Below are 56,270 nucleotides of genomic sequence, written 5' to 3'. Positions count from 1 at the left end.
TCGACCAAACCGGTTGTCCAGCCGCAGGGCCCGATCCCGAAGAATACGCTGGGCGAGGGCACCTATACCGCCAAGCACATCATCATTGCGACAGGCGCTCGCCCGCGCGCGTTGCCGGGTATCGAGCCGGATGGCAAGCTGATCTGGACCTATTTCGAAGCGATGAAGCCGGAAGAGATGCCGAAGTCGCTGCTGGTCATGGGCTCGGGCGCCATCGGCATCGAATTTGCGAGCTTCTACCGCACCATGGGCGTCGAGGTCACCGTCGTCGAGATCATGAGCCAGGTCATGCCGGTCGAGGACGCGGAGATCTCCGCGCTCGCCAAGAAGCAGTTCGAGCGTCAGGGTATGAAGCTCCTGCTCGAAGCCAAGGTCGCCAAGGTCGAGAAGGGCGCCAATTCGGTCACTGCGACGATCGAACTGAAGGACGGCAAGACGCAGGAAATCACCGCTGACCGGATGATCTCGGCCGTCGGTGTCCAGGCCAATATCGAAGGCATCGGCCTTGAGGCGGTCGGCGTGAAGACCGACCGGGGCTTCATCGTCATCGACGGTTACGGCAAGACCAACGTGCCCGGCCTCTATGCGATCGGCGACGTGGCCGGCCCGCCGCTGCTCGCCCACAAGGCCGAACACGAAGCGGTCATCTGCGTCGAGAAGATCGCCGGCCTGCCCAACGTTCACCCGATGGACAAGCTGAAAATCCCGGGCTGCACCTATTGCCATCCGCAGGTCGCCTCTGTCGGCCTGACTGAAGCCAAGGCGAAAGAGCAGGGTCGCGACATCCGCGTCGGCCGTTTCCCGTTCGTCGCCAACGGCAAGGCGATCGCGCTCGGAGAGGACCAGGGCCTCGTCAAGACCATCTTCGACAAGAAGACTGGCGAACTGATCGGCGCCCACATGGTCGGTGCCGAAGTCACCGAACTGATCCAGGGCTTCGTCGTCGCCATGAACCTGGAGACGACGGAAGAGGAACTGATGCACACGATCTTCCCGCATCCGACCATTTCTGAAACGATGAAGGAAAGCGTGCTGGATGCGTATGGCCGGGCGCTGAATGCCTGATTGACGTTAGAGGTTTGGATATCCCCTCACCAACAAAATCTAAGACTTAGCTTCGCTAAGATCTTGATTTTGTAACCTCTCCCGCAAGGGGAGAGGTCGGGGCGCCGAGTTTGCGGCACGGTTATCTCTCCCCTTGCGGGAGAGAAAGCAATTTCGAAATCTTAGCGTAGCTAAGTTTCAGAAATTGCAAGTGAGGGGGTAGGCGGCATATCTGGATTCTGGATCAGGCCATTACCATATTTGAGTTTTCGAAACGGGGGTTCTCATGGGTGTAGGTTGGATTGCGGCGATCATCATCGGCGGCCTGTCGGGCTGGCTCGCCGGCAAGCTGATGGATGTCCGCTTCGGCATTTTCATGAACATCGTGATCGGCATTGTCGGCGCGGTGCTCGCCAACGGCATCTTCAACAGGTTCAACATCCATGTTGCAGACGGATGGCTGGGTTACCTGGTTGCGGGTTTCATCGGCTCCTGCATTTTGCTATTTATCGCCAAACTCGTCAGGCGCTGACGGTAGCCGCGCTTTAAGCGGTTGAAAGCAGGTATCTATGGTCACCATTCTCGACACGATCGCATCCGGCGATGAAAAGCGCGTCCGTCATCCGGAAAAGGCGCATCGTCCCGATACCGAGATCATGCGCAAGCCGGAATGGATCCGCGTTCGTGCCCCGGTTTCCAAGGGTTATCAGGAAACCCGCGCGATCGTGAAGGAAAACAAGCTGGTGACGGTCTGCGAGGAAGCGGGCTGCCCCAATATCGGCGAGTGCTGGGACAAGAAGCACGCCACCTTCATGATCATGGGCGAGATCTGCACCCGCGCCTGCGCCTTCTGCAACGTGGCGACCGGCAAGCCGAACGCGCTCGACATGGAAGAGCCCGAAAACGTCGCCAAGGCCGTCAAGCAGATGGGCCTGTCCCACGTGGTCATCACCTCCGTCGACCGCGATGACCTGGCCGACGGCGGCGCCGAACATTTCGAGAAGGTGATCTGGGCGATCCGTGCCGCGTCGCCGGCAACGACGATCGAGATCCTGACACCCGACTTCCTGAAAAAGCCCGGTGCGCTGGAGCGCGTCGTCGCCGCCAAGCCAGATGTGTTCAACCACAATATGGAAACCGTGCCGGGTAACTATCTGACGGTGCGCCCCGGCGCCCGCTATTTCCACTCCGTCCGGCTGCTGCAGCGGGTGAAGGAGCTGGATCCGACCATGTTCACCAAGTCGGGCATCATGGTGGGGCTCGGCGAGGAGCGCAACGAAGTGCTGCAGCTGATGGACGATCTGCGCACCGCCGACGTCGATTTCCTGACGATCGGCCAGTATCTGCAGCCGACCCGAAAGCACCACAAGGTAGAAAGCTTCGTCACGCCGGAGGAGTTCAAGTCCTACGAGACTGTGGCCTATTCCAAGGGTTTCCTGATGGTGTCGTCCAGCCCGCTGACCCGGTCTTCGCATCACGCCGGCGACGATTTCGCTCGCCTCAAGGCTGCGCGCGAGAGGAAGGTCCTGGCCGCCGCCGAGTAGGGCGGCAGCCGGTTCCAGGCTTTTATTCGGCTGCCTGGATCTTTTCGCTCTTGTCCTGGCCGCGTCTTCGTTCGCGTAGAGTGAACCTGTGGCCGCGCGCTTCGGCCTTAGCCATTTCAATGAGATAGACGAGCATGGGGAGCTGGTTCATGTCTGCAAGCTGCTTTGCGGATTCGAGCAGCTTTATCATCTGCGAGAAATCGTCCATGGATGCCTCTTTCGGCTGCGCCCGGTCTGCTGTCGGTTGATTATACCAAATGTACGCACGCTTGCGACACAGGATCACTACAACCGGATGGATGCTACATTAAATCTTATTAAACTGAATGCCATCTGACATCAACAAATGACCGGTGGTTGAACCGGTCCCTCAGACGTCTGTGTCAAACCTCTGTCACAATCGCATTCGGCGATCTCTATAGCGCCGTCTGTTTGACATTGAAATCCTCCTGTCGTCATCGACGGTTACCGCCAGTCACGATACTGAGAGCCTGATTCACGGGAGAGCATGATGGATAGGGAATCTGGCGTGAATGCGATCCGTTACGTGGGAATTGCCGAAGCGGCAGACAAGTGGTTTGGCATCGCACGCGGCCGGAAAGCCGGTTCTGATGTTGAAATCGAGATCCGAGATGCGCGAGCTTCTTGATCTTATCGGACCGGACGCTTAACTCGGGAACATGCCAAAGTTTGAAATCCGCCGTCCCGTCAAGCACAGCGCTGAAAAGATGTACGCGCTCGTTGCCGATGTCGAAAAATATCCGCAATTCCTGCCGCTCTGCGAAGCGCTGACCGTACGTTCCTCCAAGGAGCGCGACGGCAAGACGCTTCTCGTGGCCGACATGACGGTCGGCTACAAGGCGATCCGAGAAACCTTCACCACCCAGGTGCTGCTCAACCCGGCCGAGCGGATCATCGACGTGAAATATATCGAGGGGCCGTTCAAATATCTCGACAACCGCTGGAGATTCGAACCGGCGGCGGACGGTTCGCCGAATGCATGCACAGTGCATTTCTACATCGATTACGAGTTCAAGAGCATGATCCTCGGCGCCCTGATGGGCTCGATGTTCGACCGCGCCTTCCGCATGTTCGCCGAAGCCTTCGAGACCCGGGCCGACAAGATCTACGCCTGAGCGGCCACCTCGATCAGCATTGCGAGCGCGGTACGCACCGTCGCAAGCCTGACCTCCGTGCGGCCGATATCGCCGTACCGCATTTCCCGGTGCAGGATTTTCCCCGAACGGCTTTTCGCAGCCAGATGCACCAGGCCGACCGGTTTTTCCGCTGATCCGCCGCCGGGACCGGCAATGCCGGTCACCGCAACCGCGACGCTCGCCTGCGAGCGATAAAGCGCGCCATGCACCATCTGCAGCGCGGTTTCCCTCGACACCGCCCCATGCGTCGCGAGCGTTGCGTCCGCCACCCCGAGCATGTCCACCTTCGCCTCGTTCGTGTAGGTGACGAAACCGCGATCGACGACGGCGGACGAGCCGGAAATCTCCGTCAGCGCCCCGGCGATCAGCCCGCCTGTGCAGGATTCGGCGGTCGCGACCATTTTTCCGCGCGCGGTGAAGTCTAAAATGATCCGCCTGGCCTGGTCCTCGATATCGGCGGGAAACAGGCTCACGCGGCGTCTCCGCGGTAAACGACGGTCGCCGTGGCGATCGCGGCGATGCCCTCGCGGCGGCCGATGAAGCCGATCTTCTCGTTGGTGGTCGCCTTGACCGAGCAGCGGTCGATCGAAATGCCGAGAATCGCGGAGAGGGTTTCGCGCATCGCCTGGCGGTGCGGTGCGATCTTCGGGGCTTCTGCGATCAACGAGATGTCGGCGTTCATGATCGTGCCGCCGCGTTCGCGGACGATCTTTGCCGCATGGTCGAGGAAGATCTTTGACGGTGCACCGCGCCACTGCATGTCGGACGGCGGAAAATGGTCGCCGATATCGCCGGCGCCGCAGGTCGCGAGCAGCGCATCGGTCAGGGCATGCAGCGCGACATCCGCATCCGAATGGCCGCTGAGCTTCTGGTCGTGTGGAATGAACACGCCGCAGAGCGTTACGCCGTCGCCGGGCTCCAGCTGATGCACGTCGTAACCGTTGCCGGTGCGGACATCGGGGAGGGTGGTCGAAGACCGGGTCTGCGAGAGCTTTTCGTCGGCCATGGCGATATCCCGCTTCACGGTGAGTTTGATATTGTCGATCGATCCTTCCACCAGCGTCACCGGCAGGCCGGCCCATTCGGCGATCGAGGCGTCATCGGTGAAATCCTCGCGGCGCAGTGCCGCCGCTTTTTCGTGGGCGGTGCGGATTTCGGAGAGAACAAAGCTCTGCGGCGTCTGCGCGGCATAAAGCCCGGCGCGCGGTACGGTTTCGTGTACCAGCCCGTCAGGACCGCCGCGCTTCAGCGTGTCGCTGACCGGAACGGCCGGCAGCACGCCGTCCTGCCCCTCGTCGAGCGCCTGCGCCACCCGCTCGAGCACGCCGTGGTCGATAAAGGGCCGCGCCGCATCGTGGATCATCACGTGGGTCGCCTCGGTGCCGGACAGGGCGCGCAGGCCTTCATAGACCGAGCGCTGCCGTGTTTCCCCGCCGAACGTGGTGATCAGCCCGGCCGCGCCCTTGACGCCGACGGTTGCCGCCGCGAACAACGCCTCGTCGTCCGGATGGATGACGACGACGATCGGGCCGCTGCGGGGCCAGGTCAGAAACCGCTCCAGCGTATGGGCGATGACCGGCTTGCTTCCGATCCGCCGATACTGTTTGGGGCCGTCCTCAGGGGAACCGGCACGTTCCCCGCGGCCGGCGGCGACGATGACGATACCGATTGTCTTGGGACCGATTGTCATGGCTTTGTCGTCCCCGACCCGTAATTCGTTTTGGATTGACAGGCGCAGAACTATAGGACCAAAAGCCTGAATTCCAGCATGGCGCTCAAAAATAACGCAGTTCCGGAATTGCTCTTGGCAAACGTCCGAGACATGAATAAAAATAGTGCAACTATCTCATGTGCCCGAAAGATCATCATTTGAGTTTCCAAGATCTTGCCAAGCCTTTTCAGATCGGGCCTGTCGCCATTCGCAATCGCGTCGTCCTGGCGCCGATGTCCGGCGTCACCGATCTGCCGTTCCGGCGGCTTGCCTGGCGCTATGGCGCCGGGCTCGTCGTGACGGAAATGGTCGCCAGCGGTGAACTCATTCTCAACCGCGGCGAATCATGGGCGCGGCTGAAGGGCGCCGGGATTTCGCCGCACATGGTGCAGCTCGCCGGCCGCGAGGCGCAGCCGATGGCGGAAGCCGCGAAAATCGCTGCCGATAACGGCGCCGATATCATCGACATCAACATGGGGTGTCCGGCCAAGAAGGTGACGGGCGGTTATTCGGGCTCGGCCCTGATGCGCGATCCGGATCACGCGCTTTCCATGATCGAAGCAACGGTCAACGCCGTCAACGTGCCGGTGACGCTGAAGATGCGGCTCGGCTGGGACGAAAATTCCATCAATGCGCCCGAGATCGCCCGCCGTGCGGAACAGGCCGGCATCCAGCTGGTGACCATCCACGGCCGCACCCGCATGCAGTTCTATGAGGGCAGGGCGGACTGGGATGCGATCCGCCAGGTGCGCGACGCGATCTCCATCCCGCTGATCGCCAATGGCGACGTCGAATCGCCCGAGGACGCTCAAGCTATCCTGGCGCGCTCCGGTGCCGATGCGGTCATGGTCGGCCGCGGCGCTCAGGGACGGCCCTGGCATGTCGGCTGGCTTGCTGGCCACGCCGCGCCGTCGCAGGCCGAGATCGCCGATCTGGTCATCGAACATTACGAGGCGATGCTGGAACTCTACGGCCGCGAGGCCGGTCTGCGCCATGCGCGAAAACAGCTCGGCTGGTATCTCGACCGCTTCGTGGCCGACCTGCCCGCCACAGAAAAGGCCGCCATCATGATTTCGAAAGACCCGGCCGATGTTTCGCGCCGGATGATTGCAGCGCTCGGCGGCCAACCCGTCGACGCTCAGAAGGAGGCCGCATGAGCAAGTCCCCGGCGCAGGATGCCACGATTGGCAACGCGCTCGCCATGGCTGTCCTCAACTCGGTGCAGAACCCGGTGATATTGGTCGATGCGGCAGGCAAGGTCGCGTTCGCGAACTGGGAGGCGGAGGCTTTCTTCGGCGCCAGCGCCCCTCATCTCGCCAAGAACAAGATCTCCACCTTCATCCCGTTCGGCAGCCCGCTTCTCGCCCTGATCGACCAGGTGCGCGAGCGTAAAGCGCCCGTCAACGAATACCGTGTCGACCTGTCTTCGCCGCGTCTCGGCCAGGACAAGCTGGTCGATCTCTATGTCGCGCCCGTGGTCAGCGAACCAGGCTCGGTGGTCGTCGTCTTCCAGGAGCGGTCCATGGCGGACAAGATCGACCGCCAGCTCACCCATCGCGCCGCCGCGCGTTCGGTGACGGGTCTGGCCTCCATGCTCGCCCACGAGATCAAGAACCCGCTCTCGGGCATCCGCGGCGCCGCCCAGCTTCTGGAAAGCGTCGTTCCCGACGACGACCGGGCGCTGACCCAGCTGATCTGCGACGAGACCGACCGGATCGTCTCGCTGGTCGATCGCATGGAAGTCTTCTCCGACGAACGGCCGGTCGATCGCATAGCCCTCAACATCCATTCGGTGCTCGATCACGTGAAGGCGGTCGCCAAGGCCGGCTTTGCGCGCAAGATCAAGATCTCCGAAATGTACGACCCGTCGCTGCCGCCGGTCTTTGCCAACCGCGACCAGCTGGTGCAGGTCTTCCTCAACCTCATCAAGAATGCGGCCGAAGCCGTCGGCGACCAGCCGGACGGCGAAATCATGCTGACCACCGCCTATCGCCCCGGCATCAAGCTTTCGGTCGCCGGCACCCGGGACAAGATTTCCCTGCCGCTCGAATTCTGCGTCATCGACAATGGGCCGGGCGTTCCGACCGATCTCGTGCCGCATCTTTTCGATCCCTTCATCACCACCAAGACGAACGGCTCCGGCCTGGGCTTGGCGCTGGTCGCCAAGATCATCGGCGGCCATGGCGGCATCGTCGAATGCGACAGCCAGGCGCGCCGGACGATATTCCGTGTTCTGATGCCCATGCACAAGGAAGAGGCCATGGACGGCCGCGCCTTGAACTCCACAGGAAACGTAAAATGACTGCCACGATCCTTGTCGCCGACGACGACGCGGCCATCCGCACCGTTCTGAACCAGGCCTTGACCAGGGCAGGCTACGAAGTGCGCATCACCTCCAATGCCGCCACCCTGTGGCGCTGGATTTCGGCCGGTGAGGGGGATCTCGTCGTCACCGACGTGATCATGCCGGACGAGAACGCCTTCGACCTTCTGCCGCGCATCAAGAAAGCGCGACCCGAGCTCCCGGTGCTCGTCATGAGCGCCCAGAACACCTTCATGACGGCCATCAAGGCCTCGGAAAAGGGGGCCTACGACTACCTGCCGAAACCGTTCGACCTGACCGAGCTGATCGCCATCATCGGCCGGGCGCTCGCCGAGCCGAAGCGCAAGCCCGCCCGCCTCGACGACGACATGCAGGATGGCATGCCGCTCGTCGGCCGCTCTGCCGCCATGCAGGAAATCTACCGGGTCCTGGCCCGTCTGATGCAGACCGACCTGACGCTGATGATCACCGGTGAGTCCGGCACCGGCAAGGAACTCGTCGCCCGCGCGCTCCATGACTATGGCAAGCGGCGCAACGGTCCGTTCGTGGCGATCAACATGGCCGCCATCCCGCGCGACCTGATCGAATCGGAACTTTTCGGCCATGAGAAGGGCGCGTTCACCGGCGCCCAGAACCGCTCCACCGGCCGCTTCGAGCAGGCCGAGGGCGGAACTCTTTTCCTCGACGAGATCGGCGACATGCCGATGGACGCCCAGACGCGTCTGCTGCGCGTCCTGCAGCAGGGCGAATACACGACCGTCGGCGGCCGTACGCCCATCCGTACCGACGTCCGCATCGTCGCGGCCACCAACAAGGATTTGAAGCACCTGATCAACCAGGGCCTCTTCCGCGAGGACCTCTATTACCGCCTCAACGTCGTGCCGTTGCGCCTGCCGCCCTTGCGTGACCGTGCCGAGGACATTCCGGACCTCGTTCGCCACTTCATGCAGATGGCCGAGAAGGAGGGGCTGGATGCCAAGCGTTTCGACAGCGAGGCGCTGGATCTGATGAAGGCCTATGCCTGGCCGGGCAACGTGCGCGAGCTGGAAAACCTCGTTCGCCGACTGATGGCGCTTTATCCACAGGAGGTCATCAGCCGCGAGATCATCGAATCGGAGCTGCGCTCGGATGTTCCCGACAGCCCGATCGACAAGATGGGTACCCGCAGCGGCTCGCTCACCATCGCGCAGGCCGTGGAAGAAAACATGCGCAGCTATTTCGCGAGCTTCGGCGAAAACCTGCCGCCGCCGGGTCTCTACGATCGCGTCCTGACGGAGCTGGAATATCCGCTCATCCTGGCGGCGCTGACGGCCACCCGCGGCAACCAGATCAAGGCGGCCGATCTCCTCGGCCTCAACCGCAACACGCTTCGCAAGAAGATCCGGGAACTGGGCGTCTCGGTCTATCGCAGCTCTCGTGGCGCTTGATGGTTAGTTTGTTCCCGACTGCTTGACAGCTTCCGCTCATCGTTGCATTTTCGCCACATTGCGTTGCTTAAAGGTCACGCAGGGTTTGGTGAATGCTCGACGGAGTGGCGGCCGTCGATGGGGGTAGGCCAGCCCTTTTCTGGAAAGTGGCTGTCGCTTCGCCCGGTCTGACCGGGTTGGATCGATCTCCCGCGAGGGTTTTGGGGATCGGAGTGGATTCGATGACGGAAGGCGTAACAGCGCCGATGGCCGAAGACGAGCCAGCGGTGTCAGTGCAGGATCGGCGCGCGTCGTTTGCGCTCCCCGGCCTTCTGCTCGCCGGCGGAGCCTTGATCTGCGCGTCGGTGACGCTGTTCATCCTGCTCGGCCTGACGCCGATCGCCCCGACCACCAATGTCGTGATCGCCTCGGCTGCGCTGAATTCGCTTTTCATCCTCGGCCTGATGTATCTGATCGCCCGCGAGATCGTCCGGCTGGTGAAGGCGCGCAACCGCGGCCGTGCCGCCGCCCGCCTGCATGTCCGCATCGTCGTGTTGTTCTCGATCGTGGCGATTACGCCGGCGGTTCTGGTGGCGATTTTCGCGAGCCTCACGCTCAATGTCGGCCTTGACCGCTGGTTCTCGCTGCGGACGCAGTCGATCGTGCAGTCGTCCCAGGACGTCGCCCGCGCCTATATGCTCGAGAATGCCAGCTATCTTCAGGGCCAGACCGTGTCGATGTCGAACGACCTCGAGCGAAACCGGCCGATGTTCTATCTCGACCGTACGGGGTTCGTGGACCTGATGACCCGCCAGGCACGGGGTCGCGGGATGCTCGGAGCCTTCCTGGTGCGCGAGGACGGTCAGGCGATCGTCCAGGCGGACATCAAGACGGAAAAGCCGTTGCCGGCGATCCCGGAGGATGCGCTGAAAACGGCGGCGGCCGGCCAGCCGACGCTGATCCCGCCAGGCGTCACCAACCTCGTTGGCGCCGTCATCAAGCTCGACGCCATTCCCGGCTCCTATCTCTATACGATCCGCGCCGTCGACCCGAAGGTCATCTCGGCGATGCGGCTGATGGAGGAGAACACCGCCGAATACCAGGCGATGGAAGCCGGCCGCACATCGCTGCAGATCGCCTTTGCGGTGCTCTATCTCGGTTTCGCGCTGATCGTGCTGCTCGCGGCGATCTGGACGGCGATCGCGGTCGCCGACCGCATCGTCCGGCCGATCCGGCTGCTGATCAGCGCCGCCGACAGCGTGGCGACCGGCAATCTCAATGTCGTCGTGCCGGTGCGCGCCGCCGACGGTGACGTCGGCAGCCTGTCGCGCACTTTCAACAAGATGATTTCGGAGATCCGCAGCCAGCGCGACGAGATCCTCGAGGCCAAGGATGAAGTCGACGACCGTCGCCGGTTCATCGAGGCGGTGCTGTCCGGCGTCACCGCCGCCGTCATCGGCGTCGAGGAAGACCGCCGCATTACCATCGTCAATCCGTCGGCGGAGCATTTCCTCGGCGTTCCCGCCGAACAGCTGATGGGCGAGAAGCTTGAGGATGTCGCGCCCGAGATCGACCACGTCCTGACCGAGGCGCGCACCAGAGCGCGCGGCGAATTCCGCAAGCAGGTGAACCTGATCCGCGGCGGCAAGGAGCGGACGCTGTCGGTTCAGGTCACCCGCGAGGAGCAGCGCGCCGCACACGACAGCTATGTGGTGACGCTCGACGATATCACCGATCTTGTCATTGCCCAGCGTTCGACCGCCTGGGCGGACGTTGCCCGCCGCATCGCCCACGAGATCAAGAACCCGCTCACTCCGATCCAGCTTTCGGCCGAACGCCTCAAGCGTCGCTACGGCAAGCAGATCGCCGAGGACGACCGCGCCGTCTTCGACCAGTGCACCGATACGATCGTGCGCCAGGTCGGCGATATCGGCCGCATGGTCGATGAATTCTCCTCCTTTGCCCGCATGCCGAAACCCGCCAAGGAAGAGGCCGATCTGCGCGATATCCTGCGCGATGCGATCTTCCTGCGCGAGATGGGCACGACCCATGTGGATTTCATCCGCGAGCTTGGCGACGAGCCGCTGAAGGGCATGTTCGATGCGCGCATGCTCGGCCAGGCCTTCGGCAACCTCATCAAGAACGCCGTCGAGGCGATCGAGGCGGTCCCGAGCGATCAGGAACGCGACGGCCGCAAGGTCAAGGTGCGCTCGGTCTACGACGCGGAGCGCGACACCTATGTGGTCGACATCATCGACAACGGCAGCGGCCTGCCGACCGAGAACCGGCATCGCATCCTCGAGCCATACATGACCATGCGCGACAAGGGCACGGGTCTGGGGCTCGCCATCGTCAAGAAGATCATTGAAGAACACGGCGGGCAGCTCGAACTGCACGATGCCCCCGCCGATTTCGATCATGGCAAGGGCGCCATGATCAGGGTGCTGCTGCCGCATCTGGAACAGGTGGCGGTGCCGGGAACGGATAATAACAAGGAATTGGCTTATGGCGTCTGATATTCTGGTCGTAGATGACGAGGCGGATATCCGCGATATCGTTTCAGGTATTTTGTCCGATGAGGGCCATGAAACCCGCACGGCCCACGACAGCGACAGCGCGCTGGCAGCGATATCCGATCGCGTGCCGCGGCTGGTTTTCCTGGATATCTGGATGCAGGGCTCCAGGCTCGACGGCCTGGCGCTGCTCGACGAGGTCAAGAGCCGGCATCCCGAATTGCCCGTCGTGATGATCTCCGGTCATGGCAATGTCGAGACCGCCGTCTCGGCGATCAAGCGCGGCGCCTTCGACTTCATCGAAAAGCCGTTCAAGGCCGACCGGCTGATCCTGATCGCCGAGCGGGCGCTCGAAAACTCCAAGCTGAAGCGCGAGGTGACCGAACTCAAGAAGCGCACCGGCGACGCGGCCGAGCTGGTCGGCACGTCGGTTGCCGTCTCGCAGCTTCGCCAGACGATCGAGAAGGTCGCGCCCACCAACAGCCGCGTGATGATCCTCGGCCCCTCTGGCTCCGGCAAGGAACTGGTGGCGCGGATGATCCACAAGCGGTCGTCTCGCGTGACCGGTCCGTTCGTGGCGCTGAACGCTGCGACGATCACGCCCGATCGCATGGAGATGGCACTGTTCGGCACGGAAGGTGCTCCGGGCCAGGCGCGCAAGATCGGCGCACTGGAAGAGGCCCATCGCGGTATCCTCTATCTCGACGAAGTCGGCGAAATGCCGCGCGAGACGCAGAACAAGATCCTTCGCGTGCTTGTGGATCAACAGTTCGAGCGCGTCGGCGGTTCGAAGCGCGTCAAGGTCGATGTCCGCATCATTTCTTCGACCGCCTACAATCTCGAAAGCCTGATCGCCGACGGTTCGTTCCGCGAGGACCTGTACCATCGTCTCGCCGTCGTGCCGGTCAAGGTGCCGGCGCTGGCCGAGCGCCGCGAGGACATTCCTTTTCTGGTCGACATGTTCATGCGCCAGATTTCCGAACAGGCCGGAATCCGCCCCCGCAAGATCGGCGAGGATGCCATGGCCGTCCTGCAGGCCCACGACTGGCCGGGCAATATCCGCCAGCTGCGCAACAATATCGAACGGCTGATGATCCTTGCCCGTTCCGATGGTCCGGATTCGCCGATTTCCGCCGACATGCTGCCGACCGATCTCGGCGACATGCTGCCGAAGGTTTCGGCCAAGGGCGACTACCACATCATGACGCTGCCGCTGCGCGAGGCCCGCGAAATGTTCGAGCGCGACTACCTGATCGCCCAGATCAACCGTTTCGGAGGCAACATTTCCCGCACCGCGGAATTCGTCGGCATGGAGCGCTCGGCACTCCACCGCAAGCTCAAATCGCTCGGTGTTTGACATATGAAGGTGATCATCTGCGGCGCGGGACAGGTGGGCTACGGCATTGCCGAGCGGCTCGCCCAAGAGGACAATGATGTCTCCGTCATCGATACCTCGGCGACGCTGATTGCTGCGATCACCGAGACGCTCGACGTCAAGGGTTACGTCGGCCACGGCGCTCATCCGGACGTGCTGGAAAAGGCGGGCGCCAAAGACGCCGACATGATCATCGCGGTGACGCTCTATGACGAGGTCAACATCGTTGCCTGCGAAGTCGCGCACGCCCTGTTTTCTGTGCCCACCAAGATCGCCCGCATCCGCGCCCAGAACTATCTGAAGCCGGAATATGCCGACCTCTTCAGCCGCCAAAACATGTCGATCGACGTGACGATCTCGCCGGAAATCGAGGTCGGCAAGATGGTGCTGCGGCGCATTTCCTTTCCCGGCGCCACCGATGTTGTAAAGTTCGCCGACGATCACATCACCATGGTGGCGATCGAGTGCATGGAGGACTGCCCCGTCGTCGCCACGCCCCTGCACCAGCTCTCTGATCTCTTTCCGGACCTGATGGCAACCGTGGTCGGCATCGTCCGGGGCGGCGTCCTGACCGTTGCCCGCTCCGCCGATGAGCTCGAAGTCGGCGATCTCGCCTATGTCATCTGCCAGCGCGAACACATCCGCCGCACGCTCGGCCTGTTCGGCCACGAGGAGCAGGAGGCCCGCCGCATCGTCATCGCCGGCGGCGGCAATATCGGATATTACGTCGCCCGCACTATCGAGGAACACCAGCCGAGGACGCGGCTGAAGATCATCGAGAGCGACCGCGAGCGGGCGCTGGTCGTCTCCGAGCAGCTGCGCAATACGATCGTGCTGCACGGTTCGGCGCTCGACCAGAACATCCTCACCCAGGCCGATATCCAGGATACCGACCTGATGATAACCCTCACCAACAGCGACCAGATCAACATCCTCGGCGCGGTCCTGGCGAAATCGCTCGGCTGCAAGTCGAACCTGGTGCTGATCAACTCCACCTCGTTCCATCAGGTCACCGACGCGCTCGGCATCGATGCGCAGATCAATCCGCGTGCGGTGACGATCTCGCGCGTGCTGCAGCACGTCCGCAAGGGCCGTATCCGTTCCGTCTATGCGGTGCAGAACGGCGCTGCCGAGATTATCGAGGCCGAGGCGCTCGAAACCTCGCCGCTGGTCGGCCGGCCGTTCCGTGAACTCGACCTGCCGGACGGCATCCGTGTCGGCGCGATCTACCGCGGCGAGACCGTCATCCGCCCCAACGGCGACACCAAGATCAAGGCGCGCGACCGGGTCGTGCTCTTTGCCACCGCCGAAGCCGTGCGTCATGTGGAGCAGCTTTTCCGCGTCTCCATCCAGTATTTCTGACCAGCATTTCCGAAAAGAGCAGGGGATATCGATGTCGAGAATTGCCTATGTGAACGGACAATATGTTCGCCATTCCGACGCCGCGGTGCATGTGGAGGATCGCGGCTTCCAGTTCGCAGACGGCGTCTACGAAGTCTGCGAAGTGCGCCACGGCATGATCGTCGACCTGACCCGCCACCTCAACCGCCTCGACCGGTCGCTGGGTGAACTGAGGATGGCCGCGCCGATGGGCCGCGCGGCGCTCACCTTCGTCATCCGCGAAGTTCTCCGCCGCAACCGGGTGAAGAACGGCATCTTCTATCTGCAGGTAACCCGCGGTGCCGCCCGCCGCGACCACTACTTCCCCGCCGAGGGCACGCCGCCGACCATCACGATCACCGCCAAGAGCACGGATCCCTCGGCCGCCGCCAAAAAATATGCCAGTGGTATCAAGGTCATCACCCTGCCTGAGAACCGCTGGGACCGCGTCGACATCAAGACGGTCGGTCTGCTGCCGAACGTGCTTGCCAAGCAGCAGGCGAAGGAGGCCGGTGCTCAGGACGCTATCTTCATCGACCGTTCCGGCATCGTCATGGAAGGTGCCTCCTCGAACGTCTGGATCGTCACGCGGGATGGCGAACTGGTTACCCGGCCGGCCGAACACGGCATTCTCAAGGGAATCACCCGCACGACCCTCATCGATGTCGCCAAAAAGCTCGGGCTCAAGGTGGTCGAGCGCGAGTTCAAGACGGAAGAGATGCTGGCGGCGCGCGAGGTATTTTTCACCTCCGCCACCGGGATCTGCGTCCCGATCGTCGAAATCGACAACAAGCCGGTGGCCAATGGCCATCCGGGCACGGTATCGTCAAGTATACGCGACACCTTTTTCGACGTTGCGGAAAAGACGGCGATTTGATAGTCAAACATCGGGGAAGGGAAAGCACGGGGCGCTTTCCGCTTGTCTTTTATCAAGCTTGATCATGATCCGGCTCCGGGCCGGCAAAAAAGAAAGAAGCGGCGCTATGGCGGAACGTTCTCAGAACCTGCAGGATTTATTTCTTAATACCGTTCGCAAGCAGAAGATTTCCCTGACGATTTTCCTGATCAACGGGGTCAAGCTGACAGGTGTCGTGACCTCTTTCGACAACTTCTGCGTCCTGCTTCGCCGTGACGGCCACTCTCAGCTCGTGTATAAGCACGCGATCTCGACCATCATGCCGGGCCAGCCCATGCAGATGTTCGAAACCGAAGAGAACGCGGCCTAACAGGACAGAACAGATTTCAAATCGCGATACGTCTAAAGAATCCATGGTCCCGGAGGCTGAAAAGCGCCGGGACGATATGCGCGCACTCGTCATCGTGCCGGTCCTCAAGCAGGCACGGTCGAAGGCGGGGCAGGGCGACTCTAGCCAGGCACCCGCGCCGCAGCGCTCCAACGAAGCCCGCCTCGAAGAGGCGATCGGCCTTGCCAAGGCGATCGACCTCGAGATCGTGCAGGGGCTGATCGTACCGATCAGCCAGCCGCGCCCAGGAACGCTGATGGGCAGCGGCAAGATAGAGGAAATCAAGGCGCTGCTCGACCAGCACGACGCCGGCCTCGTCATCGTCGATCATCCGCTGACCCCGGTGCAGCAGCGCAATCTCGAAAAGGAATGGCAGGCCAAGGTCATCGACCGGACCGGCCTGATCCTCGAGATCTTCGGCCGCCGCGCTTCCACGAAGGAAGGCACGCTGCAGGTCGATCTGGCGCATCTCAATTACCAGAAGGGCCGCCTGGTCCGCAGTTGGACCCACCTTGAACGCCAGCGCGGTGGTGCCGGCTTCATGGGCGGCCCCGGCGAAACCCAGATCGAGGCCGACCGCCGGCTGCTTCAGGAACGCATCGTCAAGCTGGAGCGCGAGCTCGAACAGGTCGTGCGTACCCGCCAGCTTCACCGCGCCAAGCGCCGCAAGGTGCCGCACCCGATCGTGGCGCTGGTCGGTTATACCAATGCCGGCAAGTCGACGCTGTTCAACCGCATCACCGGCGCCGGCGTGCTTGCCGAGGACATGCTGTTTGCGACGCTCGATCCGACGCTGCGCCGCATGAAGCTGCCGCATGGCCGCACGGTGATCCTCTCCGATACGGTCGGCTTCATCTCTGATCTGCCGACCCATCTGGTCGCCGCCTTCCGCGCCACGCTGGAAGAGGTGCTGGAGGCCGATCTCGTCCTGCATGTGCGCGACATGTCCGACCCGGACAATGCCGCCCAAGCCGGCGACGTCATGCGCATCCTTGCCGATCTCGGCATCGACGAGAAGGAAGCGGCCGCCCGCATCATCGAGGTTTGGAACAAGATCGACCGGCTCGACCCGGAAGCCCATGAGGCGATCGCCGAACGCGCCGTCGGCCGCGAGAACGTCATGGCGGTCTCGGCGATCACGGGCGAGGGCGTCGAGCCCCTGATGGACGAGATCTCGAAACGTCTCTCCGGCGTGCTCACCGAAACCTCGATCACCATCCCGCCGGAAAAGCTCGGCCTCGTCTCCTGGGTCTACAGCAATTCCGTCGTCGACGGCCGCGAGGACAACGAGGACGGCTCCGTCACCCTGGATGTCCGCATGTCCGAGGCCGAGGCAGCCGAACTGGAGCGCAAGCTCGGCAATGGCCTAAAACCGGACAAGGAAGACTGGGAACGATAGGAGCGCTCTGGGCGCGACTTCGGCAACCGCCGGCAGCGTCATGATGTTGCCGGTTTTTTGCGGTGCAACATGAGCCGACGAGGACGGCCACGATTCTTGCGGTATTATCATCCGCGGGCCAGCAAAAACGGGTTTCGCGATGATACAAAATCCACCGAGGGAAGAGACCGGAGCACACCTGGACTACCTGGATGGGTGGAGAGGTATTGCGGTACTCTTCGTGATAGTGGGCCATTTCTGGATCGATGATTTCTGGCCTGGCGTCAGTACCTTCGGGGTGGACCTGTTTTTCGTTCTGTCCGGGCGGTTGATGTCGGAAATTCTGTTCGTCAAGCGGGCAGAACTGCCGACCTTCTTTTTCAGGCGTTTCTCAAGAATTTATCCGGCGCTCTTCGCGTTCGTCGTCATCACGACCCTTGCCTTCCAGGGCACCGAGATTTCGCACGGCCCTGTCGCGGCATTGCTGGCGCTGACGTTCACGATCAACTACGCGATGGTCTATACCCATCCGGTGGCGTTGCTTGATCACCTATGGTCGCTATGCGTCGAAGAACATGCCTATGTTCTTCTGGCGGGCGTCGCCTTCCTGTCGCGCCGCAGACTGTTTCCGGTCGGGGCTCTGATCGTCGCACTCGGCGCTGCGGCCATGCTGAACGGCATCATCCGCACGGAACTCGGCGCAAGCGTTCTCTATACCCACTGGCGCAGCGACGTCTCCGTGGCAGGCATATTCATTGCCGGCGGTCTCTGGCTGTTCCTGCGCAACCGCCAGGCTCCCTGGTGGGTTTCGCCGCTGGCGCTGCTGGTTGCGGTCGTGGCGAAGGGGATGCCGTTTCACGTCCTCTCCTTCGGCCTGTCGACCGTCATGCTGGCACTATCGATCACCACGATCGACAGCGCGGCGCCGGTGTTCCGCAAGATGCTGTCGGCCAAGGTGCTCACCTATGCCGGACTGTGGTCCTATTCGCTTTATCTATGGCAGCAGCCCTTCTACAAGCTTTACCGCGAGGGCGCGGCACCGACCCCAATACTGCTTCTGGCCGCCGTGGCGACCGCACTGGCGAGCTTCTACCTCGTGGAGAAACCCTCACGGAGGGCGCTCAACCGCCTTTTCCAGGGCCGGGCGGCAAGACTCGCGGCCACCGAGCGGATAGCCTGATAACTCGGCGCTCCGTTCTGCGCTGCGGGTGACGCCAATTCTTCGGGATCGGGAGCGGTTGCCTCCCTGCCGCTTGCGGGATGGATATATCCGCCAGGCAGTGTGGCCTCTTAAGCTACACGGACGCAGGAAACGTAGTTTCCTGCGACTTGGAAATGAGACGCCGCATGGACCTTGGCTAAGGTGCGAAGATCACGTTCGAAGACAGTCTTCAAGCGCCGGCCCCTGGGAACATTCCCGGCAAATACGTCCCGTCTTCCTGAAGCTCCATGGACCGTTCCTGAAGCCAGAACAGATATTCGGTAGCCGAGGTCGTCGTTCTGTCGCCATAGCCTGCCTGAAACGGATATTTGTCCGCCTCGCCGCTGCGGATCAGCAGGCTGATATAGTCGATCCGGGGTCTGATATCTTCCTTGAGAAGGGTCGCAACGTTGACCTCGTTGATCACGTTGTTCTTCACGACAGGGGCGTAGAGATCGGGATTTGTTTCGCTCCGCGCCCGCAGGTCGGCAAGCTCCTGCGCTGCGTTCGTCTTGAGCGCCGCGAGATCGGCCATCATTTCCGCGGTTGGCTCGATTAGAATGCCCCTTGCAATGAGCTCCTCTCTCGACAGGGCAAAAACCCAGCCCACCCCCTGCGGTCCCGGTTTCCATATTTCCGGATCAGGCGTCCAGCCGGAATGATCCTGGTTTTTCAGCTCCTCGATCGTAACGAAATTGACCTGCATTTCTCTTCTGGTGCGCATTCTCTGTTGCGCAAGCCGTTCACTCACCAGACCGTCCAATTGGCCACTCGCTTCCAAGGATCGCGCGAGCTTCAGCTTCTCCTCATCGGACCAGGGCCCGGGCGCCACGAGGGCCGCCTTGGCTTTCAGAGCTTCTTCCGGGTCGTCGATACCCTCCCGTAATCGCGCTTTGAGGACTTCCGCCGTTTCGATCCGCTGTTCGTCCGCAACGAGCTCCTCCTCGCTGTAGCGATTAAATGCCGCCTCCATGAGGGCGGCTTTCAGCTCGTTCTGCGAGGCACCGTTCGCGATTGCAGCATTGACTTTCTGATCTCTTTCTTCGCGAGATTGAGCGGAAGCGGACGGTGGCGGCGAACGGAGGTTCTGCCGATAATCGGTCGTCGCTGTAAACAAAGCTGTCAAGGCAACCAATGGATCGTCCTCCTGCGTGAAATGGTGGCGCCGGTGATTCCAGCGCCACTACCCTAGATGGAAACAACTTGCGCGAGACTTGACTCCATTTCCCGTTGCCGTGCGGAATCCTTCCGAATAACCCATCACGCGCCCAGAAATATCCGGTCGACAAACAACTTTATGCCCAATGCCACCCGATCGAATGCTGCTTGTCCAAGCTCAAACAGTTTCGCCGCGTTGCCACGAGATATGATAAAGACTGCCCGTAACTATCGAGCCGTGATCGCGCTCGCCGTAACAATCTTATGACTCAAATAAAGCTCCACACCTCCTAGCCGATCTGCCGCTCGATCGCCTTTGCCGCCTGCCAGAGCTCTTCCATGCGTTCCAGTGTGGCAGCTTCCAGCGTCTCATTCGATTGTTGAAGAGATGTTTCTATGTAATTGAACCGGCGCCTGAATTTTGTATTCGTGCCGCGAAGCGCCTCTTCCGGATCGGCTTTCACATGCCGGCCGATATTGACCAGCGCGAAGATGAGATCGCCGAGTTCGTCGGTAACCTTGTCCTGGTTTCCGTCGCGCAGAGCCTCGCGCAGTTCCCCGATCTCCTCCTCGATCTTGTCGAGGATCGGTTCGGCCGCCGACCAGTCGAAGCCGACCTTTGCCGCCCGCTGCTGCAGCTTCAGCGCCTCGGTCAGAGCCGGCTGGGCGCGGTGGACGCTTCCAAGGTATCCGAGCTTGAAATCCTCGGTAATGCCGCGATGCGCCCGCCGTTCGGCCCGCTCGCGCTTCTCCTCAGTCTTGATGTCGTCCCACTGCACTTTCACCGCGTCCGGCGTCGCGGCATCCGAGACGGCGAAGACATGCGGATGCCGGCGGATCATCTTTTTGGTGATCGCCTGGACGACGTCGCCAAAGGAAAATTCGCCGGCTTCCTCGGCCATGCGGGCGTGGAAGACCACCTGCAGCAGCAGGTCGCCCAGTTCCTCGCAGAGGTCGTCCATGTCGTTGCGCTCGATCGCATCGGCGACCTCATAGGCCTCCTCGATCGTATAGGGCTTGATGGTCGAAAAATTCTGTTCGAGGTCCCAGGGGCAGCCGGTGACGGGTGTCCTGAGCGCCGCCATGATCTCGATCAGCCGCGAAATATCCTTCGATGCTTCCATCATCTTGTCCTTCAATGCCGGATGTCAGGCGAGCGGAATGGTGTTTTTGTCCTTGCCGGACTGGTAGACGCCGGAAAGCCCGTCATATCGGGCTTTGATCCGGCTGGTCTGGGTCTTGAGACCGGCACGGAGCGGCTCGTCTTCGCTCTCGACCAGATCGGCAATTGCGTAGGAATGCCAGAAGGCATTGTTGCGCCGGTAACCGCCGGGCTCCAGGCCGAAAACCTCTTTGAGGATCTTCAGGTCATGCGGGATGGCGAAGGCGTCGCGCGAATCCTCGTGGCTGAAAAAATAATAGAAATTGTCGAAACCGGCCCAGGTGATCGCCGACATGCACATCGTGCAGGGTTCGTGAGTCGACAGGAAAATCAGGTCTTTGGTGGGAAGATCTCGTGTGGTTTCGTAAAAGCGCTTCAGCGTGTGCACTTCACCGTGCCACAGCGGATTTTCGAGCTCATTGTTGGTTTCGGCAATCACCAGTGACAGATCGGATTTCTTGAGGATCGCCGCGCCGAAAACCTTGTTGCCGGTGGCGACGCCCTTTTCCGTCAGGGGCAGAATGTCGTTTTCGATGACGTCGAGAAGGCGGGCGGCGATTGTCATGGGAACTCTTTATTGCAAGGTGTCTAGGCAGTTTATGGCGCGGAACGAAAGGATCGGGGCAAAAAAACACTGTAGTCTACAGAAATACTGGAGAAATATCGTCTGCGGTGGCTTTTGCTCAAGAACCGGTTGATCGTAAAACAGAAATACCGGCTCCCAATCCACTTCGCATATCCATTCCTTCAATTCCGCCGTCTTATTGTGGATATTGCTGTCATATGATTCAGGATACCCGCATGTCTCCAAGCCAACAACGCCTGTCGGTCTTTCCGGCTTTCTTCCGCGTCAGCGGACGGAGCGTTGTCGTGTTCGGCAATGGCGACGAAGCCTATGCCAAGGCCCGGCTGCTGCGCAACACCGATGCGGACATCGTTGCTTACGTCTCGGCACCTGATCGGGACTATGCCGGCTGGCTGGCCGCTCAGGATATTGAAACCGTTCATTCGGATTTTTCGCCGGATCATCTCGCAGATCAGGTCAAGGGCGCCGTGATGGTGTTTGCCGCCACCGGCGATGCCGCGCTGGATCGTGCGATCGTCACTGCCGCCCGCGCCGAAAAGGTACCCGCCAATGCGGTCGATCAGCCGGATTTCTGCGATTTTTATACACCGGCCCTCGTCAACCGCGCACCGGTCGCCATCGCCATCGGCACGGAAGGTGCCGGACCGGTGCTCGCCCAGATGATCCGCGCCCGCATCGACCAGATGCTGTCGCCGTCGCTCGGCGTTCTCGCCCGTCTGGCCGCTGAATATCGCGATGCCGCCGAACGTTTGGTGCCGCGCGGCGTATCGCGCCGGATCTTCTGGCGCCGCTTCTTCTCGGCCGATGTCGCAAGTGCCGTCGATGCCAACGATATCGCCACCGCCCGCCGCTCGGCCAATGCGCTGCTGTCGACCACCGGTCGCGCCGCGGGCCATGTCTGGCTGGTCGGCGCCGGCCCGGGCGCCGAGGACCTTTTGACGCTGCGTGCCCAGCGCGTGCTGATGGAAGCCGATGCGATCGTCTTTGACGCGCTGGTGCCGCAGGCGATCGTCGACATGGGCCGCCGCGATGCCGAGCGCCTGTCGGTCGGCAAGCGCAAGAACTGCCATTCGAAATCCCAAGACGAGATCAACAGGCTGCTGGTCACGCTCGGCCGCGAAGGCAAGCGCGTCGTCCGCCTCAAGTCCGGCGATCCGCTGGTCTATGGCCGCGCCGGCGAGGAAATGGCGGCGCTCCGTGACGCCGGTGTGACTTACGAGATCGTACCGGGCATCACCTCCGCCTTTGCCGCAGCTGCCGATTTCGAGCTGCCGCTGACGCTGCGCGGCGTCGCCTCGTCGCTGATCTTTACCACCGGCCATGACCTGACCGGCGACGTTCTGCCCGACTGGGCAAGCCTTGCGATTTCCGGCGCGACGATCGCCGTCTATATGGGCCGCACGGTTGCCGCCTCCGTCGCCGAACGCCTGATGGGCGCTGGCCTTGCCCCGGAAACCACCGTCGCCGTGATCGAGAATGCCAGCCGCCCCGACCGCCGGCTTTTCCACGGCGTTCTTCGCGAACTGCCGGACCTGGAAGCCCGCGACGATCTTTCCGGCCCGGTCATGGTGATCATCGGCGAAGCCGTCGCCGGTGCGAATTTCGAAAAGTCCGAACCGCTTTCCTATGGTAAGATGCCGGTTCGCGAGGAAATGGAACAGACAAGATGACCGACAAGGTTTTGACCGCCAACCGCCTTTCCGATGGCATCGCCGTCTGGCTCGACGCGAACGGCCAGTGGGTGGAAAACCTGCAGGACGCGATCGTCGCGCGCCATCCCGAGGCCGTGGCCTCGCTGGAAGCGATCGGCAAGCGCGATTTTGCGCAGAACCTGGTTGTTGACGTCGCTGTCATCGACGTGCAGGAGCAGGACGGCAAGCTCTGGCCGCTGCGTCTTCGCGAACGTATTCGTGCCCAGGGCCCGACCATGGAATATGCTGCCGGTTACCGCCCCGCCGATCCGGCCTTCATCGCAGTTTGAGGAAGTCATGTACCGTTACGACGAATTCGACCACGCTTTTGTTTCGAGCCGCGTGGAGCAGTTCCGCGATCAGGTCGGCCGCCGCCTCGCCGGTGAACTGGCCGAGGACGCGTTCAAGCCGCTGCGCCTGATGAACGGGGTCTACCTCCAGCTTCACGCCTACATGCTGCGCGTCGCGATCCCCTACGGGACGCTGAACGGCAAGCAGATGCGGATGCTCGCCCATATCGCACGCAAATACGACCGCGGTTACGGGCATTTCACCACCCGCCAGAACATCCAGTACAACTGGCCGAAACTCTCCGATACACCGGATATCCTGGCCGAGCTCGCAAGCGTCGAGATGCATGCGCTGCAGACCTCGGGCAACTGCATCCGCAACGTCACCGCCGACCATTTCGCCGGTGCTGCCGCCGACGAAGTCGCCGATCCCAGGCCTTACGCCGAGATCCTGCGCCAGTGGTCGTCGGTCCACCCGGAATTCTCTTATCTGCCCAGAAAGTTCAAGATCGCCGTCACCGGCGCCGAGCGCGACCGCGCCGCGATCCAGGTGCACGATATCGGCCTGCACCTGAAGAAGAACGAGGAAGGCCAGATCGGTTTTGCCGTCTATGTCGGCGGCGGGCAGGGCCGTACCCCGATGATCGCCAAGAAGATCAAGGATTTCCTCCCCGAGGAAGACCTGCTCTCCTACACGACCGCGATCATGCGCGTGTACAATCTGCATGGCCGCCGCGACAACAAGTACAAGGCGCGCATCAAGATCCTCGTCCACGAGACCGGCGCCGAGGAACTGGCCCGCCAGGTGGAGGAGGAATTCTCCCATCTGCAGGGCACCGAGCTGAAGCTGCCGGAGAAAGACATCCAGGCGATCGCCGCCTATTTCGCGCCGCCGGCTCTTCCCGACCGCGCCGAAGGCTGGCCGCAGCTCGCCGGCTGGAAAAAGACCGACGAAAATTTCGCCCGCTGGGTCGACCAGAACGTCAAGCCGCACAAACATCCTGACTACGGCATGGTGACCATTTCCCTGAAGCCGATCGGTGGCATTCCGGGCGACGCTTCCGACGTGCAGATGGATGCGATCGCCGATCTGGCGGAAGAGTTCGCCTTCGACGAGATCCGCATCAGCCACGAGCAGAACGTCATCCTGCCGCATGTGGCGCTGGCCGATCTCGAGCCGCTCTACCGGGCGCTGGTCGCCCATAATCTCGCGACCGCCAATGCCGGGCTGATCACCGACATCATCGCCTGTCCCGGCTTGGACTATTGCGCGCTGGCGAATGCCCGTTCGATCCCGCTGTCGCAGGAGATCTCCACCCGCTTCGGTGCGCCGGAGCGCCAGGCCGAGATCGGCGAGCTGAAGATAAAAATTTCCGGCTGCATCAATGCCTGCGGCCATCACCATGTCGGTCATATCGGCCTGCTGGGCGTCGAGAAGAAGGGCGCCGAGCTCTACCAGATCACGCTCGGCGGTTCCGGCGACGAGAACACCTCGATCGGCGAGATCATCGGCCGCGGCTTCGAGCCGAACAAGGTGACCGACGCGGTCGAGACGATCGTCGACACCTATCTCGGTCTTCGCACCTCGAAGGAGGAAACCTTCCTCGAAGCCTATCGCCGCGTCGGGCCGCAGCCGTTCAAGGAAGCGCTCTATGGCGATGCCAAGGCGGAGGCTGCGTAAATGACCCAGGAACCAAGACTCTGGAGAGAAACCGGCTTCGTCGAAAACGACCCCTGGGTGATCGAGACCGAGGAGGTGAAGGCGACCGAGGACCAGAAGGCGCTGCTGCCGCTCGACGAGATGATCGCGCGGGCCGAGGAGAGCAACGATGTCGGCCTCGGCGTGCTGATCCGCCCGGCGGACGACGTGCGCAAGCTCGAACCCTATCTCTACCGCATCGAGGTCGTCGCGGTGGATTTCCCGGCCTTCAACGACGGCCGTGCCTTTTCGCATGCCTCGCTGTTGCGCGACCGGCTCGGCTACAGGAATGAGTTGCGCGCGGTCGGCGACGTGCTGATCGACCAGGTGCCGCTGATGCTGCGCTGTGGCATCGACAGCTTTTCGGTGAAGAACGCCACGGCGCTGAAGCGGCTCGAGGAGGGCCGGCTGCCGGGCATCGCCGAACACTACCAGCCGACGGCCCGCCCCGCCGAAAAGGGCGAGGGCTATAGCTGGCGGCGCCGCACCGTGACGGCCTGAAGCCGGGGACGACCGGCCGAAAGGTGAATTTCCCGCACATATTTTCCGGAAGGCCCGCGACAAAGGCACGCGGATGCCTTCAAATGCGGGACCAGATGGTATATTTCGCTTTTGCGAAGAACGATGAGACGAAGAGACCGATAGGCATGAACGCTCCAGCAAAGACGGAAGAATTCGCAGTGGCCCAGGTTCAGGCAAAGATTCCGGACGGCGTTTATGCCGAGACGGTGCTCGCCGTCGAGCATTATACCGACCGGCTGTTCCGCTTCCGCATGACGCGGCCGGCCGGTTTCCGCTTCCGTTCGGGCGAGTTCGCGATGATCGGCCTGATGGTCGGCGACAAGCCGGTCTACCGCGCCTATTCGATCGCCAGCCCGGCCTGGGACGAGGAGCTCGAATTCTTCTCGATCAAGGTGCCGGACGGCCCGCTGACCTCGCATCTGCAGGCGATCAAGCCGGGCGACAGGGTGCTGATGCGCAAGAAGCCGACCGGCACGCTGGTGCTCGATGCGCTGACGCCCGGCAAGCGGCTCTACATGTTCTCGACCGGCACCGGCATCGCCCCCTTCGCGAGCCTCATCCGCGACCCCGAGACCTACGAAAAGTTCGACGAGGTCATCCTCACCCATACCTGCCGCGACGTCGCCGAACTGAAATACGGTTTCGACCTGGTGCACGAGATCAACAACCACGAATTCCTTCACGAGATCGTCGGCGACAAGCTCAAGCATTACCCGACCGTGACCCGCGAGGATTTCCAATATCGCGGCCGCATCACCGACCTGATCGAGTCGGCCAAGCTGTTCACCGATCTCGGCGTTCCGGCGCTAGACCCCGCCGTCGACCGCGGCATGATCTGCGGCTCGACCGCGATGCTGAAGGACACCAAGGACCTGCTCGAAAAGGCCGGCCTCGTCGAAGGCTCCAACAACAAGCCCGGCGAGTTCGTCATCGAACGGGCATTTGTGGGGTGAGAGGCGACGGCCTGCGGCCGGCAAAACGCTCCAGTGGAGCGTTTTGAGCCTCGAACGCCCTGAGCCAAAGCGAAGGGCCGGGGGGCGGTGCGGCATACGCGGCCCCTGCACAACCGGCGCGGCGCCGCTGGTTTCCTGATACAAGGACAGGAGTTAGGGAGGCACCCGCCCGCGTAAAAAACGCCCCCTACTGCCCCAGCAGGTCGCGAAGGCTCCAGGGCTCGTCGCCGGACTGGTCGGCGATGTCATCCACCTTCCAGCCGCCGTTTTCGCGCACCAGCGTGTAGAAGAGCGTCGCCGAGCGCTTGCCGTTGCTGAAGGACACTTCCAGCTCCGCCGTATCGCCGAAAACGATCGGCGGGGAAAGCTGGATATTGCTGGCGACGCCATCCTGCCCGGCCAGGATCGGATCGAAATCCACCGCCTCGCCATTCGCCGTCAGGCTCTCGTTGAGCGCATCGGAAAAATAGGCGGAATAGGGCGAGGGCGCATCGTCCTCGGCCGGGTCGATCGTGTCGGCATAAAGCGATTTGATCAGCGCCTGCGGCGACTTGTAGACCCGCGCCTCGGCGCCGGCCGCAGCCAGCAGGGAAAACAGCAGTCCGAAGACGATGGCCGGCATGCGCATGGGTGAGTCGTTCCCCGTTTGGATGTGAGGGGATGTTTAGGGGATGGAGGGGTGGAAGGATAGTGGGGAACGGTTTGGGAGTCGGGACCGTTTGCTTCCCACCGTCCTCCAGCGAGGGCTCGAACTCCCCTTCTTTATGTAAGCTTAGCAAGGAATGAAGAAACGCGGGCCGGATAACGCTTTTTTTGGCGAACTGAATCTTGACGCACTATACGCGGTAAAAGCCAAAATCGAATTTCACTGTTATTTGTGCGCGCCCCTATTTCTACTTCCCGAGTTCCTCAGCCTTCCCCTGAATAACGGCAAGGGCGGGCCTATATATATATGGAATTTTGAATGTCTCTTTTGCCCGATCCAGTTCAAAGAAGCCAACTTTTGCAAGCCTATCAGCAATCAATGTCGTATCTTGTTCTGATATAAGCCAGATTCGGCTCAAAGATTTAATGTTGTGCTCAGACTTCTGGCTGCTCAATTTTTCGACATACTTTCTCAGTTCGGGGTATTCCGCATAGAGAACTTTCGTTAGGCGATATTCAGAAAGAGATGGAAGGGAGTCTTTGAATGCAGCTCTATCAAACAGTTGAGTGCCGGATGGCGGGTTTTCTCCGCGATCTAATCGCTTCAATTGATTATCAATCATGGCATTGAAGAAGAATATTATCTCTCTAGGCGCATTTTTACCAGACCCGTCAGTTGTGCGCTTTAGTATCCAGTCAAATGTGCTCGACTGCCTTTTTCCGGTCTCGACTTGATCGGGAAGTATTTTTGCCAAAAAATCAAGTTGTTTTGATGCGTCATTGATAACCTCGGCTGGATCGAGCGCGAGGTATTCAGCTATTGCTTTGTTATTTAGAAAGCGCCTAGCTACCAGATTCTGCAAAGAGGGCTTGTCCCATTCAAGTTTAATATCGCGAGAAATGTGAGTTGCTTCCCGAAATCCCTCATCTGTAATCCGCTCCCAAATATCCGATCGTAAAAATATCTTTAAAATCACGTTATCAAAGGCTCGGATATCTCTATAGGCCTTAAATAGTGATCGCAATGCATTTCGTTCCAATTCTTCCGAATCGTCAAATGCAACATCTAGCCTGTCCAGCAGTATCCAAATAGTGAGGCCTTGTTTTGAAAGCCCGTTGCTTACCAAAGAAAATAGATCATCAATAGAATTTCCTTTTCCGAATTTTGCTGCTTCAGCCGCGGCCTCAGAAAAATAAATCTTTCCCGTCACGCCAGCGATGCCGCCTGTAGACTCGGACGTGAGCAGTGTTGTTTCGACAGCTGAAGGATTTATGTATTTTGATATATAGGATTTTACCGTCGACAATATCTTGCGAAGCGATGTTCCTTTTTCGGGTAGTAACCCTTCCTCCCTCAGAATAGATATTATTTTACTGGATTCTGTATTGTTTATTCCGTATTCAGTTAGCTCTCTTCCGATTAACGCAAGAAAGTAGAGCTTCCATAGATTTATAAATTGCTTCTCGTCAGGTGGCGGAGATACTTTAAGATTTTCAAATGCTGGAGCGCCTCTCGGGTTTTCTGCAACTACAACCAATATTCCGTTGTCGAAGAGCATGTCGATGTGATCTTGCACCAAAAGATAAAGCGCGCTTTTACCAGCCCCCTTGGTGCCATAGACTACGTCAACATCGCCACCTAAGATTTGTCGCCATGACTGCGTCTCAACAAAATATGACCTTAAATCATCTCTCTCTTCTTCAGCAATTTGGTTGCCAAAGCGGACCTCTTTTAAAATGTCCTTCTTACTCTTTTGCAATGTGCGCTCCAGCCCAGAGAAAATTTTACCAATCTACGATTGAGTCTGATACGATTGTCAACGCCTGTACGCTTAGAGACGATCTCAGTTCGACTGAGAAGGCTGCTCACGCGGCGATGTCCGATACCTAAAGGGCGCGCGCATGCGGCATCATCTCTCCCGTCCGGGGAGGAATGCCCCTACCGCCCAGGCCGCCCCGTCTTCCCCTTCGTCCGGCTCTTCCGCTTCTGCTCGCCCGCATCCTCATAACTTCCCGCGCCGATCTTGCCGCGCACGAGGGGGCGGGGATCGCCGCGTTCCGGCTGGCCTTCCAGCAGAGGCGAGAAGCGCTTGCCGGGTTCGGTGACGGGTTTTGGCGGAAGCTTGCCGGTGACCGGTTTTTCGGTGCGGCCGACGGTCATTTCGTCGAGGTCGTTCTTGCGGAACAGCGATGGCTTGGCGGGTTCGGCGATGTCGCGGCCCATGTCGTCGAGGTCGGGTTTGGCGAAGAGGGAGGTCGAGGGTGTGGTTTCCCCCTCATCCGCCCTTCGGGCACCTTCTCCCCCCTGGGTAGAAGGGGACTCGCGGCGGGGTTTTGCTCCACCCTTGCCGTTTCCGCCCTTGCCACTGCCGCCTTCGACGGCGCGGGCTTCGTCGCGGGCGATCGGGTCGTCCATGACGGCGAGTTCGGCGGCCTTGAGGCGTTTGATTTCGTCGCGGAGGCGCGCGGCCTTTTCGAAGTCGAGGTCGGCGGCGGCGTCGCGCATCGATTTTTCGAGCGCGTTGAGATGGGCCTGCAGATTGTTGCCGACCAGGTGGCCGCCATCCGCAAAGCCCTTGCCGGAGACGCCGGAAATGTCGGCGCGGACGTGGTCGCGCTCGTAGACCGAGTCGAGGATGTCGGAGATCCTGGCCTTCACCGATTCCGGCGTGATGCCGTTGGCGGTGTTGTATTCCATCTGCTTTTCGCGGCGGCGGGCGGTTTCGTCCATGGCGCGCTGCATCGAGCCGGTGATCTTGTCGGCATAAAGGATGACCTTGCCGTCGACGTTACGCGCCGCACGCCCGATGGTCTGAATAAGGGACGTCTCCGAGCGCAAAAAACCTTCCTTGTCGGCGTCGAGGATGGCGACGAAGGCGCATTCGGGAATGTCGAGGCCTTCGCGCAGGAGGTTGATGCCGACCAGCACGTCGAAGGCGCCGAGCCGCAGGTCGCGGATGATCTCGATGCGCTCCAGCGTGTCGATGTCCGAATGCATGTAGCGGACGCGCACGCCCTGTTCATGCAGGTATTCGGTCAAATCTTCGGCCATGCGCTTGGTGAGCACCGTACACAGCGTCCGGTACCCCTTGGCGGCGGTCTCGCGGATTTCGCCGAGCACGTCGTCGACCTGGGAACGGGCGGAACGGACTTCCACCGGCGGGTCGATCAGGCCGGTCGGGCGGATCACCTGTTCGGCGAACACACCGCCGGACTGTTCCATCTCCCAGTTGCCGGGCGTGGCCGAGACGGCAACGGTGAGCGGGCGCATCGCATCCCATTCCTCGAAGCGCAGCGGCCGGTTGTCCATGCAGGACGGCAGGCGGAAACCGTATTCGGCGAGCGTCGCCTTTCGGCGGAAGTCGCCCCGGTACATGCCGCCGATCTGGCTGACCGAGACATGGCTTTCGTCGATGAACAGCAGGGCGTTGTCGGGGATGTATTCGAACAGGGTCGGCGGCGGCTCGCCGGGATTGCGGCCGGTCAGATAACGCGAATAGTTCTCGATGCCGGCGCAGGAGCCGGTCGCCTCCAGCATCTCGATATCGTAGCGGGTGCGCTGTTCCAGCCGCTGCGCCTCGAGCAGGCGACCGCCCTTTTCGAGCTCGGCGAGCCGGTGCTTGAGCTCTTCCTTGATAGACTTGATGGCGCCGTTCAGCGTCGGGCGCGGGGTGACGTAGTGCGAGTTGGCGTAGATCTTTACCGATTTCAGGTCGCCGACCTTGTGGCCGGTCAGCGGATCGAACTCGGTGATCGCGTCGATCTCGTCGCCGAACATCGAGATGCGCCAGGCGGCATCTTCCAGGTGGGCCGGGAAGATTTCGATCGTGTCGCCGCGCACGCGAAAAGAGCCGCGCACGAAATTGATATCCTGGCGCTTGTATTGCTGGGCGACCAGGTCGGCCAACAATTGACGTTGATCCAATCGGTCGCCGACCGACATCTGGAAGGTCATCGCCGTATAGGTCTCGACCGAGCCGATACCATAGATGCAGGAGACCGAGGCGACGATGATGCAGTCGTCGCGCTCGAGCAGAGAACGGGTGGCGGAGTGGCGCATCCGGTCGATCTGTTCGTTGATCGAGGATTCCTTTTCGATGAACGTGTCGGAGCGCGGCACATAGGCTTCCGGCTGGTAATAGTCGTAGTAGGAGACGAAATATTCGACCGCGTTGTCCGGGAAGAAGTTCTTGAATTCTGAATAGAGCTGCGCGGCCAGCGTCTTGTTGGGCGCGAGGATCACCGCCGGGCGCTGGGTCGCCTCGATCACCTTGGCCATGGTGAAGGTTTTTCCCGAGCCGGTGACGCCGAGCAGCACCTGGCTGCGTTCGTTGTCGTTGATGCCCGCCACCAGGTCGCGGATGGCGGTCGGCTGGTCGCCGGCGGGCTCGTAGTCGGACGACATGCGGATGGTGACGCCGCCCTCTGACTTTTCCGGCCGGGCGGGGCGGTGCGGCGTCCACAGCTTGCCGTCCTTGAACAGCGGATTGCCGCTCTCGATCAGCGCCGACAGCGCCTCGACGGTGGCGGTGACCGCGCCGGAGGCGAGGTTCTCGGCATCCTCCAGCGAGGTATCCATGCCGGCGACCGGATTGAGCCCGGCGCGGGCGCGCGTCTTCGGATCCGACGAGGCGCCGATCGACACGCCGCGGGCGGTCTTCGAGGCGGTGGTGTTCTTGGCCGTCGTCGGGGCCGACTTGGCGGCCTTGATGGCCTCCTCACGCGCCGCGATCTCTATTCTCTTGCGATGCTTGCCGGCCTTGGAGGCTATTTCTCGCTGCGTCTCGACGCCGGACGCTTCCGCCTCCGCCTCGAGCTGCTTCACCCAGTCGGATACGCTGCCTTGCAGAGGCGCGCCCTCGAACGACGATTGCGGGGCCTCCTCGAAACCGTTGTGATTTTTCGGGTTCGAGGCGGGCGATTTTTTCGGTGATCTGGCCATGCCGCGAATATGGAGAGACTCGTCGCGAAAGTGAAGAGGGGTAGGTCACAAAACGAGTACAAAAGGGAAACGGATTTTTGGGGCGCAGGCGGGTTACGCCACCTGGCGCTGGGTGACGGCGCGGCGGCATTCGATCCAGCCGGGGATGCGTTCGGCCGGCATCGGGCGGCCGAAGAAATAGCCCTGGGCGAATTCGCAGCCGAGCGTTTTCAGCGCCTCGGCTTCCTCCTCGCTCTCGACGCCTTCGACCACCACTTCCATCGACAGCGCCCGGCCGAGCCCGGCCATGGCGCCGACGATTTCCTGGTTCTGGCGGCTGAGATGGACGTTGGTGATGAAGCGCCGGTCGAGTTTCAGCCGGTCGACCTTGAGCGCCACGAGATAGGCGAGCGAGGAATGGCCGGCGCCGAAATCGTCGACGGCGAGCTTGTAGCCGGAGCGTTCGATGCGCTTCAGCTGCTCGCCGGCGACCAGCGTGTCGAGGATCGCCTCCTCGGTGATCTCGATCTCGAACAGCGCCGGATCGATGCGGTGGGCGGCGGTGATGCGGTCGAGCACGTCGGTGACCGAATAGAGGTCGAATTCGCGCGGAGAGACGTTGATCGCGACGGTCGCCCGCGGCAGGCCCAGCGCGGGCAGGCGGGTCAGCAGGCCGCAGGCGGCTTCGGCGATGGTCGCGGTCAGCCGGTCGGCAAGGTTGGCGGCCTGGGCTGCGGCGACGATTTCCGGCGGCGCGATCGGCCCGAGATAGGGATGGTGCCAGCGCACCAGCGCCTCGAAACCGGTGATCTCCTGGGAGGCGAGGTCGACCTGCGGCTGGAACCAGGCTTCGACGTCGCCGGCATCCAGCGCGTCGGCGAGTTCGTGTTCGATCTGGTTCTGGCGGTCGGCCTGGGAGCGGAAGGCGGGCTCGAATTCGCGCCACTGGCGCCGGCCGCCGTCCTTCGCCCGGTAGAGCGCCATGTCGGCGCTGATGAACAGGTCTTCGGCGGTATCCGCATGCAGCGGAAAAAACGCAAGTCCGATCGAGGTTCCGACAACTGTCGGCTGGCCTTCGAGCATGACCGGCTGCCGGCTGCGGTCGAGGATGCCTGCCGCCAGGTCGCGAGCGAGTTTCCCCGCATCGGAGCCGCCGAGAATGATCGCGAACTCGTCGCCGCCAAGCCGGGCGATGGTGCCCCTGCCGTCGACGGCCGAGCGCAACCGGTCGCTGACTTCGACGAGGAGAGCATCGCCGGCGCTGTGACCGAGCGTATCGTTGACCGTCTTGAAGCGGTCGAGATCGAGGATGAGGAGGGCCAGTTGCTCCTCCGCGGCGCGGGCGGCGGAAATTCCGGTATCGAGGGCGGTGTTGAAGGCGGCACGGTTGGCAAGCCCGGTCAGCGGATCGCAATTGGCGAGCACTTCCAGCCGGTAGTTGGCGCGCAGGATGTTCGAATTGGCACTGGAGAGGGAATCGGCAAGCGCCGTCGCCTTCAGTTTGCCGAGCACGTTGCCGACGAAGGTCGCCTCGCTGGTGCGGCTGCTGCGGATCAGTACCATCGTCAGCGCCACGACGTCGATGGTCAGCAGCCAGCCGCCGGCGCCGCCGCTGACGGCAAGCGAGGCCATCACCGAGATGTTGGGCGGTATCGCGAAGGCGAGGGAAACCGTATTGTGTCCGACCCCCATGAGGACCGCGCCGGTCGCCATGCCGCACATGATCAGATAGAGGCCGCTATCTCCGCCGAGCGCATTGAAATCTGGCACGGTCAGCGGAAGAGCCGCCCAGGCGAGGCCGCTGACGAGGGCTCCGAAGGTCAGCACATCCAGCGCCTGCTGCGGAGCATGTTCCACGGTTTCCCAACGCGTCAGGATCGAGGCGAGGACGACGCGCAGGACCAGGCTTGCGATCACCGCCGTGAACCAGAGGCCGGCCGAAAAGGTCAGGCCACGGTCGATCGTGGTGACGAAAAGCGCCGAAGCGGATATCGCGGCATTGGTGGCGAGCGTCGAGGTCAGGCGCTCGAGCATGGTCGAAGCCTGTGCTCGCTTCACGTCCAGTGCGAGGGCCGGGTCGATTTGACCTGTTCTGAGTTCGGCTTCCATCGATCTGCTTGTGCTGGAGTTCCTATGCCGGCAGTATCCAATGGCGGCGATAAGAAAGTCTTGCATTCGAGGGATCTTCTTCAACCCAACCGGGTTATCCTGAATGAAAAGGTAATCGGCCGTTCGTCGCGCCTCAATATTGGGCGGATGCCCTTGGATTGTTCCGATAGCCCGGTAGTGCCGTAGATTCGATTTCTCCCGTAGCGCTGGAACTTCCGTCGCTGTCACGAATTACAAATTGTCCATGTCACGAAATGGCCGCAATTCCTGTTGGTTTCCACCACATTTTTTCGGGACTCTGAGGGGGTCCAACGAGGAGTGATTCAATGGCTCTTCCCACCCCGACCCTGGCCGCCATCCGGTACGGTTATGGTCTTCGTCCCGGCGAAGAGCCGCCCCGTGATGTCGAGGCGCTGCTGGGACAGATCGAAGAAGGGGCTTCCGGAAAGCCCCGTTTTCCGCGCGAGGGTATCGCTGGCCGGCTCGACACGGCAACCCGTGTCGTTTCGCTCCTCGCCGCCGAGGCGAAAGCCCGCAAGGCCGGCAATCCGAACGAAGACGTCCGCAAGGCGACCCAGAGCGAGGCGCGACGCATCTACCGGCAGGATGCGATGGCGCGGCTTGCCCAGGCGATCCATTCGCCGCTCGGCTTCTATGAGCGCCTTGCGAGTTTCTGGGTCGACCATTTCTCGACCAGCGTGATGAAGTCGCTGCCGATGCGGATGATAGTGCCGCTCTACGAAGCGCAGGCGATCCGTCCCAATCTCGGCGGTTCCTTCAGCAGGCTGCTGTCCGCCGCCATCCTGCATCCGGCCATGCTGATCTATCTCGACCAGGACCAGAGCGTCGGGCCTGACTCCGTTGCCGCCCGCAAGAACGGCCGCGGGCTCAATGAAAACCTCGGCCGCGAGCTGCTCGAACTCCACACCCTGGGCGCCGGCAGCGGCTATACCCAGGAGGACGTGCGGGCCGCAGCGCTGATCCTGACGGGACTTTCCGTCGACAATCGCGCCATGCAGGTCGTCTATCAGCCGCGGTTCGCCGAAGCGGGACCCGTCGACCTGCTCGGCCGGACCTATCGGGACGACGAGGGCGACGGCCAGGACCACGTGCTGATGCTCGAAGACCTGGCCGCCAACCCGAAGACCGCGCAGCATATCTGCGGCAAGCTCGTCCGGCATTTCGTTGCCGACGACGCGCCCCCGGAAATGGTCGCGGCGATGGTCGCCGCCTGGACCAAGAGCCGCGGCAATCTGACCGAGGTTTATCGCGCCATGCTCGCGCATCCGCGTGCCTGGTCGGATCCAGGCCGGAAGATCAAGCAACCGTTCGAATTCGTGGTCTCCGGTTTCCGCGCGCTCGATCTGCCGGAGAGGAATTTCGGCAATCTGCTGCGCGACATGGACGACGGCGACGAAGACGAGAACCCGGTCCAGAAAGCCATGGACCTGACCGGCATGGCGGCGAGAGAAGACACCAAGAAGAAGGCGGGGCGAGCCAATGCCCTGACGCTCGGCGCCCTGCAGCGCATGGGCCAGCCGATCTGGCAGCCGCCGAGCCCCGCAGGTTTTGCGGACGAAGCCGGTGTATGGCTGACCCCGAGCCAGCTGAGCGAGCGGATTTCATGGTCGCGAATGGTCGCGCGCATCTTCGGGCAGAAGATGGAGCCTTCGGTCTTCCTTCAGGCGGCCCTTGCCGATGCCGCCCATCCCGAGACCAGCAGGATCATTGCGCAGGCGCCCAACAAGGTTCACGGCATCACGATGGTGCTGGCGTCCCCTGAATTCAACAGGAGATAGGAAATGAACTCTCAACACGGCTTTCCTTTGTCTCGCCGCGGTTTTCTGGCCGGCGCCTGCTGTGCGGCGGGGGCCTCCATCATAACGCCGGTGAGTTTTGCCGCCATGCCCGGCGACAACCGGTTCGTGACGATCATCCTGCGCGGCGCCATGGACGGGCTCGATTTTGTCCAGCCATACGGCGATCCGGCCTATGCGGCGCTGAGGCCAAAGCTGGGCTTGAGGCCGGATACCGGCCTCATCGATCTCGGCGGTTTCTTCGGGCTCAATCCGGCGGCCTCCGCGCTGATGCCGTTGTGGCAGGCGGGCGAGCTCTCCTTCGTGCACGCGGTCTCGACGCCCTATCGAGACCAGCGCAGCCATTTCGATGGCCAGGACATGCTGGAGACCGGCGGCAACGGCAAGGACGAGCGCACCGGCTGGCTGAACCGCACGCTCGCGGTCATCCCGCGCTCGAACGCCCGCAAGGCGATCGACATCAATACCTCGATGGAACTGATCCTCAGCGGCCCGAACGAGGCGGATTCCTGGTCGTCCCAGAGCAACTTCGCGCTTGCCGAAGATGAGATCGCCTTTCTAGACCGCCTCTATGCCGGCGATCCGGCGTTTGCGAAAGCCATGGAGGAGGCGAAGAAGACCGACATATCGGCGGACTCTCTTTACGCCGACAGCAAGCGTGGCGCGGGTATTGCCGACATCGCGCGGCTTGCCGGCGGAATGCTGCGAGAGGACTACCGGATCGCCAGCTTCTCGATCAACGGCTGGGACACCCATGTGGGCCAGCAGGGGCAGTTCAAAAAAGCGGTCGGCGATCTCTCAACCGCGATCCTCACGTTGAAGGCAGCGCTCGGCGAAGACGCCTGGAAGAAGACCGTCGTGCTGGCGATGACCGAATTTGGCCGCACGGCACGCGAAAACGGCACCAAGGGCACCGACCACGGAACCGGCGGGCTAGCGGTGCTCGCCGGCGGAGCGATCCCGGGCGGCAAGGTTTTGGGCAAATGGCCGGGCCTTTCCGAAGACAAGCTGCTCGACCGCCGCGACCTGATGCCGACCGGCGACGTGCGCGAAGTCGCCGCCGCCATGCTCTACAGGCAGTTCGGCATCGAGCCCGACACTCTCACCGCCAAGGTCTTTCCCGGCCTGAGTTTCGATACGTCCTCGGCCTATCTGAGGGGGTAGGCGGGCGGGGTTGCGCTATGTCAGGATGTCGTAGACCCGAAAGATCCAATAGAACTGGTAGGCGAGCGCGAAGATGACGAATGCCGCGTGGTAGCGCCGGTCGGTGGTGATCGCGGCGATGATGCCGAGCACGATATAGACCGCGGTGCGGGCTGGATATTCGTAGCCAAGCGACAGGAAATAATCCCATCCCTTCAGCGCCGTATCGATGATGTCGGTGACGAGCATTGCCGCCAGGAAACCGAAGAACCAGGTCCGCCGCGACAGGAAGTAATGTTCGTAGCTGTCGTAATCCTGCATCGAGGTCGGAAAGAGCAGGGCGCAGAGGAAGAAGAACAGCGCGCAAAAGGCGATCAGGAAGAGATAGGCTGCAAAACCGATGACCGGCAGGGCGTGCAGCCGGTATTCCCACCACCAGAAATGCACCAGAAACAGGAACAGGAACGCCACCCAGCCGAGATGGACGGGGTAGATGCGGGCGGCGCGCGGATGCTGGACGATGCCGGCGAGGCCGTTTAGCAGCCGCGCCAGGCTGAGGCTCACCACCATGCCCATGACCACGCGGATATGCGTGAAGGTTTCGGCGGCGGTTACGGCGGCGTCCATCGCTGTTCCTCGCTTTATTCCTCGGCCGGCACCGGAACCGGGCGGCCCTCCTCGTCGAGAGCCACCATGATGAAGGTCCCTGCGGTGACTTTCTCGATCATCCGGTGGCGCGCCCGCTGCGCCCAGGCTTCCACCATAAGGGTGATTGACGAGCGGCCGACGCGGGTGATCTCCGTGTAGATGTTCAGCGTGTCGCCGATCTTGACCGGCAGTTCGAACGCCATTTCCTTGACCGCCGCGGTGACCACGCGGCCGCGGGCGCGTTCGGCGGCGCGGATGCCGCTCGCCAAGTCCATCTGTGCCATCACCCAGCCGCCGAAAATATCGCCGGCCGCGTTGGCATCCGCCGGCATTGCCAGGGTGCGGAGCGTCAGTTCGCCGGTCGGCTTGGCTTTTTCGGTCATCGTCATCTCTCTTTCGAAGTGGTTTGCAGGGCGACTCCTCCCGCCGCGAGACTAACCGGACGCGAGGAGGAAGGAAACTCCGATAAAAAGCGCTTCAAGATCAATAATTTAGACTGAACTAATGCGCGTTCGCCGCGATTTGTGAGGGCTTCACCACCTGGTAACCAACGACCGTTAGAATTTAAGGCGAATTGCACATAAGGGGGGTCCCATGCAACGTCTCGCCATTTCCTGGCGCCTTTATAGTCTCGTGCTCCTGTCGCTCGTCATTCTTGGCGGCGCCATGACCTTCAGCCTGTTCCAGAGCTACGCCTCGTCGGAACGGGAACGGAAGGCGGGCCTTGCCCAGATGAACGATGTGGCGCTGACAGTGCTCAAGAAATACCAGGCTCTCGAGACTTCGGGTGCCATGACCCGCGAGCAGGCCCAGAGCGAGGCCAAGGCCGTCATCTCGGTCATGCGTTACGGCGAAGGCAGCGGCTATTTCTGGATCAACGACATGCATCCGCGGATGATCATGCATCCGATCAAGGCTGAGCTGAACGGCAAGGACCTGTCGAACGACAAGGATCCGAACGGCAAGTTCCTGTTCGTCGAGTTCGCCAATACGGTCAAGGCGCAGGGCAAGGGCTTCGTCGATTACTACTGGCCGAAGCCCGGCGCCGAGCAGCCGGTCGAGAAATATTCGCACGTCGCCGGTTTCGCCCCCTGGGGTTGGATCGTCGGCACCGGCGTCTATGTGGACGACCTGCACGCCATGTTCCGGCGCGACGCGATCAACTTCGCCTCGATGTTCGGCATCGGCGCGCTGGTGCTGATCGCCGGCGCCACCTTCGTGGTCAAGACGGTTACCGGCCCGATCGGCAAGATCAAGCAGGCTCTGCAGTCGATCGCATCGGGCGAGGCGCGTGTCACCGTGCCTTGCACCGAACAGAACAACGAGATCGGCGAAATGGCCCGGGCACTCTCCGTGCTGCGCGATTCGGTCGACGAACGCGCCCAGTTGCAGGCACGCGAGGCCGAACAGGCCCGCATGATCGCCAGCGAACGCTCCGACAACGAGCGCACGATGACGGCCGCCGCCGACCGCCAGGGACGCGCGATCAGCGAGCTCGGACGGGCGCTCGAGGCGTTGGCCGGGGGCGATCTTTCCGTGGCGCTCTCCGATATCGGCGAGGATTATGCGAAACTCCGCCACGACTTCAATGCCGCGGTCAGTTCGCTGCATCAGGCGATCGCGGCGATTTCCGAGACGAGCCTTGTCGTACGCGACAGCGCCTCGGACATTTCCGGAGCGACGGGCCATCTGTCCAAGCGCACCGAACAGCAGGCGGCGGCACTCGAAGAGACCGCAGCAGCGCTCGACGAGATCACCGCAACCGTCCGCACCGCGTCGGAGCGGGCGGTCGAGGCCCGTACCATGGTCAGCGAGACCAAGGACAGCGCCGGCCGTTCGGGCGAGATCGTCCGCAATGCGATCGACGCCATGGGCCGGATCGAGGAGAGCTCCAACCGCATCAACCAGATCATCTCGGTGATCGACGAAATCGCCTTCCAGACCAACCTGCTGGCGCTGAATGCCGGCGTCGAGGCGGCGCGGGCAGGCGAGGCGGGACGCGGTTTTGCGGTCGTGGCGCAGGAAGTGCGCGAACTGGCGCAGCGCTCCGCCAATGCGGCCAAGGAGATCAAGACGCTGATCAGCAATTCCGCCCGCGAGGTGGAAGGCGGCGTGGCGCTGGTGCGCTCCACCGGTGATGCGCTGGTCGAGATCGCCACCCTGGTCGAGCGGGTCAACGCCCATGTGGACACGATTGCGACGGCCGCCCGCGAACAGGCGACTGGGCTTCAGGAGATCAATTCCTCCGTCAACCACATGGACCAGATGACCCAGCAGAACGCGGCGATGGTGGAGGAAACCACCGCGGCGAGCCAGACGCTTGCCGAGCAGAGCCTGCACCTGCAGGGCCTTCTTTCGGCCTTCAGGCTCGCTGACGGCGGCCGTGGGGCGACCTCCGGTCATGTGTCGCGCGCCCGCGCCGCCTGATCCGCACTGATCACTGCTAAGAAACAGAGGCCGCCGGCGCGACAAGCCCGGCGGCCTTTTGATGCCGGCCGCATTGACCTGGGTCAAATACGCGGGCCTCCGTTGTCCCTAACGCTGGGGCACCTTCAACGGAGAATATGATGACGAGGATCGTGATCATCCAGGGACACCCGGACGCCTCTGAGCCGCATCTCTGTCATGCGCTGGCCGACGCCTATGCCAAGGGAGCCGAGGCCGGCGGGCATACGGTCGAACGCATCGAACTCGCCCGCATCGGCGTGCCCTTCCTGACCTCCCAAAAGGAACAGCAACACGGGACGCTCAGCCCGCCGATCCACGACGCGCAGGTGAAGATCAGACGGGCGGATCACCTCGTCTTCGTCTATCCGCTCTGGCTCGGCTGCATGCCGGCGCTGGTCAAGGCGTTCCTGGAACAGGTGGCGCGGCCGGGCTTTGCCTACGATACGTCGCGGGGACCGTTCGACAGCGGCCTTCTGAGCGGCAAGTCGGCGCGGGTGGTGATCACCATGGGCATGCCCGCCTGGTATTACAGGGTCGTCTACGGCTGCCATAGCCTGAAGGCGCTGAAAGTAGGCATCCTGCATTTCGCCGGCATCCGCCCGGTACGCTCGACTTTGGTGGGCAAAGTCAATGCCGGGAATTTCGATGGCGCGAAATGGGTCGCCAGAATGGCGGCCACGGGAAGGCGAGCGTCCTGAAACGATCGCAAATTGCATCGAAAGGTCACGAAAGGGCCTTGATTTCTCAAAGGTTCATTTACCGACTTTGCCTAAACTCCATGCGTGTGTCATTTCGGCACCGGAAGAGTGGCAACTGGTATGGCGTATGCTCCCCTTTCTCGGCGGGTGATCGGCTCGTTGATCATCCCGACAATGCTGGCTGCCTGTTCCGCCGGGGATCTCGTTCCGCCCGCGCCGATCGACAATGGCCGGGTCGGGGCGATCCAGCCGATGCGCGACATTCCGGGCGAGCGGGTTTCCCAGCAGGCCTATCCAACGAGCCCCGCGCCGGTTTCGCAGGCAAGCGGTGTCGACTACGCGAACACGCCAAACCTCGCCGGCACCGGTTATCCCAATTCGGCCTATCCGGGTTCCAGCGCCAATGACGGCAGCCATTACCTGCGGGCACCGGCCCAGGTGCAGTCCGCGCCCCAGAATGCGCCCTTGAACGCACCCATGGCGCAGCAGCCATCCGGCGCCCGCCAGGGCCGCCTGCCGATGATCGACAGCGACGAGGCGATGCAGCAGCAGGCATCAGTCGCAGGCCGCAACACGACCCGCAATGCCGGGCCGATGACCATTCCGGAAGGGGGCGTCAACATCGACGCCGAACTCGGTTTCGGCCCCGACGAGAGCGACGTGACGGGACTTGCCGAGGAGGAGGATTCCGATATCGCCGAAGGTGTCGGCGACCAGCCCGTCGTCGACGGCATCGGCACCGACAATCCGCGTGCGCTGCAGCCACGCCGCCAGCCGATCTCGCAGCAGATGCCCCAGTCCATGAACGACGACCGCGTGCTCGTGCCGCCGAAACGCCAGGGCGCCGGCCTGCAGGGCGACCTGACGAACAACGAGATGACGTGGAGCGATGGGTCGCGCGTCATCCCGCCAAGCAGGGCGCCTGCCGGCAACCAGCAGGTGGCGATGCTGCGGCCCAACAATCCGATGAACGACAGCGGCCCGATGAGCCAGCGCGACATGCCCTGGCAGCGCGATGTGATGCCGCGGTCGGAAGTGAGCTGTCGCGCAGAACTGAAGCGCCTCGGCGTCGAATTCGACGACCGGCCGCCCATCGACGCAGGCCCGAGCTGCCGGGTGCCTTATCCGGTAAAGCTCTCCGGCCTGTCCGGCAATATCGACGTCAAGCCGGCTGTCACGCTGAACTGCCAGACGACGCTCGCCTTTGCGAAATGGGTCAGGAACGAGCTCGCCCCTTCCGCCCGTTACCGCTATCTCACCGGCATCCAGAAGATAGTGCCGATGGGCGGTTATTCCTGCCGCCGGATGAACAACAGCAACCAGCGCAACAACCCGATGTCCGAGCATGCCAAGGGCAACGCCATCGACATCGGCCAGATCGTGCTGAAGGACGGCCACGAGATCGACGTACGCAAGAAGGGCCTGTTCTCGATGCGCGAAGGCGGTCTCCTGAAGGCGGTGCGCAACGACAGCTGCAAATATTTCAACACCGTGCTCGGTCCCGGCAGCAATGCGGAACACTGGAACCATTTTCACTTCGACCTGCGCTCCCGCAGGAGCGGCAAGCGCTACTGCAACTGAGGTTCGACCATGGCCGATGCCGACATGCTCCGCAATCTGGCCCTTTCCCTGGAGGGAACCTCCGAAGCGCCGCATTTCGACAGGGCGGCGTTCAAGGTCAGGCGCATCTACGTGACGCTGGCGGCCGATGGCCTGACCGCAAATTTCAAGTTCACGCCGGACGAGCAGCAGATCAAATGCGAGATGCTGCCGAACGCCTTTTCGCCGGTCCAGAACGCCTGGGGCCGTCAGGGATGGACGACGGCGTTTCTCTCGGAATTCGAAGAGCCGGATCTCCGCGATGCGCTGGAAACGGCGTGGCGGCATGCGCTTCCCGGCAAACGCCGCGCCTGAACTGCCCCGGCCCGATACACCCGAGACAAGGGGCAGCGGTTAACCTGTGGACATTAATCGACCATAAACCATATCCGGCAACGAAACTGGAACCATAAGCGGCGGCGACGCAAGAGTGACGACGCCGCAGTCCGCCCCCCGCGGCCTTACCCCTACTGCGGCAACGGGACCCGGCGCGCTGACCAAGCCCATGGCGCGTCGGGTCTCACTCGAGCACCATTCCGGGTCGGCTTGATCCACACTTCCAAAAAGAAAGCCGGCTCAGGGAGCCGGCGAGGGTGGAGGTGGGGCTCGCGGGGAGGAGCCGTGCTTCCGGTTACGCAAGAACTTATACTTGAAAACAGTACACATGCGGCAAGCGGAAATGAAAAGGACTAAAACGCTCTGGTCATGACGGTCGCGCGAGAGGTTACGTGCGGCGTAAAAGGCGGGACCGTTGCTTGCCTGGTGGGGACAATGCTGTAAGAACGTCACGGGAAAATGACAGCGGCAGTGGATGTGTCTCCTTCTTCCGACCCGATGTCGGACCGGAGACCGAATTTGTCGATCGCAGCGCTTTTCCCCTTCATCCTGGCACTTCTGGCCGGTGGCGCGGTCGCTGGAATTCTCGCCGGCATGTTCGGAATCGGCGGCGGTGCGATCTTGGTGCCGATCTTCTTTCATGTCTTCGGGCTGCTCGGCGTTCCGGAAGACGTGCGCATGCAGCTGGCGCTCGGCACGTCGCTGGCGATCATCGTGCCCACCTCGATCCGCTCCTATATGGCGCACCGGCAGCGCGGCGCGGTCGATACCGATCTGCTCAAGGGCTGGATCGTCGCGGTGCCCCTCGGCACGCTGGTTGCGACCGTTATCGCCGCCAAGGCGACCAGCGCGGAACTGCAGCTGATCTTCGCGGTCATCGCGCTGGCGCTCGCCTTCCGGATGATCTTCAATCGCGCCAGCTGGAAGCTTGGCGACGACCTGCCGGGCAATCCCGTCAAGTTCCTGGTCGGCACTGGCATCGGCATCCTGTCCGGCCTGATGGGCATCGGCGGCGGCATCCTCAACAACACGTTCATGACCCTCTACGGCCGTTCGATCCATCAGGGAGTGGCGACCTCCTCGGGCGTCGGGGTGCTGATTTCGCTGCCGGGGCTCGCCGGTTATCTCTGGGGCGGCTGGGGGAGGCCCGGCCTGCCACCGTTCTCGACCGGCTATATCAACTGGCTGGCTGTGGCGCTGCTGATCCCAATCACGCTCTACATGGCCCCGATCGGTGTGCGGCTTGCGCATGTGATGTCGAAGCGGCAACTCGAAATCGGCTTCGGCATCTTCCTGATCGTCATCTCGGCGCAATTCTTCATGTCGATTATCCTCTGAAACCGTCAGCAATATTCTTCCCCAAGGGATGGTTTCGAAGGTTTGCGTGCCTATATTCGCGGCGCATCCCGCAAATCGATTCCTTGAGAAGACCGTCCCGCATGGCCTCCGTTGTTTCCATAGATAAACTCACCAAGACCTACGAGAACGGGTTCCAGGCGCTGAAAGGCATCGACCTGGAGATCGAGGAAGGCGAGATTCTCGCGCTTCTCGGCCCGAACGGCGCCGGCAAGACGACGCTGATCTCGATCATCTGCGGTCTCGTCAATCCTTCGACCGGCAAGGTGCTGGTCGGCGGCCACGACGTCATCAGGGACTTCCGCCAGACGCGTTCGCAGATCGGGCTGGTGCCGCAAGAACTGACGACCGACATGTTCGAGACGGTCTGGAACACGGTGAATTTTTCCCGCGGCGTTTATGGCAAAAAGCCGAATCCGGCGCTGGTCGAGAGCATCCTCAAGGAGCTGTCGCTGTGGAGCAAGAAGGACAGCATGCTGCGCGAGCTTTCGGGCGGCATGAAGCGGCGGGTGATGATCGCCAAGGCGCTCGCCCATGAGCCGAAAATCCTGTTCCTCGACGAGCCGACCGCCGGCGTCGACGTCAACCTGCGCCGGGAGATGTGGCAGCTTGTCGAGAAGCTGCGCGCAAGCGGCGTCACCATCATCTTGACCACCCACTATATCGAGGAGGCGGAAGAAATCGCCGACCGGGTGGGCGTCATCAACGGCGGCAAGCTGCTGCTGATCGAAGAGAAAGCGGCGCTGATGAAGAAGCTCGGCCGAAAGCAGCTCCGGCTCGAACTGTCGGAGCCTCTGAAGACGCTGCCTGAAAGCCTGAGCGCCTACAACCTGACGCTTTCCGAAGACGGGACGGCGCTGGTCCACGAATACCAGGGCGAGGAAGGGCAGGGCACGATCGCCGCGCTGCTGTCGACGCTTGCCGCGCAAGACATCCATTTCCGCGATCTTTCCACGCGGCAGAGCTCGCTCGAGGACATTTTCGTGGCGCTGGTGGGACAGAAAGTCGGAGAAGACGCATGAATTTCGAAGCGATCAAGTCGATCTACGTCTTCGAGATGGCTCGATTGCAGCGCACCCTGCTGCAGAGCGTCATCTCGCCGGTCATCACCACCTCGCTCTATTTCATCGTCTTCGGCACCGCGATCGGTTCGCGCATCCAGACGGTCGAGGGTGTTTCCTACGGGTCGTTCATCACGCCCGGCCTGATCATGCTGACGCTTTTGACGCAATGCATCAGCAACGGGTCGATAGGCATCTATTTCCCGAAATTCACCGGCACGATCTACGAGATACTTTCCGCGCCCGTGGCGATGACCGAGATCATCATCGGTTATGTCGGTGCGGCCGCGACCAAGGGGCTGATCATCGGCGCGATCATCCTCGCCACCGCCTCCTTCTTCGTCGAAATCCGGATCGCACATCCGTTCATGATGGTGCTTTTCCTGGTGCTGACGGCGATCACCTTCAGTATGTTCGGCTTCATCATCGGCATCTGGGCGAAGAATTTCGAACAGCTCAATATCATCCCGATGCTGGTGGTGCCGCCGCTGACCTTCCTCGGTGGCAGCTTCTATTCGATCAACATGCTGCCGCCCTTCTGGCAGACGGTCAGCCATTTCAATCCGGTCCTCTATCTCGTCTCGGGCTTCCGCTGGAGTTTCTACGAGATCGCCGACGTCAATCCGATGATCAGCCTCGGCATGATCGGCCTGTTCCTGGTCATCTGCCTGTCGATCCTCGGCTGGATCTTCAAGACGGGTTACCGGCTGCGCAACTGACCGCAGCCGATAACGGTTTGAAGCGGGCTCAGCCCTGGCTGAGCTGGACCTGGCGTCCTCCGCGCATGACCATCACCGATGCACCGAGGATGGACGCGATGCCGAGGAAGGTCATGACGCCGAGCGGTCCCTGGGCGTCGATCAGCAGGCCGCCGAGCACGGCACCGCTGGATATGGCGATCTGGAAGGTCGTCAGCAGCAGGGCGCCGGCGCTTTCCGCCTCGTCGGGTGCTGCCCGGGTGATGTAGCTTTGGATGCTGACCGGCAGGGCGCCGAAGGCAAAACCCCAGAGCGTGATGGCAACCGCTGCTGCCGCCGTCGAGGCCCCGAGGGTGACGAGGAACACGGCGGACACGGCGATCAGGCCGGAGGCGAACACGACCCCAAGCGTCGAACTGCGTTCGGTGATCATGCCCCCGGCGATATTGCCGAAGAAACCGCCGATGCCATAGGCGAGCAGGACGAGCGAGACCATCTCGACGTCAAGCCGCGGAACATCTTCCAGATAGGGGCGGATATAGGTGAAGCCCGCGAAATGGCCGGCGACGATGAGCAGCGTCGCGATCAGCCCGACCCGGATCTTCGGCCGCTTGAGGACCTCCGCCAGCGTGCCGAGCCCGGCATGGCCAGCAGGCGGCAGCGAAGGGACGGTAACGGCCTGCGCCAGCAACGCCAGCACGCCGACCGCGCCGGCGAGCACGAAGGCCGCCCGCCAGCCGAGGGTGGAGCCGATATAGGCGCCGAGCGGTGCGGCCATCACGGTCGCCACCGAGACGCCGGTGAAGATCATCGCCATGGCGCGCGGCAGGTGGTTCATCGGCACGAGCCGCATGGCAAGTGCCCCGGCCATGGCCCAGAAGCCGCCGAGCCCGACGCCGAGCAGGACGCGCGACACGAGCAGTACGGTCAGGCCGTTGGCAAGGGCGGCCAGTGCGCAGGAGAGGATGAGAAGGGCGGTCAGCCCGAACAGCGTCCAGCGCCGGTTGAAGCTGCGGGTGCCGATCACGACAGCGGGGCCGGCGAATGCTGCGACGACGGCGGTCACCGTCACCGTCTGGCCGGCGACGCCGGGACTGATGCCGAGATCTGCGGAGATGGGCGTGAGCAGGCTCGCCGGCAGGAACTCTGCCGTCACGAGGCCGAAGACGCCGAGGGTGAGCGCGATGACCGCGTCCCACCGGGCCTTGGCCGATGTGTTCGGGGAAGATGTGTCGCGCACGACATCGTCCTCTTCGAAAGTGCTGTCAGTCATGGTCATGTCCTGTCTTGGGAGGTGGCACGGAAGACCGCACCGGGAGGATGGACCAGACTTAGGCGTGACAGCCTGTACTTTCCATGCTAGAAAATCCGATATGCTTGACCATTCGTCCAAAGAAACGCCACTAGACGTCTCCGATCCGCTCACCGAGATGCTGCGGGGGTTAAGGCTCGACGGCGTCGAATACGGGCGCTGCCGGCTCGCTGAGCCCTGGGCGACCTCTTTCCCGGCGCAGGAGGCGGCACGGTTCCATTTCATTTCGTCTGGCAACGCATGGCTGCAGACGCCGTCGGGCGAATGGCTGCAACTGCGGCCTGGCGATGCGGCCCTCCTGCCGCGCGGCGATGCACATGTGATCGCAAGCCTCCCGGGCCTGGCGCCGCTGCCCTTCGACCGGTTCGGGCGCAAGGAAGTCTGCCAGGGCGTGTTCGACGTGCAATGCGCCGATGCCTGCGGCAGCACCGTGGCGCTGACCGCCTCGATGCGCTTCAACATCGACAAGCTGCATCCGCTGCTGCAACTGATGCCCGAGACAATGCTGACCAGCGATCTCGCCAGGAACGAGCCGTCGATCCCGCATCTTCTCGATGCCATGGCGCGCGAGGTGGATATGGACCGCGTTGGCGCCGGTGGTATTCTCGCACGGCTCGCCGACGTCCTGACCGCCACGCTGATCCGCACCTGGGTCGAACATGGCTGCGGCGACACGACCGGCTGGATTGCCGCGGTGCGCAATCCCGAAGTCGGCCGGGTGCTGGCCGCCATTCATCTTCAGCCCGACCGTGACTGGAACATTGCCTCGCTTGCCCGGCTGATGGGCGCTTCCCGGTCGGGTTTCGCCGAACGGTTTCTGCGCGTGGTCGGCGAAACGCCGGCGCGCTACGTGGCACGGGTGCGCATGCACCAGGCGCGGCAATGGCTGCGCGACGGCGAACGCGTCGCGACGGTCGCCGAGCGGCTCGGCTACGATGCCGAAGCCTCCTTCAGCCGCGCCTTCAAACGCATCATCGGCACGCCGCCGAGCCACTTCCGGAAGAATGGCGGCGAGGGCGGGGGCATCCGGGATTTCGGCTGACGTCAGTCCCGGAGCCTGAGCTCGTCCGTCTGCATTTGCAGGGAGCCAAGGGTGGAGAGGAAGCTCATGCCGAGCAGGCTCTCGCCGAGCCGTCCGTCTTCCGCCACCATCGCCCGGACGTTTTTGCGCACGATCGGGCCGATGGAGATCTCGTCGAGGCGGACGGGCGCAGCCATCGCCCGGCCGTTGGCGGTCATCACGCTCACTGAAAAATCGAGGCTCTGCGGATTGAGGCCGATGGCGCGGGCATCGTCGTAGGAAAGCACGACGGTGCTGGCGCCGGTATCGACCAGCATCGGCAGGACCTTGCCCTGGACGCTGACATTGGTCTGGAAATGGCTGCCGCGGGTCTTGTGAATGATGACTTCGTTGAGACCGTCGCTGGTCGTCGTGATCACCGCCGTCCCGGGCAGCAGGCCCGCGGTCACCCGGGCGGCGACATTGCGGGCGTCGGCGCGGTAGAGATAGGCGGTGACCAGCGCGAGGATGATCAGCAGCCAGAGGGCGATATTTCGGAGCACCTCGCCGCCATTGCCGCGCCGGCCCGCGAGAATCCCCGCGGCGAGCAGGCCGGCGATCGGCAGGAGGTAGATGATCTGGCCGAAATCGCTGTTGTCGATGCCGAAGGTCTGCCCGGCATCGTGATTGAAGATCAGGAACGCCAGGCCGATGCCGAGGACGATGAGGATGCCGGTCAGCGCGTTCATGCCCTATCGCGTTCCTTGGTTTTCCGCTGCGCCAAAAGCTGCCGGCGCGTCTCCCGCCTTGGCTTTCGCTCGACGGTTTCGAGCCGTGCGGGCAAGGCTTCCATCAGTGCGCGGCGCTCGATATCCGTATAGTCCATCCAGGCGGCGATCTCGTCGCGGGTCCGTCCGCAGCCGAAGCAATAGCCGGTCTTGAGGTCGATCGAGCAGACAAGGGTACAGGGCGAAATCATGCCTCAGTATATCGGGGTTTCACGCGGCAAGAGCAAGAGTGGCGAGCATGGCGATCTCGCTCAATTGTTGAGTAGCGCCGATCGTATCGCCCGTATGGCCGCCGAGTTTGCGGCGCACGAAACGGGTGAAGCCGAACCCGGCGAGCGCTGCAACGATCAGCGACAATAGGACCTTCGGCAGGCCGAGAACGGGGACGAGGAGGATGAGCGCGAAGGCGGCGCCGGTAAACAGCGCGATATTGCGGGCGCCATCCTCCGGAAAGCCGGCACCGGCAGCGACGCCGTTTTCCCGCGCCGACGGCAACGCGCGCCAATGGGCGACCATCACCGCGCGGCTGACGGCGGCAACAGCAAGCACGGCGAGCGCCGCCGTGACCGCATCCAGGCGGAACAATGCCGCGAGCGCCGAGGCCCGCAGGCCAAAAGACAGCACCAGCGCCACGACGCCATAAGCGCCGATGCGGCTGTCCTTCATGATCAGAAGCGCGTGGTCCTTGTCGCGCCCGCCGCCGAGACCATCCGCCGCATCCGCAAGACCGTCCTCGTGGAGTGCGCCGGTCAGAACCGTCAGCGCGGCAAGCGAAAGCAGGCTGACGAGCAGCGGATCGCCGGACTGCAGGAGGAGGAGAACGAGCGCGGGCAGGGCCGCGACGATCAGCCCGGCGACGGGAAAGGCCCGCACGGCCCGCGAAATGGTGCCGTCATGGCCGCGGAAGAGCCGGTCCGGGACCGACACACGGCTGAGGAACCCGACCGAACGGGCGAGATCCGCGATGAATTCCGTTGCGTTTGGCAGTTGTTCCTCCGTCTCGACCCGACTATGAGTTTGCGCACACAAGCGCGATTTGCGGAAAAAGACAAGTTTTCCCGCCAATATGCGAGACCGAGATACAAGAGAGACTTTCATGAGCGTGAGCGGCCTGCCTTTCGATGATTTCCGTGTCCTGCTGCAGAACCTCCCCGGGCCGGACCCGCGGGCGCTGGTTGCCGCGCGCGAGCGCGACGCCCAGCTCACCAAGCCGCCGGGCGCGCTCGGCCGACTTGAGGAAATTGCCTTCTGGCTTGCCGCCTGGACGGGCCGTGCGCCGGCCGTCAACCGCCCGCTTGTGGCGATCTTTGCCGGCAATCACGGCGTGACCCGCCACGGCGTGACCCCTTTCCCGTCGTCGGTGACCCAGCAGATGGTCGAGAATTTCGCAGCCGGCGGTGCGGCGATCAACCAGATCTGCGTCACCCATGACCTCGGCCTGAAAATCTTCGATCTGGCGCTCGACTACCCGACCGGCGACATCACCAGCGAGGCAGCCCTGTCCGAGCGCGACTGCGCCGCGACCATGGCCTTCGGCATGGAGGCGATCGCTGGCGGCACCGACCTTCTCTGCATCGGCGAAATGGGCATCGGCAATACGACGATCGCTGCCGCCATCAACCTCGCGCTTTATGGCGGCGAGGCGGAGGACTGGGTCGGTCCCGGCACCGGGTCGCATGGCGAATTCATGGAGCGCAAGATCGCCGCGGTGAAGGCTGCCGTCGAATTCCACAAGGACCACCTGAGCGATCCGCTGGAAATCCTGCGCCGCCTCGGCGGCCGCGAGATCGCCGCGATCGCCGGCGCCATCCTTGCCGCGCGGGTCGAAAAAATCCCGGTCCTGCTTGACGGATACGTGGTGACGGCAGCGGCATCGATCCTCAAGGCTGCTAATCCGGCGGCACTCGACCATTGCCTGATCGGCCACGTCTCCGGCGAACAGGGACATCTGCGTGCGATCGAAAGGCTTGGCAAGACGCCGCTCCTGGCGCTCGGTATGCGGCTCGGCGAGGGCACCGGCGCGGCACTTGCGGCCGGCATCGTCAAAGCCGCCGCCGCCTGCCATTCCGGCATGGCGACATTCGAGCAGGCCGGCGTCAGCAACAAGAGCCACTGAGCCCTGATGGAAAAGACGCCGCTCGACAGCAATATCGAAAGGGCGACCGGCATCCGCCGGGTGATCGCGGCATTCCGCTACTCCATGCAGGGGCTGATGCGCCTGTGGCAGGAGGAAGCCTTTCGCCACGAGGTAATCGCCTGTGTAGCGGCCATCGTCCTGTTTGCGATCGTCGGCGCCGGCGCGCTCGACTATTTCGTCCTGGCCATCCTGATGCTGGTGCTGTTTGCGGTCGAATCGCTGAACACCGCGATCGAGGAACTGGTCGACCGCATCTCCCCGGAAATCTCCACCGTCGGCCGCCACGCCAAGGATCTCGGCTCGTTCGCGGTGTTCTGCCTGCTCTGCGCCAACGGGTTTTTCGTGGTTTATGTGGCGGTCAAGGGCGTTTGGGGGTGAGATTGGCGATTACTAACTCTTGCGAGACGTGTGGCGGAAGCGCTGAATGACGATTTCGTCTGCGCCGACACGGTAATAGACCGTGTAGGGATAGGGTTTGAGAAAGAAGCGGCGAAGTTTCACAGGCCGTACTTTGCCCACATGGCGCGGACTTCCTCTTCCGTCGCGATCTCTCCACGCTCAATCTCCCGGTCAGCCTCTTCCAGGTCGGCCTCTTCCTCCGGCGTAAGCTGATAGACCTCCCCGCCATCCTCACCCATGAAGCTCAGAAGAATCGCGGCGATCTCATCCTGCATTTCGGCAGGGAGTTCCTTGGCTGCTTCGATGGCGCGGTCGAGAAGTTTGGTCATGGCAGCATTATGCACCGAAACCAGCCGGTCCAAAAGAGGTCGATCGCCTCAGGCGAAGCTCTTGCGGCGGCGGGCGACGGTCTGTGCGTCGGCAACCGCCGGCACGCTCTGCAGGACGCGTGTCGCCGGCAGGATGGCGATCGCTTCGGTGCCTTCGCGTAGCTTGGAGCGCAGGATGAACTGGCCGTCGTGCTTGGCAAGGATCGCCTGGACGATCGGCAGGCCGAGGCCGGTGCCCTGTTCGGCGCTCTTGATGGCAATCGAACCCTGGCCGAAGGCCGACAGCACGACCGGGATTTCCTCTTCCGGAATGCCGGGTCCGTTGTCCTTGATCGCCACATACTGGCCGCCGCCGGCGGTCCAGCCGACCTTGACGGTAACCTCGCCACCCTGGGGCGTGAATTTGACGGCGTTCGAAAGCAGGTTCAGGAGAACCTGGCGCATCGATTTTTCATCGACCCAGACCTGCGGCAGATGGGGTTCGAACTGCTGGCCGATCGAGATGTTCTTGGCGCTTGCGCGCAGCTGCACCATGCCGATGCAATCCTCGGCGATTTCCAGCAGCGACAGTGATTCTTCAGCAAGGTCGTAACGGCCGGCCTCGATGCGCGACAGATCAAGGATCTCGTTGATCAGGTTGAGCAGGTGCTGGCCGGAACGGTGGATGTCGCCGGCATATTCCTTGTAGGTCGGGTTGGCGAGCGGCCCCAGAACCTCCGAGCTCATGACTTCGGAGAAGCCGAGGATGGCGTTGAGCGGCGTGCGCAGCTCGTGCGACATTGAGGCGAGGAACCGGGACTTGGCGAGGTTCGCCTCCTCGGCCCGGCGGCGGGCCTCGTCCGACATGGATTTCGCCACTTCCAGCTCTGCGATCAGGTCGTCTTTTTCGGACTGATAGGACATCAGCGTCAGGTTGGAGCGATAGAGCCGGTCGGCGATATAGTGGAAGAAGACGACCGCGGTGGCGCAGATCGCCGTCATGCCGATATCGAGCACATTGCGCGACAGGATGGCGGTGGCGAGCAGCGCCAGGATCATCGGCAGGAAACCGAACAGCACGCCGAGCCGCAGCATGAAACTGCTCATCGCGGTGATCGAGATCGCAAAGAGGAGGACTGCGCCCTTGTAGAAATAATAGCTGTCGCCGGAACAGGCATTGCAGTTCTGCAGCGCAAACAGTGCCCAGCCGGCGCCGACGATCACCTGCGCGGCGAGCAGCCTGCGACGCCACTTCTGGACCTCGGTCGAGGCGATGTCCGCGCGGCTCGCGCGACGGGCGAGCAGCACGTTGATCGCATGGACGCTGAACATCAGCAGCGCCCAGGCAAAGAGATTGGCGTTGGGGTTGAGATAGACGCCGATCGCCGTCACGACGACGATGAAGATCGGCATGACCGATGCGCTCTGCAGCACGGCATTGACGTGCATGGCGATCATGTCGCGGTCGAAGACCTGATTGCCCTGAGAGCTGGATTGCAGGCGTTCCCGGGTGGCGCGAACGGCTTTCGACACAGCCTTGTTACGGTGGCCGCGCGAGCGATCAACGATGTTCTTGTCGGTCGATGTGCTGACGCCGCTACTCATGGCCACTGAACTGATACCCCGGGTGTTGAGAGAGTATGGCCAAATCCTTAAGAGAGTACTGCCGGGAAAGGTTTTGTTTGCCATTTTCCTGAAGCTTCCGTTTTCCAATAAGGCTGGATTGTGGCTCGAACGTTCAGGGTTTTTCGCGATGGCGCGGTTCTCGCGGCCTTCTTCATCCTTCTGGTGCTGATCGCCGCCAAGCTGGACGAGGCAGCCGACAGCACCGTGCGCGGCCCGTTCCATGTGATCGACGGTGACACGCTGGCGGTGGGCGGCGAGCGCCTGCGGCTGCAGGGAATGGATGCGCCGGAGCTCGACCAGACCTGCGAAGACGGCCGCGGCAGGCCATGGGCCTGTGGGGAAGAGGCGAGGCGGCTGCTGATACGGCTCGTCGCAGGCGGTGAGACGGAATGCCTCGGTCGCGAGCGCGACAAATATCGCCGGCTCCTGGTGCGCTGCCGTTCAGGCGCGACGAGCGTCAACGGCACGCTGGTGCGGCAGGGCCTCGCAGTCGCCTCCGGGCGTTATGCACAGGAACAGGTGGCAGCGCGGCGCGAACGGCTGGGGCTGTGGGCCGGCCCGTTCGAAAGCCCGCGCGATTGGCGCGCCAGCCGCGGCATGATGGACGATTCAAGCATGGTGGAGGCATTTTGGGATTGGATGAAACGGGTGACAGGCTGGCAATGAACAGGGATGACATCGCCGACGGCGAGGAGGATATCGGCGGCCTGGCCGGCGCAATCGCTGCCTGTCGCATCTGTCGCGACGCGCCCGCGAAAGGCGAGGGTGACCGGCTGCCGCATGAGCCGCGGCCGGTCGCCGTGCTGTCGAAGACCGCGAGGGTGCTGATCGCCGGCCAGGCGCCGGGGCTTCGGGTGCACGAGAGCGGGCTGCCGTTCAACGACGCTTCCGGCAACCGCCTGCGCGACTGGATGGCGGTGACCCGCGAAGAGTTCTACGATCCGCAGAGGTTTGCGATCGTGCCGATGGGCTTCTGTTTTCCAGGCTATGATGCCAAGGGCAGCGACCTGCCGCCGCGGCTCGAATGCGCGCCGTTCTGGCGCGCCAGGGTAGTCGCCGCCATGCCGCAGATCGAACTGGTTCTAGCAGTCGGCAGCTACGCGCAGGCCTGGCATCTGGGGAGCCGGCGACGCAAGGGCATGACGGAAACGGTAGAGAACTGGCGAGACTATGTTTTCGCCAACCAGGGGCCGAGGATACTGCCGCTGCCGCATCCGAGCTGGCGCAATACCGGCTGGCTCAAAAAGAATCCATGGTTCGAGACGGATCTGCTGCCGGTGCTGCGACAGCATGTGGATAGCTTGATACGAGAAACAAATTTCGGTTAACTGCCGCGAATTCGGTGTATAACGAAAAATCATTTCGAAAGGACTCTGATGGACCGCCTCGACCGTAAGATACTGCGCATTCTACAGGAAGATTCCACTCTCGCCGTCGCGGACCTCGCGAAGAAGGTCGGCCTGTCGACCACGCCTTGCTGGCGCCGCATCCAGAAGATGGAAGAGGATGGCGTCATCCGCCGCCGTGTGGCGCTGCTCGATCCGGTCAAGGTCAATACCAAGGTCACGGTCTTCGTCTCGATCCGCACTGCCAGCCACTCGATCGAATGGCTGAAGCGGTTTTCGGAAGTCGTCGTCGATTTCCCGGAAGTGGTCGAATTCTACCGCATGAGCGGCGACGTCGATTACCTGCTGCGGGTCGTCGTGCCGGACATCGGCGCCTATGACGCCTTCTACAAGCGCCTGATCGCCAAGATCGAAATCCGCGACGTTTCGTCCGTCTTTGCGATGGAGCAGATCAAGTACACGACCGAACTGCCGCTCGACTACATGACGCTGGACAACCAGAAGTCTGGCGAGGAATAGTTCGCCGTTTGGCGGATCGGAATCATTTTCTGGCAGGACGGGCCGAGTTGAAACGGCCCGTTTGGTTTTATCTGGGTTTCATCGAAACAGATGGAGCTCGACATGCAGGACCAGGCCAAGGCCAATAAGGCGATCATCCGCGGATATATCGAAGAGATCTGGAACCGTGGTCTGATCGAGCGCTTCGGGAATTTTTTCGCGGCCGACTATCAAGAGGCCACCTATTCGCCGGCCAGTTCGGAAGGGCATTGCGCCATGGTGGCGGTGCAGAAGCGGATCATGCCGGATGCTGTCTGGACGATCGAGCGGATGGCCGCCGAGGACGATGGCGTCATGTGCGAGCTGATATTGCGCGGCACGCACCAGGCGGCTTTCAAGGGCGTCGAACCCTCCGGCAATCCCATCCGCGTGCGCGCCTACCGGAGCTTCGTCCTGAAGGACGGAAAGATCGTCCATCATTCCGCATTGCTCGACACCGCCGAACTGCTAAAGCAGATGCAGGGACAGCAGGCGGCATAGGGCAAGTCCGGCAGCGATGGCGACGATTTCTCATGCCTATCATCGGGTGTTCGACGAGCCGTTCGAAATCGAACGGGCCTTCGATGCCGATTACCTGCTTTACGCCTCGACCGGCACCTTCGTTCTCGATATCGGCGACCGCCGCTGGATGCTGCCACCGCAAAGGGCGGCGCTGATCGCAAGGGGAACGGTAATCGCAGTGCGCAGCAAGGGGCTGGCCACGGCGTCCTCTGTCCTGTTCGGCGACAGCGAATTCGAAGCGCCGCTGCCGGCCTGTCGTGTCTTCGGTCTTTCCGATCTGGCGCGGCAGATGGTCCTGCATGTCATGCGTTGGGACGCCGGGCGTGACCCAGGGCACGAAGCTGCGAATGCTTTCTTCAAGGCGCTTGCGTCCGTCGCGCGGAATCTGGCTGCGGACGAGGACGAGACGTGGTTGCCGAAACCGCAGTCGCCGGGCATGGCGGTCGCCGTCGCGCGGATGCTGGAAGATCTCGACCAGG

General features: G+C 62.3%; 55 protein-coding genes and 1 pseudogene (2 of these 56 only partly in view). 38 read left to right on the top strand and 18 right to left on the bottom strand.

The genetic code is table 11. The annotated features are described in order from the left end of the window. From lpdA to lipA, 3 genes are all read left to right on the top strand, one after another. A protein-coding gene (gene lpdA, locus C5J24_RS06125) for a dihydrolipoyl dehydrogenase (protein ID WP_105416329.1) crosses the window boundary here: on the top strand, window positions 1–1,065 show its 3' portion. The gene continues 381 nt to the left of window position 1, outside the view; only the last 1,065 of its 1,446 coding nucleotides appear in the window; the start codon falls outside the window, past its left edge; its stop codon occupies window positions 1,063–1,065. 265 nt (window positions 1,066–1,330) lie between these two features. Next, the gene (locus C5J24_RS06120; protein ID WP_105416327.1) at window positions 1,331–1,576 is read left to right on the top strand and encodes a GlsB/YeaQ/YmgE family stress response membrane protein; all 246 of its coding nucleotides are present in this window, start codon (window positions 1,331–1,333) and stop codon (window positions 1,574–1,576) included. 37 nt (window positions 1,577–1,613) lie between these two features. Then, complete coding sequence (lipA, locus tag C5J24_RS06115; protein WP_037087242.1) at window positions 1,614–2,588, top strand: lipoyl synthase; 975 nt, start codon at window positions 1,614–1,616, stop codon at window positions 2,586–2,588. Window positions 2,589–2,610: 22 nt separating this feature from the next. Here lipA and C5J24_RS06110 read toward each other — a convergent pair whose 3' ends face one another. Continuing rightward, window positions 2,611–2,796, bottom strand: a complete 186-nt coding sequence (locus C5J24_RS06110; RefSeq protein ID WP_037087239.1) for a hypothetical protein — start codon at window positions 2,794–2,796, stop codon at window positions 2,611–2,613. Window positions 2,797–3,096: 300 nt separating this feature from the next. Between C5J24_RS06110 and C5J24_RS31755 the strand changes: the two genes are divergently transcribed. Beyond that, window positions 3,097–3,237, top strand: a complete 141-nt coding sequence (locus tag C5J24_RS31755) for a hypothetical protein (protein WP_172723855.1) — start codon at window positions 3,097–3,099, stop codon at window positions 3,235–3,237. Between the two features lie 31 nt (window positions 3,238–3,268). Further along, complete coding sequence (locus tag C5J24_RS06105; RefSeq protein ID WP_105416325.1) at window positions 3,269–3,724, top strand: type II toxin-antitoxin system RatA family toxin; 456 nt, start codon at window positions 3,269–3,271, stop codon at window positions 3,722–3,724. Here the strand turns inward: C5J24_RS06105 and C5J24_RS06100 are convergent. Then, entirely contained in the window at window positions 3,715–4,218 is a 504-nt protein-coding gene (locus C5J24_RS06100) for a CinA family protein (RefSeq protein ID WP_105416323.1), read from the bottom strand. The two genes, C5J24_RS06105 and C5J24_RS06100, sit on opposite strands and share 10 nt — an antisense overlap. Then, window positions 4,215–5,435: a bifunctional 2-C-methyl-D-erythritol 4-phosphate cytidylyltransferase/2-C-methyl-D-erythritol 2,4-cyclodiphosphate synthase gene (locus C5J24_RS06095; protein WP_105416321.1), complete on the bottom strand. Its 1,221-nt coding sequence runs from the start codon at window positions 5,433–5,435 to the stop codon at window positions 4,215–4,217. The genes C5J24_RS06100 and C5J24_RS06095 overlap by 4 nt, the downstream gene beginning before the upstream one ends. Window positions 5,436–5,593: 158 nt before the next feature. Between C5J24_RS06095 and dusB the strand changes: the two genes are divergently transcribed. From dusB to C5J24_RS06045, 10 genes are all read left to right on the top strand, one after another. Next, entirely contained in the window at window positions 5,594–6,613 is a 1,020-nt protein-coding gene (dusB, locus tag C5J24_RS06090; protein WP_105416319.1) for a tRNA dihydrouridine synthase DusB, read from the top strand. Beyond that, window positions 6,610–7,758, top strand: coding sequence for a nitrogen regulation protein NR(II) (locus tag C5J24_RS06085; protein WP_105401267.1), 1,149 nt, complete (start codon window positions 6,610–6,612; stop codon window positions 7,756–7,758). Before dusB ends, C5J24_RS06085 begins: the two co-directional genes overlap by 4 nt. Next, complete coding sequence (gene ntrC / locus C5J24_RS06080) at window positions 7,755–9,206, top strand: nitrogen regulation protein NR(I) (protein ID WP_037087225.1); 1,452 nt, start codon at window positions 7,755–7,757, stop codon at window positions 9,204–9,206. The genes C5J24_RS06085 and ntrC overlap by 4 nt, the downstream gene beginning before the upstream one ends. 221 nt (window positions 9,207–9,427) lie before the next feature. Next, the gene (locus C5J24_RS06075) at window positions 9,428–11,701 is read left to right on the top strand and encodes a PAS domain-containing sensor histidine kinase (RefSeq protein WP_105416317.1); all 2,274 of its coding nucleotides are present in this window, start codon (window positions 9,428–9,430) and stop codon (window positions 11,699–11,701) included. Then, entirely contained in the window at window positions 11,691–13,055 is a 1,365-nt protein-coding gene (locus C5J24_RS06070; RefSeq protein WP_105416315.1) for a sigma-54 dependent transcriptional regulator, read from the top strand. The genes C5J24_RS06075 and C5J24_RS06070 overlap by 11 nt, the downstream gene beginning before the upstream one ends. A gap of 3 nt (window positions 13,056–13,058) precedes the next feature. Further along, complete coding sequence (gene trkA, locus C5J24_RS06065) at window positions 13,059–14,435, top strand: Trk system potassium transporter TrkA (RefSeq protein ID WP_105416313.1); 1,377 nt, start codon at window positions 13,059–13,061, stop codon at window positions 14,433–14,435. Window positions 14,436–14,466: 31 nt separating this feature from the next. Continuing rightward, entirely contained in the window at window positions 14,467–15,330 is an 864-nt protein-coding gene (locus C5J24_RS06060) for a D-amino-acid transaminase (RefSeq protein ID WP_105416311.1), read from the top strand. Window positions 15,331–15,436: 106 nt separating this feature from the next. After that, complete coding sequence (gene hfq, locus C5J24_RS06055) at window positions 15,437–15,679, top strand: RNA chaperone Hfq (RefSeq protein WP_007757453.1); 243 nt, start codon at window positions 15,437–15,439, stop codon at window positions 15,677–15,679. Window positions 15,680–15,722: 43 nt separating this feature from the next. Beyond that, window positions 15,723–17,096: a GTPase HflX gene (hflX, locus tag C5J24_RS06050; RefSeq protein ID WP_205836921.1), complete on the top strand. Its 1,374-nt coding sequence runs from the start codon at window positions 15,723–15,725 to the stop codon at window positions 17,094–17,096. 139 nt (window positions 17,097–17,235) lie between these two features. Continuing rightward, window positions 17,236–18,255 carry an acyltransferase gene (locus tag C5J24_RS06045; protein WP_105401271.1) on the top strand — a complete coding sequence of 340 codons (1,020 nt, stop codon included), beginning with the start codon at window positions 17,236–17,238 and terminating at the stop codon, window positions 18,253–18,255. Between the two features lie 211 nt (window positions 18,256–18,466). On the opposite strand, the gene C5J24_RS06040 is transcribed toward C5J24_RS06045, so the two are convergent. Beyond that, entirely contained in the window at window positions 18,467–19,411 is a 945-nt protein-coding gene (locus C5J24_RS06040; protein ID WP_172723853.1) for a hypothetical protein, read from the bottom strand. Window positions 19,412–19,518: 107 nt separating this feature from the next. On the opposite strand from C5J24_RS06040, the pseudogene C5J24_RS06035 reads away from it, so the two are divergent. After that, window positions 19,519–19,702: pseudogene (locus C5J24_RS06035) on the top strand (IS5/IS1182 family transposase); the annotation flags it as partial. 22 nt (window positions 19,703–19,724) lie between these two features. On the opposite strand, the gene mazG reads toward C5J24_RS06035, so the two are convergent. Together mazG and C5J24_RS06025 are read right to left on the bottom strand one after the other, a co-directional pair. Beyond that, window positions 19,725–20,558, bottom strand: a complete 834-nt coding sequence (gene mazG, locus C5J24_RS06030; protein ID WP_105416699.1) for a nucleoside triphosphate pyrophosphohydrolase — start codon at window positions 20,556–20,558, stop codon at window positions 19,725–19,727. A 24-nt stretch (window positions 20,559–20,582) separates the two neighbouring features. Further along, entirely contained in the window at window positions 20,583–21,161 is a 579-nt protein-coding gene (locus C5J24_RS06025) for a deaminase (protein ID WP_105416309.1), read from the bottom strand. Between the two features lie 236 nt (window positions 21,162–21,397). On the opposite strand from C5J24_RS06025, the gene cysG reads away from it, so the two are divergent. The 5 genes from cysG to C5J24_RS06000 all read left to right on the top strand — a co-directional run bounded on the left by cysG (window position 21,398) and on the right by C5J24_RS06000 (window position 26,337). Beyond that, window positions 21,398–22,852: a siroheme synthase CysG gene (gene cysG / locus C5J24_RS06020; protein WP_105416697.1), complete on the top strand. Its 1,455-nt coding sequence runs from the start codon at window positions 21,398–21,400 to the stop codon at window positions 22,850–22,852. Continuing rightward, a complete protein-coding gene (locus C5J24_RS06015; RefSeq protein ID WP_105401274.1) occupies window positions 22,849–23,163 on the top strand; it encodes a DUF2849 domain-containing protein in 315 nt (104 codons plus the stop codon). Before cysG ends, C5J24_RS06015 begins: the two co-directional genes overlap by 4 nt. Window positions 23,164–23,170: 7 nt before the next feature. Then, a complete protein-coding gene (locus C5J24_RS06010) occupies window positions 23,171–24,844 on the top strand; it encodes a nitrite/sulfite reductase (protein ID WP_105416307.1) in 1,674 nt (557 codons plus the stop codon). Next, the gene (locus C5J24_RS06005; protein WP_105416305.1) at window positions 24,845–25,363 is read left to right on the top strand and encodes a DUF934 domain-containing protein; all 519 of its coding nucleotides are present in this window, start codon (window positions 24,845–24,847) and stop codon (window positions 25,361–25,363) included. 146 nt (window positions 25,364–25,509) lie between these two features. Next, window positions 25,510–26,337 (top strand): ferredoxin--NADP reductase, encoded by an 828-nt coding sequence (locus C5J24_RS06000; RefSeq protein ID WP_105416695.1) that lies wholly within the window; start codon window positions 25,510–25,512, stop codon window positions 26,335–26,337. Window positions 26,338–26,524: 187 nt separating this feature from the next. Here C5J24_RS06000 and C5J24_RS05995 read toward each other — a convergent pair whose 3' ends face one another. The 4 genes from C5J24_RS05995 to C5J24_RS05980 all read right to left on the bottom strand — a co-directional run bounded on the left by C5J24_RS05995 (window position 26,525) and on the right by C5J24_RS05980 (window position 34,012). Continuing rightward, window positions 26,525–26,965 (bottom strand): DUF3828 domain-containing protein, encoded by a 441-nt coding sequence (locus C5J24_RS05995; protein WP_105416303.1) that lies wholly within the window; start codon window positions 26,963–26,965, stop codon window positions 26,525–26,527. A 265-nt stretch (window positions 26,966–27,230) separates the two neighbouring features. Next, window positions 27,231–28,742: a P-loop ATPase, Sll1717 family gene (locus C5J24_RS05990; RefSeq protein WP_105416301.1), complete on the bottom strand. Its 1,512-nt coding sequence runs from the start codon at window positions 28,740–28,742 to the stop codon at window positions 27,231–27,233. 179 nt (window positions 28,743–28,921) lie between these two features. After that, entirely contained in the window at window positions 28,922–31,924 is a 3,003-nt protein-coding gene (gene uvrB / locus C5J24_RS05985; RefSeq protein WP_105416299.1) for an excinuclease ABC subunit UvrB, read from the bottom strand. Between the two features lie 93 nt (window positions 31,925–32,017). Beyond that, complete coding sequence (locus C5J24_RS05980) at window positions 32,018–34,012, bottom strand: bifunctional diguanylate cyclase/phosphodiesterase (protein ID WP_172723852.1); 1,995 nt, start codon at window positions 34,010–34,012, stop codon at window positions 32,018–32,020. 326 nt (window positions 34,013–34,338) lie between these two features. On the opposite strand from C5J24_RS05980, the gene C5J24_RS05975 reads away from it, so the two are divergent. Then, complete coding sequence (locus tag C5J24_RS05975; protein WP_105416295.1) at window positions 34,339–35,811, top strand: DUF1800 family protein; 1,473 nt, start codon at window positions 34,339–34,341, stop codon at window positions 35,809–35,811. A 3-nt stretch (window positions 35,812–35,814) separates the two neighbouring features. After that, complete coding sequence (locus tag C5J24_RS05970) at window positions 35,815–36,993, top strand: DUF1501 domain-containing protein (RefSeq protein WP_105416293.1); 1,179 nt, start codon at window positions 35,815–35,817, stop codon at window positions 36,991–36,993. Between the two features lie 15 nt (window positions 36,994–37,008). Here C5J24_RS05970 and C5J24_RS05965 read toward each other — a convergent pair whose 3' ends face one another. Further along, the gene (locus tag C5J24_RS05965) at window positions 37,009–37,599 is read right to left on the bottom strand and encodes a hypothetical protein (RefSeq protein ID WP_105401285.1); all 591 of its coding nucleotides are present in this window, start codon (window positions 37,597–37,599) and stop codon (window positions 37,009–37,011) included. A 14-nt stretch (window positions 37,600–37,613) separates the two neighbouring features. Beyond that, on the bottom strand, window positions 37,614–38,003 hold the full coding sequence (locus C5J24_RS05960) for an acyl-CoA thioesterase (RefSeq protein WP_046637759.1): 390 nt from the start codon (window positions 38,001–38,003) through the stop codon (window positions 37,614–37,616). A 211-nt stretch (window positions 38,004–38,214) separates the two neighbouring features. Between C5J24_RS05960 and C5J24_RS05955 the strand changes: the two genes are divergently transcribed. The 7 genes from C5J24_RS05955 to C5J24_RS05925 all read left to right on the top strand — a co-directional run bounded on the left by C5J24_RS05955 (window position 38,215) and on the right by C5J24_RS05925 (window position 45,837). Continuing rightward, entirely contained in the window at window positions 38,215–40,047 is a 1,833-nt protein-coding gene (locus tag C5J24_RS05955; RefSeq protein WP_105401286.1) for a methyl-accepting chemotaxis protein, read from the top strand. Window positions 40,048–40,187: 140 nt separating this feature from the next. After that, window positions 40,188–40,766, top strand: a complete 579-nt coding sequence (locus C5J24_RS05950) for an NAD(P)H-dependent oxidoreductase (RefSeq protein ID WP_105416291.1) — start codon at window positions 40,188–40,190, stop codon at window positions 40,764–40,766. Window positions 40,767–40,886: 120 nt separating this feature from the next. Continuing rightward, window positions 40,887–42,347, top strand: a complete 1,461-nt coding sequence (locus C5J24_RS05945) for an extensin family protein (RefSeq protein ID WP_105416289.1) — start codon at window positions 40,887–40,889, stop codon at window positions 42,345–42,347. Window positions 42,348–42,356: 9 nt separating this feature from the next. Continuing rightward, window positions 42,357–42,680 (top strand): MmcQ/YjbR family DNA-binding protein, encoded by a 324-nt coding sequence (locus tag C5J24_RS05940; protein ID WP_105416287.1) that lies wholly within the window; start codon window positions 42,357–42,359, stop codon window positions 42,678–42,680. 519 nt (window positions 42,681–43,199) lie between these two features. Beyond that, window positions 43,200–44,039, top strand: a complete 840-nt coding sequence (locus C5J24_RS05935; protein WP_105416285.1) for a sulfite exporter TauE/SafE family protein — start codon at window positions 43,200–43,202, stop codon at window positions 44,037–44,039. 101 nt (window positions 44,040–44,140) lie between these two features. After that, complete coding sequence (locus tag C5J24_RS05930) at window positions 44,141–45,079, top strand: ABC transporter ATP-binding protein (protein ID WP_105416283.1); 939 nt, start codon at window positions 44,141–44,143, stop codon at window positions 45,077–45,079. Further along, window positions 45,076–45,837 (top strand): ABC transporter permease, encoded by a 762-nt coding sequence (locus C5J24_RS05925; RefSeq protein ID WP_105416281.1) that lies wholly within the window; start codon window positions 45,076–45,078, stop codon window positions 45,835–45,837. The genes C5J24_RS05930 and C5J24_RS05925 overlap by 4 nt, the downstream gene beginning before the upstream one ends. A 28-nt stretch (window positions 45,838–45,865) precedes the next feature. Here the strand turns inward: C5J24_RS05925 and C5J24_RS05920 are convergent, their stop codons facing one another. Then, a complete protein-coding gene (locus tag C5J24_RS05920; protein ID WP_245440539.1) occupies window positions 45,866–47,089 on the bottom strand; it encodes an MFS transporter in 1,224 nt (407 codons plus the stop codon). 100 nt (window positions 47,090–47,189) lie between these two features. On the opposite strand from C5J24_RS05920, the gene C5J24_RS05915 reads away from it, so the two are divergent. Further along, window positions 47,190–48,170, top strand: coding sequence for an AraC family transcriptional regulator (locus C5J24_RS05915; RefSeq protein ID WP_105416279.1), 981 nt, complete (start codon window positions 47,190–47,192; stop codon window positions 48,168–48,170). Window positions 48,171–48,172: 2 nt separating this feature from the next. On the opposite strand, the gene C5J24_RS05910 is transcribed toward C5J24_RS05915, so the two are convergent. From C5J24_RS05910 to C5J24_RS05900, 3 genes are read right to left on the bottom strand one after another with little or no spacing between them, the layout of a single operon-like run. Further along, window positions 48,173–48,877, bottom strand: coding sequence for a TIGR02281 family clan AA aspartic protease (locus tag C5J24_RS05910; RefSeq protein ID WP_046669553.1), 705 nt, complete (start codon window positions 48,875–48,877; stop codon window positions 48,173–48,175). Then, a complete protein-coding gene (locus C5J24_RS05905) occupies window positions 48,874–49,107 on the bottom strand; it encodes a DUF1289 domain-containing protein (protein ID WP_105416277.1) in 234 nt (77 codons plus the stop codon). The genes C5J24_RS05910 and C5J24_RS05905 overlap by 4 nt, the downstream gene beginning before the upstream one ends. A gap of 19 nt (window positions 49,108–49,126) precedes the next feature. Next, a complete protein-coding gene (locus tag C5J24_RS05900; RefSeq protein WP_105416691.1) occupies window positions 49,127–49,903 on the bottom strand; it encodes an adenosylcobinamide-GDP ribazoletransferase in 777 nt (258 codons plus the stop codon). Between the two features lie 109 nt (window positions 49,904–50,012). Here C5J24_RS05900 and cobT point away from each other — a divergent pair, with 109 nt between their 5' ends. Together cobT and C5J24_RS05890 are read left to right on the top strand one after the other, a co-directional pair. Continuing rightward, a complete protein-coding gene (gene cobT, locus C5J24_RS05895) occupies window positions 50,013–51,032 on the top strand; it encodes a nicotinate-nucleotide--dimethylbenzimidazole phosphoribosyltransferase (protein ID WP_105416275.1) in 1,020 nt (339 codons plus the stop codon). Window positions 51,033–51,038: 6 nt separating this feature from the next. Further along, window positions 51,039–51,431 carry a diacylglycerol kinase gene (locus C5J24_RS05890; protein WP_105416273.1) on the top strand — a complete coding sequence of 131 codons (393 nt, stop codon included), beginning with the start codon at window positions 51,039–51,041 and terminating at the stop codon, window positions 51,429–51,431. Between the two features lie 119 nt (window positions 51,432–51,550). Here C5J24_RS05890 and C5J24_RS05885 read toward each other — a convergent pair whose 3' ends face one another. Continuing rightward, window positions 51,551–51,781 carry a hypothetical protein gene (locus C5J24_RS05885; protein ID WP_105416689.1) on the bottom strand — a complete coding sequence of 77 codons (231 nt, stop codon included), beginning with the start codon at window positions 51,779–51,781 and terminating at the stop codon, window positions 51,551–51,553. Between the two features lie 48 nt (window positions 51,782–51,829). Further along, window positions 51,830–53,365, bottom strand: a complete 1,536-nt coding sequence (locus C5J24_RS05880; protein ID WP_105416271.1) for a HAMP domain-containing sensor histidine kinase — start codon at window positions 53,363–53,365, stop codon at window positions 51,830–51,832. A 120-nt stretch (window positions 53,366–53,485) separates the two neighbouring features. Here C5J24_RS05880 and C5J24_RS05875 point away from each other — a divergent pair, with 120 nt between their 5' ends. From C5J24_RS05875 to C5J24_RS05855, 5 genes are all read left to right on the top strand, one after another. Continuing rightward, window positions 53,486–54,052 carry a thermonuclease family protein gene (locus tag C5J24_RS05875; RefSeq protein WP_105416269.1) on the top strand — a complete coding sequence of 189 codons (567 nt, stop codon included), beginning with the start codon at window positions 53,486–53,488 and terminating at the stop codon, window positions 54,050–54,052. After that, entirely contained in the window at window positions 54,049–54,714 is a 666-nt protein-coding gene (locus C5J24_RS05870; RefSeq protein ID WP_105416267.1) for a uracil-DNA glycosylase family protein, read from the top strand. Before C5J24_RS05875 ends, C5J24_RS05870 begins: the two co-directional genes overlap by 4 nt. A gap of 48 nt (window positions 54,715–54,762) precedes the next feature. Further along, complete coding sequence (locus tag C5J24_RS05865; RefSeq protein WP_046637655.1) at window positions 54,763–55,251, top strand: Lrp/AsnC family transcriptional regulator; 489 nt, start codon at window positions 54,763–54,765, stop codon at window positions 55,249–55,251. A 102-nt stretch (window positions 55,252–55,353) separates the two neighbouring features. Next, the gene (locus C5J24_RS05860) at window positions 55,354–55,770 is read left to right on the top strand and encodes an ester cyclase (RefSeq protein WP_172723851.1); all 417 of its coding nucleotides are present in this window, start codon (window positions 55,354–55,356) and stop codon (window positions 55,768–55,770) included. 16 nt (window positions 55,771–55,786) lie between these two features. Then, window positions 55,787–56,270, top strand: the 5' portion of a protein-coding gene (locus C5J24_RS05855) for an AraC family transcriptional regulator (RefSeq protein WP_105416263.1). Its footprint extends 269 nt past the window's final position; the window shows 484 of its 753 coding nt (coding positions 1–484); the start codon lies at window positions 55,787–55,789; its stop codon lies off the right edge, out of view.

This window comes from Neorhizobium sp. T25_27 (assembly GCF_002968565.1).
Lineage (GTDB): Bacteria > Pseudomonadota > Alphaproteobacteria > Rhizobiales > Rhizobiaceae > Neorhizobium > Neorhizobium tomejilense.
This window is presented reverse-complemented; position numbering and strand designations above follow the sequence as displayed.

Bases quoted from the DNA above. Each gene is read 5' to 3' on its own strand.
- C5J24_RS06120 (WP_105416327.1), top strand. From the start codon at position 1,331: ATGGGTGTAGGTTGGATTGCGGCGATCATCATCGGCGGCCTGTCGGGC.
- lipA (WP_037087242.1), top strand. From the start codon at position 1,614: ATGGTCACCATTCTCGACACGATCGCATCCGGCGATGAAAAGCGCGTC.
- C5J24_RS06110 (WP_037087239.1), bottom strand. From the start codon at position 2,796: ATGGACGATTTCTCGCAGATGATAAAGCTGCTCGAATCCGCAAAGCAG.
- C5J24_RS31755 (WP_172723855.1), top strand. From the start codon at position 3,097: ATGATGGATAGGGAATCTGGCGTGAATGCGATCCGTTACGTGGGAATT.
- C5J24_RS06105 (WP_105416325.1), top strand. From the start codon at position 3,269: ATGCCAAAGTTTGAAATCCGCCGTCCCGTCAAGCACAGCGCTGAAAAG.
- C5J24_RS06095 (WP_105416321.1), bottom strand. From the start codon at position 5,435: ATGACAATCGGTCCCAAGACAATCGGTATCGTCATCGTCGCCGCCGGC.
- dusB (WP_105416319.1), top strand. From the start codon at position 5,594: ATGTGCCCGAAAGATCATCATTTGAGTTTCCAAGATCTTGCCAAGCCT.
- C5J24_RS06085 (WP_105401267.1), top strand. From the start codon at position 6,610: ATGAGCAAGTCCCCGGCGCAGGATGCCACGATTGGCAACGCGCTCGCC.
- ntrC (WP_037087225.1), top strand. From the start codon at position 7,755: ATGACTGCCACGATCCTTGTCGCCGACGACGACGCGGCCATCCGCACC.
- C5J24_RS06075 (WP_105416317.1), top strand. From the start codon at position 9,428: ATGACGGAAGGCGTAACAGCGCCGATGGCCGAAGACGAGCCAGCGGTG.
- C5J24_RS06070 (WP_105416315.1), top strand. From the start codon at position 11,691: ATGGCGTCTGATATTCTGGTCGTAGATGACGAGGCGGATATCCGCGAT.
- trkA (WP_105416313.1), top strand. From the start codon at position 13,059: ATGAAGGTGATCATCTGCGGCGCGGGACAGGTGGGCTACGGCATTGCC.
- C5J24_RS06060 (WP_105416311.1), top strand. From the start codon at position 14,467: ATGTCGAGAATTGCCTATGTGAACGGACAATATGTTCGCCATTCCGAC.
- hfq (WP_007757453.1), top strand. From the start codon at position 15,437: ATGGCGGAACGTTCTCAGAACCTGCAGGATTTATTTCTTAATACCGTT.
- hflX (WP_205836921.1), top strand. From the start codon at position 15,723: ATGGTCCCGGAGGCTGAAAAGCGCCGGGACGATATGCGCGCACTCGTC.
- C5J24_RS06045 (WP_105401271.1), top strand. From the start codon at position 17,236: ATGATACAAAATCCACCGAGGGAAGAGACCGGAGCACACCTGGACTAC.
- mazG (WP_105416699.1), bottom strand. From the start codon at position 20,558: ATGGAAGCATCGAAGGATATTTCGCGGCTGATCGAGATCATGGCGGCG.
- C5J24_RS06025 (WP_105416309.1), bottom strand. From the start codon at position 21,161: ATGACAATCGCCGCCCGCCTTCTCGACGTCATCGAAAACGACATTCTG.
- cysG (WP_105416697.1), top strand. From the start codon at position 21,398: ATGTCTCCAAGCCAACAACGCCTGTCGGTCTTTCCGGCTTTCTTCCGC.
- C5J24_RS06015 (WP_105401274.1), top strand. From the start codon at position 22,849: ATGACCGACAAGGTTTTGACCGCCAACCGCCTTTCCGATGGCATCGCC.
- C5J24_RS06010 (WP_105416307.1), top strand. From the start codon at position 23,171: ATGTACCGTTACGACGAATTCGACCACGCTTTTGTTTCGAGCCGCGTG.
- C5J24_RS06005 (WP_105416305.1), top strand. From the start codon at position 24,845: ATGACCCAGGAACCAAGACTCTGGAGAGAAACCGGCTTCGTCGAAAAC.
- C5J24_RS06000 (WP_105416695.1), top strand. From the start codon at position 25,510: ATGAACGCTCCAGCAAAGACGGAAGAATTCGCAGTGGCCCAGGTTCAG.
- C5J24_RS05995 (WP_105416303.1), bottom strand. From the start codon at position 26,965: ATGCGCATGCCGGCCATCGTCTTCGGACTGCTGTTTTCCCTGCTGGCT.
- uvrB (WP_105416299.1), bottom strand. From the start codon at position 31,924: ATGGCCAGATCACCGAAAAAATCGCCCGCCTCGAACCCGAAAAATCAC.
- C5J24_RS05980 (WP_172723852.1), bottom strand. From the start codon at position 34,012: ATGGAAGCCGAACTCAGAACAGGTCAAATCGACCCGGCCCTCGCACTG.
- C5J24_RS05975 (WP_105416295.1), top strand. From the start codon at position 34,339: ATGGCTCTTCCCACCCCGACCCTGGCCGCCATCCGGTACGGTTATGGT.
- C5J24_RS05970 (WP_105416293.1), top strand. From the start codon at position 35,815: ATGAACTCTCAACACGGCTTTCCTTTGTCTCGCCGCGGTTTTCTGGCC.
- C5J24_RS05965 (WP_105401285.1), bottom strand. From the start codon at position 37,599: ATGGACGCCGCCGTAACCGCCGCCGAAACCTTCACGCATATCCGCGTG.
- C5J24_RS05960 (WP_046637759.1), bottom strand. From the start codon at position 38,003: ATGACCGAAAAAGCCAAGCCGACCGGCGAACTGACGCTCCGCACCCTG.
- C5J24_RS05955 (WP_105401286.1), top strand. From the start codon at position 38,215: ATGCAACGTCTCGCCATTTCCTGGCGCCTTTATAGTCTCGTGCTCCTG.
- C5J24_RS05950 (WP_105416291.1), top strand. From the start codon at position 40,188: ATGACGAGGATCGTGATCATCCAGGGACACCCGGACGCCTCTGAGCCG.
- C5J24_RS05945 (WP_105416289.1), top strand. From the start codon at position 40,887: ATGGCGTATGCTCCCCTTTCTCGGCGGGTGATCGGCTCGTTGATCATC.
- C5J24_RS05940 (WP_105416287.1), top strand. From the start codon at position 42,357: ATGGCCGATGCCGACATGCTCCGCAATCTGGCCCTTTCCCTGGAGGGA.
- C5J24_RS05935 (WP_105416285.1), top strand. From the start codon at position 43,200: ATGTCGGACCGGAGACCGAATTTGTCGATCGCAGCGCTTTTCCCCTTC.
- C5J24_RS05930 (WP_105416283.1), top strand. From the start codon at position 44,141: ATGGCCTCCGTTGTTTCCATAGATAAACTCACCAAGACCTACGAGAAC.
- C5J24_RS05925 (WP_105416281.1), top strand. From the start codon at position 45,076: ATGAATTTCGAAGCGATCAAGTCGATCTACGTCTTCGAGATGGCTCGA.
- C5J24_RS05920 (WP_245440539.1), bottom strand. From the start codon at position 47,089: ATGACTGACAGCACTTTCGAAGAGGACGATGTCGTGCGCGACACATCT.
- C5J24_RS05915 (WP_105416279.1), top strand. From the start codon at position 47,190: ATGCTTGACCATTCGTCCAAAGAAACGCCACTAGACGTCTCCGATCCG.
- C5J24_RS05910 (WP_046669553.1), bottom strand. From the start codon at position 48,877: ATGAACGCGCTGACCGGCATCCTCATCGTCCTCGGCATCGGCCTGGCG.
- C5J24_RS05905 (WP_105416277.1), bottom strand. From the start codon at position 49,107: ATGATTTCGCCCTGTACCCTTGTCTGCTCGATCGACCTCAAGACCGGC.
- cobT (WP_105416275.1), top strand. From the start codon at position 50,013: ATGAGCGTGAGCGGCCTGCCTTTCGATGATTTCCGTGTCCTGCTGCAG.
- C5J24_RS05890 (WP_105416273.1), top strand. From the start codon at position 51,039: ATGGAAAAGACGCCGCTCGACAGCAATATCGAAAGGGCGACCGGCATC.
- C5J24_RS05885 (WP_105416689.1), bottom strand. From the start codon at position 51,781: ATGACCAAACTTCTCGACCGCGCCATCGAAGCAGCCAAGGAACTCCCT.
- C5J24_RS05880 (WP_105416271.1), bottom strand. From the start codon at position 53,365: ATGAGTAGCGGCGTCAGCACATCGACCGACAAGAACATCGTTGATCGC.
- C5J24_RS05870 (WP_105416267.1), top strand. From the start codon at position 54,049: ATGAACAGGGATGACATCGCCGACGGCGAGGAGGATATCGGCGGCCTG.
- C5J24_RS05865 (WP_046637655.1), top strand. From the start codon at position 54,763: ATGGACCGCCTCGACCGTAAGATACTGCGCATTCTACAGGAAGATTCC.
- C5J24_RS05860 (WP_172723851.1), top strand. From the start codon at position 55,354: ATGCAGGACCAGGCCAAGGCCAATAAGGCGATCATCCGCGGATATATC.